This is a genomic window from Sphaerisporangium aureirubrum, assembly GCF_042658925.1.
Classification (GTDB): domain Bacteria; phylum Actinomycetota; class Actinomycetes; order Streptosporangiales; family Streptosporangiaceae; genus Sphaerisporangium; species Sphaerisporangium aureirubrum.
The window spans coordinates 1-56,796 of sequence record NZ_JBHSRF010000012.1 but is presented as its reverse complement, the minus strand read 5'-3'; the positions used below and the strand labels follow the sequence as shown (position 1 = coordinate 56,796).

Below are 56,796 nucleotides of genomic sequence, written 5' to 3'. Positions count from 1 at the left end.
AGTGTTGCAGCTGGAAGGCCGAGCCGTCGGGGGCCGTCCTGCGCGGCGGGTCGATCCAGACGCCGGACGGCCAGCCGGTGCAGGACCGCAGCAGGGACAGGTGCAGCGCGCCGCCCGTGTCCACCGCGAAGCCGGGGACGCCGTGGTTGACCAGGCCGATGGTGTAGTCGTCCAGCGAGGGCTCGGTCAGCGCGGGCAGCTCCGCCGGGTGGACCACCTCGATGACGGCGTCGTCCAGGTCGGCGGCGAGCTCGCCGGCGGCGCCGTCCCCCGCGACGACGAGCACCGGCAGCGCGCGCGGCCCGGTGAGGTCGGCGCTCGGCACCCACACCTTCTCCAGCGGCTCGGCCGCCGGGACCCACACCCGAGCCCGCCCGCCCTCCGAGAGGCGCCGCCGCAGCAGCTCCGCGTACCCCGGGTCGGCGGACGCCAGCACCTCGGCGACGAACGGGTTCTCCTCCGGCGTCCCGATCGCGATGCGCACGTCCGGGAGATTGGAGTCGACCGCGAGGTCCCCGTACCGGGGAGCCGTCGCGGCGGAACAGGTCGCGGTCACCCCCTTGCGCACCAGCGCCACGGCCAGCTCGCGCGGCCCGTCCCCCGGGACGCCGCCGATGATCTCGGCGATCCCGATGGCCCGGGTGCCGGCGGGGGTGCCGTCCTCGTCGCGCAGGGCGACGCGGGCCGTGGCGGAGAGCGCGAACCAGTGGCCGGCGGGGTTGTCCAGGGTCCAGGGGTGCGGGCCGGAGTCGGCGTCGACGAGCCCGAAGCCGCGGCCGACCACGGCGTCGCCCACCTCGCTGACCGGGAGGGCGCCGGGGACATGGGCGGGCCAGCGCAGGCGGACCAGCTGGTCGGCGCCGTCGAACTCGTCCACGCGGGTGACGCAGTCGACGCGGTCCAGGCCCTGCCACAGCGTGATCCGCTGGGTGTACCGGACGGGGCCCACTTCGCCGGTGACGGTGAGGCGCTCGCCGAGCGCGCAGGTCTCCCTGGTGACGGACGTGGCCGCCTGCCCGGCCGAGCCGGCGACCGTCCCCTTGGGCACCAGGTGCCAGGGCCCCTCGCCGAACCTCGGGTGCGCCGGGTACTCGTCGTACACGAGCAGCTCGTTGCCCACCCGGCCGGGCCGCAGCAGGTCCCGGCCGCGCGCCAGGTCGCGGAACACCGACACGCAGCCCCCGCGCGCCGGATCCACCTCCACCAGGTGAGCGCCGTTCGCGATGGCGAGCCCGTCCGAGACGGCCCACCCGCTGGACGGCGCGCCCGTCAGCGGCTCCACGCGCAGCGTGCGGAACCCGAGCGGCGGGACGCCGGGAGCGAGCACGACCACGTCGGCGGCGACGAGGGTGCCGTCGTCGCCGTGCTCGGGGTTCTCCAGCAGCACGGGAAGCTCGCCCGCCGGGCCGGTCACCCGCACGCCGGTGGCGCCGGGAAGCGGCACCCGGACCCGGACCAGGTCGGTGCGGGCCCAGGACGAGGGGTTCCAGACGACGACCGCGGTCCCGTCGCCCCGGGTGTCGACGCGGGCGGTCAGCGCGGCGAGGGAGCGGGACAGCACGTCCGTGCCGATGTCGTGGGCCTCGCGCCAGCCGGTGAGCAGGTCCAGGTACACCTGGTCGGACTCCGAGCCGGTGATGGCGTCGTGGTGAGCGCCGAACACCAGCTGCCGCCACGCCTTGTCCAGCGCGGCGTGCGGGTAGCGGGCGCCGGTGGTGACGGCGGCGAGGGTGGCGAACTTCTCGGCGTCCGCCACCAGGGACTCGGCGGACCGCTGGGCCTGCTTGGTGTCGATGTACGACACGTCCTTGCCGGTGTACACGGGGTTCATGTCCCGGGTCTGCGGCGACGGCGTCCCCAGCGTGGCCCGTACCGCGGCGAAGAACTCCCTCGGCAGGCCGCAGACGAACCGCGGCGAGACGTACCGGGCGTTCCAGTCGCGGTGGATCGCGGTCACCCACTTGTTGGGCGGGGAGTAGTCGGTGCCCGCCGGGAGCAGCACGTTGCGGGTCGCCGCGACCTTCTTCAGCCGGACGAACAGCTCGTACACCGCCTCCTCCGCCGCGGCGAGGCCGGCCGCGCCGTCCATCCACCACCCGGCGCTGTAGTGCGCGGGCATGTAGTGCGTGAGCACGCCCTTGCCGGACGGCGACAGCCACTCGAACTCGGCGGGGAACTGCATGGACGAGGGGTCGCCCCAGCCGTCCCTGGCCAGGTCCCGCCCGGTGATCATCGGGCCCCACTGGTGGTACGGCCCCCGCGCCCAGGAGCTGGAGGTGAGCCCGGCCTCGGCGATCAGGCCGGGGAACTGCGGGTCGTGGCCGAAGACGTCGAGCTGCCACGCGGTCGCCGGGTCGCCGCCCATGACGTCGCGCTGGAACCCGACGCCGTACACGATGTTGCGGATCGTCGACTCGGCGGAGGTGAGGTTGGTGTTCGGCTCGTTGTAGGTGCCGCCCAGCAGTTCCACCCGGCCCTCGGCCAGCAGGGCGCGCAGGTGGTCGCGGTCCTGCGGGCAGGCGTCCCAGTACGGCTTGAGGTAGTCGACCTCGGCGAGCACGAACTTGTAGTCGGGGTCGCGGCGGGCCGTGTCCAGGTGCTCGCGCATCAGGGCGAACCCGGCGTTCTGCCGGTCACCCCGGTAGCGCTGCGCCTCCTCCCCCGCGTCGTCCCAGGTCGCGGTGTAGGCGGCCTGGGTGTTCCACCACACCGGGTCGTAGTGGAAGTGCGGCACCATCCACACCGTCCACCCCGGCTCGGACACCACCAGCTCACCCCGCGCCGACGCCTCGCCCGCCACGACCTCGATCGGCACCCGGGTCCCCGGCGCCGCGTCCGCCGTGACGGCGACCTCGGCCGGCCGCGCGGCGCCGCGCCAGGTGCCGCTGACGCCCGGCCCGGTCACGCGGTACTCGATCTCCCCCGGCGGCGCATCGACACGCACCCGGACGATCTGGCCCGTCTCGGTGAACAGTTCGGTGGATTCGACGCCGGTGATGCGCAACGGTCACCCTTTCCCGATCCCGCCTGCAAGGTGAGCGGCGGCCGTCCCGAACGTAAGTCGATTTGATTTACTAAGTCAACGGCCCGATGGACATCCCCCGGGAGGACGCTGTGACGCGGGAGCCACACCTGCAGATGGGGACGAACCTCCCGAAAGTCGGCCATTACAACCGCGCGGTGGTCCTGGAGGCGATCCAGGTCTCCGACGGCATCAGCCGCGTCCAGATCGCCGAGCACTCCGGCCTCACCCCCCAGACCGTCTCCGTCATCGTCCGCAAGCTGCTGCACGACGGCTTGGTCTACGAGGACGGCTCCCTCCCCTCCCAGGGCGGCAAACCCCGCACGATCCTCCGCGTCGCCCCGACCGCCGTCTACGCCCTCGGCATCCACTTCGACCCGGCCGAGACCACCCACGTCCTCACCGACCTGACCGGCCACCCCGTCGCCCGCCTCCGCACCGGCCCCATGACGGGCCCGGACTCCACCCCGGAGACCGTCCTGCGGGAGATGGCACGGGCGGCGCGGCGCATGCTGCGGGAGGCCGGGGTGCCGGACGGCAAGGTGCTCGGGGCCGGGCTGGCGTGCCCGGGGCCGCTGGACGCCGCCGGGGCGATGAGCGCCCCGCCCCGGCTGCCCGGCTGGGACGGGGTGCCGGTCAAACGGCTGCTCGAACGCCACATCGGCCTCCCGGTGACCGTCGACAACGACGCCACCGCCGCCGCGATCGGCGAGCGCTGGGCCGGGATCGCCCGCGCCACCCCGAGCTTCGCCTACCTCTACCTCGGCACCGGCATCGGCGGCGGCCTGTTCCTGGACAACCAGGTCTACCGGGGCCGTTCCGGCAACGCCGGGGAGTTCGGCCACATCACCGTGCTCCCGGACGGCCCCGAGTGCTACTGCGGCAACCGGGGCTGCGTCGAGGCCGTCTGCTGCCCGTCCGCCATCGAGGCCGCCGTCCGCTCCCGTCTCGCCGCGGGCGCCCCCAGCACCCTGCCGCCCGCCCCTGGCCACGCCGCGATCTGCGCGGCGGCCCTCGCCGGCGACCCGCCGGCCCGCGAGGTCATCGAGCTGGTGGCCGCCCGGCTCGCCGACGCCGCGGTGAGCATCGTCAACATGCTGGACATCGACCTGCTGGTCCTCGGCGGCCCGGCGTCACAACAGGTCGGCCCGCTCTACCATGCCGTGGTGGCCGGAGCGGTGGCCTCACGTCCCCTGGCCCGCCGCCTGCACCGGACGCGGGTCGAGCTCTCGCCTCTGACCGCCGACGCCGCCGCCATCGGCGCCGCCTCCCTGGTCCTGCACTCCGCCTACTCCCCACGCCTGCTCGCCCCGTGACTCCCGCAGAGGAAGAAGCATGAGCCTCAACGTTCTCGCCGCCGACATCGGCGGCACCAAACTCGCCGCGGCGCTGGTCGCCGGGGACGGCACCGTGCTGCGCCGCGCCGAGGTCCCCACACCGGCCGCGCCCGCCGGGCGGCCCTCGGTGGTGGGGGACGCCCTGGCGGGGCTGCTGCGCGAGGTGGCCGGGGAGACGCCGCCGGCGGCGGTGAGCGTCGCGTCGGCGGGGCCGCTCGACCCGGTCGCCGGGACGGTGAGCCCGGTCAACATCCCGGCCTGGCGGGACTACCCGGTCCTCGCGCGGGTGGCCGAGGTGGTGCCCGGCGTGCCGGGCCTGCTGGTCGGGGACGCCGTGGCCGCGGCGGCGGGCGAGCACTGGCGCGGCGCAGGGCAGGGCGTCGACGGCATGCTCGGCATCGTGGTGTCCACCGGCATCGGGGGCGGCCTGGTGCTGCGCGGCCTGCCGTTCACCGGGCCGACCGGCAACGCCGGGCACATCGGCCACATCGTGGTGGACCCCGGCGGCGCGCCGTGCCCCTGCGGCGCCGCGGGCTGCGTGGAGACCGTCGCCAGCGGCCCGTCGATGGCGCACTGGGCACGCGCTCAGGGCTGGCCCGGCCGCGACGCCCGCGAGCTGGCCACCGCGGCAGCCTCGGGGGACCCGGTGGCGCTGTCGGCCTTCGCGCGAGGCACGGACGCGCTGGCCCGGGGCATCATCACGGTGGCCGCCATCTGCGACCTCGACCTGGTGGTGATCGGCGGCGGCGTCGCCGCGGCCGGCGAGGTGCTGTTCGCCCCGCTGCGCCGGGCCCTCGCCGAGCACGTCCGCCTCGCCTACACCCGCCGCCTCCGCGTCGCCCCCGCCGCCCTCGGCCGCGACGCCGGCCTGATCGGCGCCGCCCGCATGGCCCTCCTGCCCTGACCGCCCGGACGGGACCGTGCTCGCCGGTTCCGTCGCCATATGATCACCTGACCGGGCGGCCCCTGCCGTCCCGGGCGGCGGACTCACGGGGGCGGCGATGAGCACGGACGAACGCGTCGAACGAGCCAGGCTTCTCTACGAACGGGCCCTCTTCGGCGGGGAGACGGCCGCACTCGCCGAAGCCGACCGGGAGCTGGACGCGGTGGAGGCCGGCCTGGCACCGGCCCGCGGCCGGGCCGCCCCCGACCGGGAACTCGACGCGGCCGAGGCCGATCTGGCGCTGGCTCGCGGCCGGCTGGTGCACGCCCGCGCCATGGAGAGCGGGCAGGAGGATCCCGGCGAGCTGGTGCTGTTCGAGCGGGCGGCCGGGCTGTACCGGGCCCTCGGCGACATGCGCGGCGAGGCCGAGGCCGTGGGCTGGGCGGGGATCTTCCATCAGGTGATCCGGCGCGACGACCATACCGCCGTCCCGCTGCTCGAACGCTCCCTGGCCCTCGCCACCCGGGCCGGGGACGCGCTCACCATGTCCTACGCGCTGCGCCACCTCGGCTTCGCCGAGCACATGGCCGGGCGGCTGGACCCGGCGCGGGCCCACCTGGAGGAGTCCGTGCGCCTGCGCCGCGAGGCGGGCTTCCTCCCCGGCGTCGCCGCCAACCTCGTCGGCCTCGCCTACATCGCCTCCGCCCAGGGCCGCCGGGCCGACGCCCTGTCCATGATCGAGGAGGCCGCCGCCATCGCCGGGTCCGAGAAGGCACTGGGCATCATGCGCTGGGTCGAGGAGGCCCGCACCCAGCTCCAGGGCTAGCCCGGCCTCAGCCGAAGGACCACAGCCCGAGCCGCACGCGCACGCCCGGGGAGGCGTACACCAGCGGCGGGTGGTCCGGGGCGGGGAGCCCTCCGGCCTGGACGAGGTTCTGGTCCAGGTGGCGGAGGCGGGCGTGGTGCAGGGGCCAGCGGGGGTGGGATACCTCGGCGTGGGCCACCCTGCCGCCGATCACGGTGAACAGGCGGTACCGCTCGGTCAGGAACACGGCGAGCCCTTCGTGCTCGGCGGGGGTCAGCGCGGCGCCGAGCTCCACGTCCGCGTCGGCGCGCGCACCGGCGGGTCCGGGCCACCGGCGGCGGCAGCGGTAGGAGCGCCGGGCGCCGGTACCCGTCACGGACATGTCCGACCAGTGGTACGGCAGCCGGTAGGACGCGCGGGCGGCGAGCACGGCGGGCAGCCGCGCGGCGTCCAGCGACAGGAACCATAGGCCGTCCCGCCCGCGGGCGTCCCGCGCGTACGTGCGCACGTTGGTCTCGGGGAACCGCGACAACCACGGCACCGCCGGGACGCCGGGGGCCCGGACGTCGCGCATCAGGAAGGGCGTGAGACCGACCCACGCCGACCCGTCGAACGTGTCGGCGGTGAGCCCGTCCGGCAGCATCGCCTGGATCAGATCGGCCGGATACCGCCAGTGGACGAAGGTGATGTCCGCCCAGTGGTGGTACATCACCGCCCGGAATCCCTCGGTCGTTCCCATGCCCGAGCTTTACCCCGCACCCCCGTCCGTAGCCGGTCCGGACGCCGCGATCGTGTGGCCTGCCGGAACGCGGCGCGGGCCTTTACCGCACTCTGGTTCCACCGGCCCGCGGCGGGGACCTAGCCTGGGATCGGCGGACAGTGGGCGTGCGGGGACGTCTGCCGTCAGGAGGCCACGATGAGGCTGCCAGTGCCGAGGGGCCCGATCAGCGAGCGGCTGTTCGGCGAGTTGAGCCGTCCGCCCCACGACTTCGCGTTCCCCGGCTCGCTCCTCGCGACGCCCGCCGCGCCGGTCGTGGCCGACGAGGACACGCAGGTGGCGCTCTTCGCCTGTTACGAGTTGCACTACCAGGGTTTCGACGCGGTCGACGACCGGTGGGAGTGGAACCGTTCGGTGCTGGCCGTGCGGGAACGGCTGGAGGACCGGTTCGAACGGGCACTGGCCGGGGTCGTCCCCCGGCCGCCGGCCGCGTCCCCGCGGGCCACGCCGCGGCTGCTGGTCGAGACGGTCGCCGCGGACGACGGGCCGTCCCTGGCGGCCTACCTGCACAGGGAGGCCGACCTGGAGCGGTTCCGGGAGTTCGTCGCGCACCGGTCGATCTACCACCTGAAGGAGGCCGATCCGCACACGTGGGCGATCCCCCGGCTGCGCGGGCCCGCCAAGGCCGCGCTGGCGGAGATCCAGGCGGACGAGTACGGCGGCGGGCGGGCCGGGCGCATGCACTCGGAACTGTTCCGCGCCACCATGCGCGGCCTCGGCCTCGACGACACCTACGGCGCGTACGCCGACCTGGTCCCGGCGGTCACCCTGGCGGCGGGCAACACGATGTCGATGTTCGGGCTGCACCGGCGGCACCGGGGGAAGCTGCTCGGCCAGCTCGCGGCGTTCGAGATGACCTCCTCGCTGCCGAACCTCCGGTATGGCCAGGCCCTGCGGCGGCTGGGCGGAGGCGCGGAGGCGCTGCGCTACTACGAGGAGCACGTACGGGCCGACGCGGTGCACGAGCAGATCGCGGTGCACGACATGTGCGGGAGGTTCGCGGCCGACCACCCGGAACTGGCCGGTGACGTCCTGTACGGCGCGGCCTGCGCCCTGACCCTCGACCGTCTCTTCACCGAGCACGTCGTGGGCCGCTGGCGCGCGGGGGCCGGCTCGCTGCGCGAGGCGGTCGCGGCGGCGGCCCCGCGTTGATCGACCTGGCGTACGTGCTGCCGCTGCGGTGGGAGCGGGACACCGGCCTCCCGGAGCTGACCGCGTACCTGCGCCGGCTGAGCGAACAGGTGGAGGTCGTGGTGGTGGACGGGTCGCCGCCCGAGGTGTTCGAGCGCCACGCCCGGCTGTGGCGCGGGTCGGTGCGCCACCTGCGCCCGGACGGCGACCTGGAATGCGCGAACGGGAAGGTGGCCGGGGTGCGCACCGGGCTGCGCCGGGTCCGGCGGGAACACGTGGTCGTCGCGGACGACGACGTGCGCTACGACACCGCCGGCCTGGCCCGGATGCGCGCCCTGCTGGAGACCGCCGACCTGGTACGGCCGCAGAACCACTTCCACCCGCTGCCCTGGCACGCGCGCTGGGACACCGCCCGCACGCTGCTGAACAGGGCGTGCGGCGCGGACTACCCCGGCACCTTCGGCCTGCGCAGGTCCTTCTTCGAGCGTATGGGAGGGTACGACGGCGAGGTGATGTTCGAGAACCTGGAGCTGATCCGCACGGTACGGGCGCGCGGCGGCAGGGAGTGCCGGGCGGGCGGCCTGTACGTCCGGCGCCTGCCCCCGGGCACGGCGCGGTTCTGGTCCCAGCGTGTCCGGCAGGCGTACGACGACCTGGCGCAGCCCGCCCGGATGGCCGCCTTCCTCGCCGTCCTGCCCGGCCTGGCCGTCGTCCTCGCCCGGCCGCGGCGCTGCCGTGCGGTCGCGCTTCTCCTGCTCGGCGCGGCGGGCGTCGCCGGCCTCGCCGAGGTGGGCCGCCGCCGGGACGGCGGGCGCCGGGTGTTCCCGGCCACCTGTTCGCTGTTCGCCCCCGTGTGGGTGCTGGAGCGCGCCGTGTGCTGCTGGCTGGCGCTGGCGGCCCGGCTGCGCGGCGGGGTGCCCTACAACGGGCGCCGCCTGCGGGTGGCCGCCCACTCGGTCAGGTACCTTCGCCGGGCGCACCCGGCGCCCGGAACCCGGTGGTCTTGTGCGAGCCGTCGCAGAACGGCTTGATCGCCGACCGGCCGCACCGGCACAGCGCCACGGCCGCCCGGCCCTGGTCGACGGTCCTGCCGTCCTGGGTCACGATGGTGAACGGCCCGCGCACCAGCAACGGCCCGTCCTCGCACAACGTCACGGTGACCGGCCCGTCCGCCTCCTCCCGCCGGGCGCCCGGCCCGTCCCGCGTCTCCGGCCGCGCGCCGTCCCCGTCCCCCGCCCGCCCGGCGTCCGCCGCCAGCAGCGTCAGGACCGCCTCCAGGACCTCCGGCACGCCGATCTCCAGCAGCCCCGGGTCCGGCACGAGCCCGTGCGGGTCGCCGGTACGGCCCGCCCACAGGGCGATGTGACGGTCGCGGCGCGGCCGTCCCCCGCGTGCCGGGGAGGCCGGCCCGAAGAGCACGACCGACGGCGTGCCGAGCGCCGTCGCCAGGTGCGCCACGCCGGTGTCCCCGCACACCACCAGCCGTGCCGCCCCGACCAGCTCCGCGAGGGCCGCGACATCGGTGCGCCCCGCCGCGACCTCGGCGACCGGCGAGCCGGACGCCCGCGCCAGGGCGGCCACCCGCAGGGCGAGGGCGCGTTCGGCCGGGCCGCCGGTGAGCAGGACCCGGTGACCGGCGCGGCCCAGCGCGGCGACCACCTGGGCGAACCGCTCCGGCGGCCAGCGGCGGGCGGGGGACGCGGCGCCCGGGTGCACGATCACGTGGCCCGCGGCGGTCGCGGGAGGCACGGGGAGGGACAGGTCGGCGGGGTCGGCCGGCACCCCGTACCAGCCGAGCAGGGCGCACCAGCGGGTCACCTCGTCCGGCTCGGGGTCCCAGGGCGGTCCGCCGGCGTGCGGCACGCCGGGATGAGCGTGGGTGAGCAGCCGTCCCGGCCGGGTGCGCAGCAGGGCGAGAGTGCTACGCGGGCCACCGCCGTGCAGGTTGACCGCGATGTCCGGCCGGTCGTACGGCACGGGTCCCGGCCCTGAGACGTCGAGAAGGGCGTCCACGGCGTCCATCAGCGGGAGCAGGCCGGACAGCGCGGCCGGGGCGGCGAGCAGGATCCGGTGCCCCGGATACGCCCTCCGCAGCCCCCGCAGCGCCGGCACCGCGGTGAGCAGGCCGCCCATTCCGAGCCCGCGCAGCGCCACCAGCACCGGCCGGTGCTCCATCGTGATCACCCCCCCGCGGCGTCCCGTCGTCACCGTTATGCCCGGTGACGGCGGTGAACAGGACACGCGGGGAGTGTGGATTCAGGATGCGGGGGGAGGGAGGGGGACGTGGTAGTCGAGGACGGTGCGGTCGCCGGGGATGACGATGGGGTCGGCCACCTCGACCACGCGGCCGGCGGCGCGCATCAGGCGGGTGATGGTGAAGACGGGGACGCCGGGGCGCAGGCGCAGGACGGAGGTCTCCTCGGGGGTGGGCATGCGGGTGCCGACGGACTCGGTGATGTCGTCGACCTCGATGCCGAGGGTGCGCAGCTGGTTGATGGTGCCGCCGGGCCACGGCTCGTTGTCGGGGTCGGCCACGGGGGTGCCCTCGACGTCGGAGGCCAGCAGGCAGGGGCGGGACATCTGGGCGGGTACGCCCGCGGAGTAGAAGACGAAACGGCGTTCCAGCACGCGGGTGCCGACGGGCACGCCGAACAGCCCGGCGAGGCGGTCGCAGGCCTCGGTCCACCGGTACACCTTGTCCAGCCGGTACTGCGACCACTCGATGCCCTGGTCGTCGGTGAACGACGTGCGCGGCTCGGTCTGCGGCCCCCGGTCGGCCTGGTAGCGCCGGGAGGAGACGCGGCGCACGACGGGCCGTTCGCGCACCCAGGTGCCGCCGCGGCCCCGGGTGTCCACCAGGCCGGCGTGCTTCAGCTCGTCGATCGCCTGCCTGATGACGATCTCGGAGACGCCGTACCTCTGGGCGAGGTCGGCGTGGCGGGGAAGGCGGGTGCCGGGCACGAGGTCGCCGCCGAGTATCGCACCACGCAATTCCGCCGCGACGTGCTCATAGGCGTGTCCAGGCAAATGCGTGCGTCCCATCTACTGGGGGTCCCAGGCGGTGTCACCGGGTTGACACGCACCTTATCGTCTCGCCATTGTCGTATATGTCAATCAATTGACATTGCTGTTAAGGGGTATGGATGGCCCAGAGCTCTCCGGAGGCGATCGCCGCGGGTCCAGAGGACCGCGGGGCGACGGCACTGACCTCCACCGCCGGCAACGCCGACCACGGCCCGCACGTCCCCCGCCCGCGCGAGGGCTGCGAGGAGATCGTGTGGCATCCCCCGGCGAACGTCGAGAGCCGTCCCCGCGTGCTGCGCTGGACCTGCGAGTGCAGGTCACGGGTGTACTACCTCGTGGTCGGCGGAGGCCGCGCGCACATCCGCCGCTCGGACGGCCCCGGCCCGCACCGCGAGACGGTGCGCATGCGCTACCACCACATCGAACGCCTGTGGCTGAAGATCCTGCGCGGCCAGGCCCGGTGACCGGCCGCCCGGCTCAGGAGGGCGCGGGCAGGCTCTTCAGCTCGTCCAGGGCCTCGCGCAGGTAGTCGGAGAAGGTCCACACGTCGGGCACCAGCATGCGGCAGGAGACGATGCCGACGGCGACGCGGCCGTCGTAGGAGAAGGCGGTGATGTTGAGGCCGCCGCTCGCGTCGGTGACCACCGACACGGGGTACTGGGCCAGCAGGCGCCGCCCGCAGACGTACAGCGGGATCTGCGGGCCGGGCACGTTGGAGATCATGAGGTTGATCGGCGGGGAGGTCTGCGCGACCAGGCCGAAGGCCGCGCGGTCCGCCAGGCCGGTCAGCGCGGCCGGCATGCTCTCGCTCAGGTGGCGCAGCCAGCGCGCGGGGGCCAGGCCGAAACGCTCCTTGATCAGGCTCATCGACTCGTGCATCGCGCGCAGCCGCTCGCCGGGGTCCTCGGTGCGGGTGTCCAGCGGCGTGATCATGAGGGTGACCTGGTTGCCGGGCGCGTCCCCCGCGCCGGCGCCGCGCAGCGAGAACGGCACGCCCGCCACCAGGGGCTCGGCGGGCAGCGCCTCGTGGTCGACCAGCCAGCGCCGCACCGCGGTCGCCGCGAGGGTCATCACCACGTCGTTGACGGTCACCCCGAACGTCTTCTTGACCTGCTTGACGTCGTCCAGCGACAGCTCCACGAACGCGAAGCGGCGGTGCGCGGACACCGGCCCGTTGAACGGCGTGCGCGGTACGGTCAGCCTCGGCAGCTCGGGCACCTGCTCTCCCCCGCCCAGCTGCCGGGTGAGCCACCGGGTGGCCCGGGAGACCGGCCCGGCGCCGGGCAGCAGGGAGATGACGGGGATCTCGTCCAGCCGGGGCATCGCCTCGACCATGAAACGCAGCAGGTGGGCCGGGTTGGCGAGGAGGCGGCCGGCGGTGCGCAGCAGCATCTCGGCGGTCTCGGGTGCCCGGTCGGGGTGCCGGGGGTGGTCGTGCCCGACGCCGAGCGGCTCGGACACCGGGCTGACGTCCATCAGGGCGGCGAGCGCCCCGGCGCCGTACATGCCGTCGATGGCCGCGTGGTGGATCTTGGTGTAGAGGGCGGTGCGACCGCCCTCCAGGCCGTGGATCAGGTACATCTCCCACAGCGGGCGGCGCCGGTCCAGCCTGCGGGCGTGCAGCCGGGCCACCTGCTCGCCGAGCTGGGTGTCGTTGCCGGGGGCGGGCAGGGCCAGCTCGCGCACGTGGTAGTCGAGGTCGATGTCGTCGTCCTCGGCCCAGTAGGGGTGGTCGAGGCCGAACGGCACGGTGACCAGCCGCCTGCGCAGCGGCTCCACCAGGTGGGAGCGTTCCTCCACCAGCGCGACGAGCTCCTCGCGGCCGAGCTCGCCGTCCAGGATGGAAAGGCCCGCGACGTTGGCGACGTTGGTCTCGGTCTCGAAGTTGAGGAACTGCGCGTCGAGCGCACTGAGCTGCCGCATCCGTCCACCTCCCTGATCGGCGCGGGCCCGCCTGACGCGTTCTTCCCCGCCCGTCTACGGACGATACCGGGCACGCCGGTACGGCCCGCGCGGCGGTCGGCGCGCGGGCCGCAGGGACGGGGTCAGGAGGCCGGGACGGTGTCCACCCAGCGGGTCGAGGAGGCGCGGTAGCCGTTGACGCGGCTCAGCACCTCGGACGGCGGCACCACCTCGTTCTTGGCGTGGTAGAACCAGTCGACCTGCTGGTGGTAGGCGCGCTGCGTGGAGCTGCCCACCAGGCCGCCGCCGATGAACCACAGGTTGAAGTTCACCGACTGCACGGTCTCGGGGTAATAATCTCCGCCGTGCTCGGCGAACAGCGTGCCGTCGATGTAGTACCTGATGGTCCCGCCGGATACCTGGAGCACCAGGTCGTGCCAGCCGTCGTAGCTGGCCCGCACCTCGTTGTGCACGTTGACCGCCAGCCACGGCTCGTTTCGGTAGGTCTCCCAGGAGGTGGCGTACATGATGTTGGACGGCTCGCCCCAGCCGCCGTTGGGCAGGTACTCGAAGTCCTGCTCGCTGTAGTTGGGATCGAGGTCCGCGGCGAGCGGGGTGATCGTGAAGAACGTCTGCACGATCTGGTCGCCGTCCGGCCCGCTGACGGGGGCGTCGGAGAACTTCACCCGGGCGGCGTAGGTGCCCGCGAGGAACTTGCGCTGGTGCAGGAACTCCGCCTGCTGCGTGCCCGAGGCGGTGCCGTCGCTGGCCGCGCGCAGCTGGAGCGCCTGGTTGCCGGTGCCGACGGACGGGAAGCTGATGTTGCCCTTGGGCCAGCTCGCCCCCGGCACGCCCGGCCCGCCGGAGTTGGTGCGCACCGTCCAGTGATGGGCGGTGATGCCGGCGTCGTCGGCGCCGGCGTAGTTGAAGTCGTCGAAGACCACCCCGGCGTTGCCGCCGGGTGCCGTGGGGGTGACGGTGGGGGTCGGGGTGGCCGTGGGGTTGCCGCCGGTGGGCGCGGTGCCCCACAGCAGGGTGCCGTTCTGGTAGACGGTCACCTTGGTCCAGTCCCCGTACGTGGTGCGGGCCGGGCCGAACGAGTAGTCGTCGCTCTGGGTGATCCGCTGCCAGTCGGCGCGGTAGAAGCGCAGCTGCAGGTCACCGGTCTGCGCTCCGGCGGCCAGGGTGCCTGCGGTGAAGCCGACCTCCAGGTACCGGTCGGCGGTGGCCGTGCCGGGCGAGATCGCGCCGAAGGTGCCGGTGACCGTCGAGCAGGACACCACCGCCCAGGAGCAGGCGAAGCGGTACTGCTGGGACGCGGAGTCGGCCTTGAAGTAGTACCGGATCTTCACGCCGGACAGCGGCACCGCCGTGGAGCCGGTGCTGACGAGGTTGAACCACGGCTCCACCTGGTCGGCGGTGGCCCCGGTGGCGCTGGTCTTGTACTGGAGCCGCAGCGACACCGCGGCGCCGGCCGGCCCGGCGGCGATCACGGCGGCCAGGGCCGCGAGCAGGGCGGACACCAGCCCGCCGACTAACAGCTTCCTGCGCACTTGTCGTTCCTTTCGTGGTGCGGGCCCGCGCGGCGGGAGCCGTGGGGACTAGGGGACGAGCGGGCCGACGTGCACACCCTGGGCGGTCAGGCGGGCCAGGTGCGGGTCGAGCCGCTGGAGGAAGTCGGGGTAGTCGCCGGGCGAGCCCCAGGCGACCTCGGCGAACGCGCACAACCGGGGGAAGGCCATGTACTCGACCCGCTCGGGCGTCGGCATGTACTCGGTCCACAGCTGGCACTGCACGCCGCGCACCCCCGGGTCGGGGGCGAAGCCGTAGGCGTCGGCGAGCGAGACGACGCCGGGCTGCGCGCGGGGCTGGCCGGGCGCGTCGGAGGGGTAGTAGTCCAGGTAGGTGCGGGTGTAGGGGGCGAGGATGATGTCGGTGCGGTCCGGCAGCGCCTGCTCGTCCCGCCACACCATGACGGTGGTACCGGGCGTGGGCGGGCGGTCCGGCTCGTCCCAGCAGACCAGCTTGCGGCCGAGCCCTTCCAGGTGGGAGGCCATGCGGCCGATGAACCAGCCGCACGCCTCGGACGGCCCGGCCAGGCCCAGCTCGGCCAGCCTGGCGAGCGCCCGGGGGCTGGCCTCCCACTCGGCGGGCGGGCACTCGTCCCCGCCGACGTGGATGTAGGTGCTCGGGAACAGCTCGGCGACCTCGTCGAGCACGTCCTGGCAGAACCGTACGGTCGGCTCCTCCAGGTTGAGCACGTGCTCGCTGATCCCCCACTCCGACCACACCGGTAGGCGGCGGGAGGGCTGGTTGCCGAGCTCGGGGTAGGCGGCGATGGCCGCTTGGGCGTGGCCCGGCATCTCGATCTCCGGGACCACGGTGACGAACCGCTCGGCCGCGTAGGCGACGATCTCGCGGATGTCGGCCCGGCTGTAGAACGCCGGGGCGTCGCCGCGCCGCGCGCCGACCTCGGTCAGCCGCGGGTAGCGCTCGATCTCCAGGCGCCAGCCCTGGTCGTCGGTGAGGTGCAGGTGCAGGACGTTGAGCTTGTGCTCGGCCAGCAGGTCGATGAGGCGCAGCACGAACGTCTTCGGCATGAAGTGCCGGGCGACGTCCAGCATGACGCCGCGCCAGCCGAACCGGGGCCGGTCCTCGATGACGCCGTACGGCACGGCCGCGCCGAACTGCGCCAGGGTCGTCAACCCGTAGAAGCGCCCGGCCCGGCCGCCCGCGGTGAGCTCGATGCCCGCGGGGCCGACGTCGAGGCGGTATCCCTCCTCTCCGAGCTCGGGATCCGGGGCTGCGTACCGCACCAGATCCGGGTGGAACGCGACGGTGCCCCCGAGGACGGCCAGGTCACGTGGCCGTGGAATGATCACGTTGCTTCTCCCTATCCGCGCACGCCGGGGACGGCCCGGGGCGTGCGCTCGGGTTGGTGGACGGGCGGGTCAGCCTTTGACGGCGCCGGCGATCATGCCGGTGGCGACCCGGCGCTGCAGGACGAGGAAGATCAGCAGGACCGGGAGCATGAACAGGGTGGCCGCCGCCATGGTGGCCCCCCAGTCGGTGCCGAAGATGTTGGAGAACGACGACAGCCACACCGGCAGCGTGCGGTCGTCCTGGTTCTTGATGATCAGCGCGTTGGCGAAGGCGAACTCGTTCCAGGCGGTGATGAAGCCGAACAGCGAGGTCGCCATCAGGCCCGGGGCGAGCAGCGGCAGCACGACCCTCCGGAAGGCGGCGGTACGGCTCGCGCCGTCCATCATCGCGGCCTCCTCCAGCTCCGGCGGGATCGCCGCGAGGAAGCCGCGCAGGGTGACGACGGTGAAGGGCAGCGTGGCCATGAAGTACAGCAGCGTCAGCATGGACAGCTTGTCGAGCATGCCGGTGTCCCTGGCGATGACGAACATCGAGATCAGCAGCGCCTCCCACGGCGCCATCTGCGCGATGAACACCATCAGGATGAACGCCCGCCGCCCCCGCCAGCGCATCCGCGCCACCGCGAACGCCGCCAGCAGGGCGACCACGAGGGACAGCAGCACCGCCGACACGGTGACGAGCAGGCTGTTGCGCCAGAACTGCGCGAACCCGTCGGCCCGCACCGCCGTGACGAAGTGCTCCAGCGTGGGGTGGGCGGGCCAGAAGCTCGGCGTCTCGGACTGGATGTCCGCGGCCGGGGTGAACGCGGTGACCGCCATCCAGTAGACGGGGAACACCGAGACGGCCAGCACCCCCGCGGCGGCCAGGTGGAGGGCGGCCCGCCGGACCGGGCGCAGGGCCGCGCCGGGGCGGCGGGACGGCCGCGAGCCGGTCCGGCGGGCCACGCCGGGCCGGGGGTCCCGGGTGGTGCGGGTGGTCATCGGGCCTCCCCTTCTTCGCCCTCGTGCCGGTGCATGCGCCGCAGGTGGGCGAGCAGGGCGACGAGGAGGATCAGCACGGTCAGGGTGGAGATGGCCGCGCCGAGGTCGTACTTGTGCAGGGACTGGGCGACCTGGAAGGCGTAGATCGGCAGGGTGGTGGTGGCGCCGTCCGGGCCGCCCTTGCTGACCGCCCAGATCTGGGCGAAGCACTTGAACACCCAGATCACCTCCAGGGAGGTGATGAGGCCGAACAGGGGGCGCAGGATGGGGAAGGTGATGGCGGTGAACACCTGCCTGCCGCTGGCGCCGTCGATCCTTGCCGACTCCTCCAGCTCGGCGGGGATCGTGGTGAGGCCGGCGTACAGCGTGAGCGCGGCGAACGGCACCGACTGCCAGACGACCAGCATGACCAGGATCGCGAAGGTCGAGGTGCCGTCGGCGAACCACGGGTAGTCCTTGAAGCCGTCCAGCCCGACCTGGACCAGCAGCCAGTTGACCACCCCGAACCGCGACTGGAACAGCCACTGGAAGACGGTGGTCGCCGCCAGCACCGGCGTCGCCCAGGTGAGCACCAGTCCCCCGAGGACGGCCACCCGCGCCCGCCGCCCGAGCCGCACCGCCATCAGCGCCACCAGCGTGGATATCACCATGATCAGCACCACGTTGACCCCGGTCCAGACGACCGTCCGCCGCACCACCTCCCAGAACTCCGGGTCCCCGAGCACCTCCCCGTAGTTCTCCAGCCCGACGAACGCCGCCCCACCCCTGATCAGCTCCCCGGTCCTGAAGTGCTGAAGTGAGATGACCACACTCCGCACCACCGGATAGACCAGCAGGAACAACGCCCCCGCCACGGTCGGCGCGATCAGCAGATACGGCCACCAGGCCCCCGCCCGCCGCCGTGCCGAGGCGGACGGGCCATCGGTCCCGCCGGAGTACTCGGGTGCCGGCACCGTCTCCCCACCGGAAGACCTGGGCGCCGGAGCGCCGGGCCGGGGGGCGGGTGCCGGAGGCGATACGGTCACGACTCTCCTCGATCGCGATGGTGGATCCAATGCCGTGCGGTCCACGGCGGTGCACCCGCGGGTTCACCGCCGTACGACGGCGCCGATTTCGCCACACCACGTCCCGCCGCCCGGCGCCGGATCACCTGGGCCCGGATGAGCGACGGGCCGTGGGCACCCGATGCGCCGCGGCAGCCGCAGCGCCGGATCACCCGAGCCTGGGTGGGGGTGGGGCGAAAGCGTTCGATGTGGCGGGATGGGGCTTCAGGACTTGGTGTTGAGGATGGTGGTGATGGCTTCGGAGGCGGTGGTGGCGGCGGGGGACGGGGCGGGGGCGGTCAGGGCCTTGGTCATGTATTCCTTGATGATGTTTCTGGCTTCTACGGCGGCCCAGTTGGGTGAGTTGGGGGTGGCGTGGCCGTTGGCGGCGCCGGCGGCCATGGCGGCGGTGCCCTCGTCGCCGTCCAGGGCACCGGCCAGGGAGACGCGGTTGGGGACGTAGCTCATCTCCTTGGCCATGTCGATCTGGAAGTCGCGGCCGGCGAGGGCCTTGACCACCTCGTAGGCGGCGTCCTGGTGCCTGGACGCCTCGGGGATGATCAGGTCGGAGCCGCCGGTGAACACGGCGCCGGGCTTCTCGGCGGTCTTGCCGGGGATGGGGAAGAACCCCAGCTTGCCGGCGAGATCGGGGTTGGCCTTCTCGATGGCGACCGCGCCGCCGGGGGTGGAGATGAGCTGGGCGACGTCGCCCTTGGCGAACACGTCGGCCTGCGGCGGGCGGCTCTCGTCGGAGTCCTTGGGGCCCTTGCCGAGGGCCTGGAGCTTCTTGTAGAAGTCCATGCCGGCCAGCGCCTGCGGGGTGTCCAGCGCGCCGCGCCAGGCATCGCCGTCCTTGACCGCGAGGTCGCCGCCCTCGTCCCAGATGAAGCCGGCGAGGGTGTACCAGTTCTGCCCGGCCAGGTAGATGCCCTGGTCGCCGCCCTTGTTGAGCTTGGCGGTGACGGCGAGCCACTCGTCGCGGGTCTTGGGCGGCTCGGCGATCCCGGCCTTGGCGAACAGCTCCTTGTTGTAGATCACGACCCGGTTGGCGGCGTACCAGGGGACGCCGTACTGGCGGCCGTCGATCTTCCCGGGCTCGGCGAGGCCGGGAAGCCAGTCGGTGCCGCCGAGGTCGGCGACCTTGCCGGAGAGGTCCTTCACGCCGCCGCTGGCGGCGTACTCGGCGACCTGGGTGTTGCCGACCTCGATCACGTCGGGGGCGTCGTTGCTGGCCAGGCCACTGGTGACCTTCTGGCCGATGCCGTCCCACTCCTGGATCTGGATGTCCAGTGTGACGCCGGGGTGCGCCGACTCGTAGCCGGTCCTGAAGCGGCCGAGCAGCGCGTCGGAGAAGCTGTCGCGCATCACCCAGACGGTGAGCTTCTCCGGGGCGGCGGACCCGGCCGGGCCGGGGGGCGGGGCGGAGGAGCCGCACCCGGTCAGTCCGGCGGCGAGCGCCAGCACTCCCGTCGCGGCGAGAAGGCGATACCTCACGGAGACTCCCACTGGTCAGTTATTGGTAAGCAATTCCCCCGGTTGCAGCTAGAGTGGTCCTTACCAGTTGGCTCGTCAAGACCCTTTTTCGCGAGATCCGCCGCATCCCCGCCCACAGTGGTAAGTCGCTGGTAAGGTCGCGGTGTGACTCTGAACATGCGGGCCGGGCTCAAGCGCGATCGGGTGCGCGACTTCCTGCTCGACTTCATCGCCGACAAGCGCGCGGGCGAGGCCATCCCGTCCGAGCGCGACCTGTGCAAGGAACTGGGCGTGTCACGGCCCACGCTGCGCGCGGCGATCGAGGACCTGGTGCGCTCCGGCCTGCTGGTGCGCGAGCACGGCCGGGGCACGTTCACCGGCCCGCAGCGGGTCACGCAGGCCCTGTCGGCGACCGCCGGCGGCTCGTTCTACGCGCCGCCCGCCGAGGGGCACTGGCTCAGCCGCGTGCTGGAGTTCGGCCCGGTCCCGGCCGGGCCGCAGCTGGCCACCCGCCTCCAGCTCTCCCCCGCCGACCCGGTGCTGCGCGTGGTGCGGCTGCGCATCGTGGACGACGAGCCGATGGCCATCGAGCGCATCCAGCTCCCGCACACCCTGGTGGAGGGCCTGCTACCCGCCGACATGGAGTCGGGCTCGTTCTACCGGCTGCTGCGCGAGAGGTTCGGCGTGGACGTGCGCAGCGCCGTGCAGACCATGGAGGCCACCGTCACCGACGAGACCGAGGCCGAGTTGCTGCACGTGCCGCAGCACTTCCCGGCGCTCGGGGTGGAGCGCACCACCCGGGACGCGACCGGCCGCATCGTCGAGTTCGTCCGCTCCATCTACCGGGGCGACCGCTACCGCGTCACCTCGGAACTGTATTTCGACGCCGACTCCGGCTGATCCCCTTTCACCCGTCCGGGCTGGCAGGAAGCTGACAGCCCCGCGCAGCATGCTGCCTCCCCCTCGCATGGCCCGCGCGGCGCGCGCGGCGCACAGTGGATTGTGCGTACTCGAAAAGAACCACGACCCTCACGAGATTAAAGAAATGCATGAATCCACCGCGTCCACCGAATTCCCCCGCGCCGTGAGCATTTCCGCCGCGCCGATTTCCACCCGGACCGCCATCCCCGCGCCGTCACCCGGCGCCCCGTGGCGGGGCCGGAAGGGAGGCACCGTGACCACCGCTCTCGTCCCGACCGGGCACAGCCGCGTCTGGTGGGCCAGCCCTCAGCAGCCGCCCGCCGACACCGTGACCGGCGTGCTCAGCCCGCCCGAGCTGGAGCGCGCCCTGCGTTTCCACCGCGACGCCGACCGGCGCCGCTTCCTGACCGCCTGCCTGCTGCTGCGGATGGCCGCCGCCGCCCACCTGGACATCGCCCCGCACCAGGTGCACGTCGAGCGGCGGTGCCCCGACTGCGGCAAGCCGCACGGCAAGCCGCACATCCTGCACACGCCGTCCCCGCTGTACGCCTCGGTGTCGCACTCAGGCGACCGTGTCGCGGTCGCGCTGAGCACCGCGGGGCCGATCGGCGTGGACGTCGAGCAGATCCCCGACGCGCCGGTGAACGAGCTGATCCGCTCGGCGCTGACCCCCGCCGAGCAGGACATCGTGCGCTCGATGCCCGAGCAGAACCAGCACGCCGCCTTCACGCGCATCTGGGTGGTCAAGGAGGCCGTGCTCAAGGCCACCGGGCACGGGCTGCGCATCCCTCCCCGGCACGTCCACGTGAGCCATCCCTACCAGCCGCCCGCGCTGCTGGAGTGGCCGCTGGACATCCCGGTGGAGCACCTGCGGCTCCAGGCCCTGGACCCGGGTGTGGGGTACGCCGGAATGATCGCCACCATCGCCGACGTGGCACCCGTGACCGTCACGGAATCGGAGGTCGGCGACCTCGCCCGCATGCCATTCAGCGAACTCGGCATAGCGGCATGACCCATACGTTGACACACAGTGAAAGCGACTGTTGAATATTACAGAAAGTCACGGCCGGCGTAGCCCTGAAGCCACAGATTTCACATATGGCTAATGAGCTCATAACAGGTGTTCTTTCGTATTGTTCTGGGCAGTCCTGTTAAGGAGAGGAAGCAGACCCGCCGTGAAAAGTCAGTACATCCTGGTTCCAGGCGCATGGATGGGCGCCTGGGTCTGGGAACCGGTGATCCGGGGCCTCCAAGGGCTCGGTCACCAGGCCCGGGCGGTCACGCTGTCCGGGCTGACCGGCCCGGACGCCGACGTGTCCGGCGTTCGCCTGTCCACGCACGTGGACGACGTGATCTCCCTGCTGGAGAAGGACGACCTGCGCGACGTCATCCTCGTCGCGCACAGCTATTCCGGCATCGTCGCCGGGCAGGTCGCCGACCGCGTGCCGGACCGCGTGGCGCACACGGTGTTCGTGGAGGCGTTCCTGCCGCACGACGGCCTCTCCATGCTCCACGCCTTCCCCGAGCGCCAGCGCGCCGCCGAACTGCGCCTCATCGCCGAGAACGACGGCCGCTGGCCCGTCCCCGACGTCGCGGCCGTCGCCGAGGGCCAGGACCTCTCCCCCCGCCAGGCCGAGTGGCTGGTCGAGCACTTCGTCGGCCACCCCGGCCACACCCTCTCCGAGCCCGCCGTCCTGACCCGCCCCCTGTCCCGCCAGCGCGCCACGTACGTCGTCTGCACGAAGGACCACTACGGCGGCCGCGTCTCCCGCGACGTCACCGCCCTGCGCCACTCCCCCACCTGGCGCTTCCACACCCTCGACACCGGCCACTGGCCGATGACCTCGGCCCCCGCGGAGCTTGTATCACTGCTCGCCGGCGTGGCGGCGCGCTAGGCGGCGGCCCGCTCGTCCCGCGCGGCCAGGAACGCCTCGGCGAAGGCCCCGGCGATCTTGAGCTCGCCGATGGCGTTGGGGTGCAGGCCGTCGTAGGCGTCGCTGTACGGGTCGTACAGCCGGGCCAGGTCGACCGGCGTGATCGGCGAGACCGGCGTGGACATCGCGGCCAGGGCGCCGGGGAGCGCGCGGTTGTAGGCGCCGATGAGAGCGCCGAGATGGGGCTGGTCGTCCAGGGGCGTGCGGTGCACGACGTTGGCGACGAGGAACCTCAGCCGCGGGCGGGCCTGCCGGGCCCGCGTGACGAAGGTTTCCAGGTCCGCCAGCAGCTCCGCCGGGCCCGAGGTGCCCCAGGCGAGGTCGTTGAAGCCGAGCGCGACCATCAGGTGGTCGGGGCGGCAGGCCGCGACCGCCGAGCGGATGCCGTCCTTGGCCTCGTGCAGCCTGCGGCCCCAGCGCGCGTAGTGGAGGCCGTCCCCGAACCCGGCTCCCCTGAGATAGCGGCCGGGGCGTTCCTGGACGGCGGCGAACTCCGCCAGTTCCCCGGCCCCCGGCTCGGGGAGCACCCACGTGCCGGTCCACGGGCCGACGAAGCGGACGACGACGTCCCGCTCGCCGAAATGCTGGGAAAGCCGGTATCGCCAGGTGTGATCGCCTTCCGCGCCGTGGCTGATGGAGTCCCCCACGATCATGATGCGGGGGATCACGCCACCGATGGCGCACCTCCGCCGTCGCCGGCGTGGTCACGGCGGCGGGCGCGGCGGTCCCGCAGGGGCCGCAGGACGAAAAGGTGGGCGAGCAGCGCGACCCCCGCCAGCAGCAGCAGGAACGTGAACACCCACTCGTTGGAGCCGCCGGGCCCGTAGACCAGGTTGGTCCGGCCGACGTCGAACGCCTGGGTCCGCTGCCCCTGCTGGAGCATCTCGCGGTCCGCGCCGTACATGACGACGTCCGGCCGGTCGACGCCGCCGCGGTCCGCCCGGAAGTCGCCGCTCCACGTGCAGGCCTCGTGCCCGACGTGCAGCACGCAGTCCAGCTTGCGCGCGGTGAACATGCCGGGCGCGCCGTCGGCCCGCGCCGCGCGCAGCGTCGGGCCGACGTTGGGGACCGCGAGGTACACCAGGAAGACGGCGACGAGCGCGAGGGCCACGGTGAACGCCGGGGACCGCGGGCGCCTGGGGCGCTCGCGGTCGAGGGCGTAGGCCGGAAGCTCGTCGGTCATGGTGTGTCTATGCGGAGGTGCTCACGGGCGTCGCGCAGGTGCACTGCATCTTGGCGCGCTCCTCGGGGCGCGGGCGCAGGTGGAGGATCACCGCCACCAGCATCGGCGCGAACACCACAGCATTGTAGAACAGGTGAAGTTCGACTCTCGGGATGACGAGCTGCAGGATGCTGGTCGGCACCGGCTTGCCGAGCAGGTGGATGCCGGACACCTTCTGGAAGAGCAGGAACAGGTGCTCGAAGTGGTGCCAGACCTGGATCACCAGCGAGATGGTCCACCACGTGCGCGCCCGGCCGGTGAAGCCCTTGCGCAGCACGATGAGGCCGATCAGCATGATCAGCGCGTAGCCGTAGTGCATCCACTCGGAGGTCACGAGCCACGGGAACGGCACGCCGAGAACGCCGCGCGCGTCGGGGAGCTTCCAGCCGAGGGCGTAGATCTGGATCGCCTGGGCGACGTGTTCCGCCCAGTGCGCCAGGACGATGAGCATGAAGACGTTCAGGGCGACCTTGTGGTAACGGCCGTTGATGCCGGGTGCCAGCGTGCCGGAGGCAGGCGTAGTGATTTCTGTGGCCATGCGCAAACCTCGATCCCGCGGATTCTTGACCGGGTGACCCACACGCCGTGAGGGCGTGACGAACGCTCCGACCTGAGGGAAAAGGGCGGAGTGTGGGGCTAAGGATCAGTGTGACGTATCGGACGCCCGAGATTCTTCTCCTGTTTTGCTATGTTTTCCTGGCGCCGCGCTGTCCAATTCCGGACATCCGTTTAGAGCCGTGCGATTTATCGGCGAAAAGGGCCGCCGAAACATGTCCGAAAACCTCTTCGGGCAGGTAGGCCCGCTTACCGGAGGGGCTCACAAAGGGACGTTGCCGTGTTTGCGCTGCGGCGCCTGCTTGCGCTTGTTGCGCAGCATCGCGAGCCCCCTGGCGACCACCGCGCGGGTGCACACCGGGTCGATGACGTCGTCCACGAGGCCGCGCTCGGCGGCGTAGTGCGGGTGCACGAGCTGCTCGACGTATTCCTCCACCAGCTCGGCGCGCAGCCCCGCCGGGTCGACCGACGCGGCCAGCTCCTTGCGGAAGATGACGTTGACCGCGCCCTCGGCGCCCATCACCGCGATCTCGTTGGTCGGCCAGGCCAACGACAGGTCGGTGCCGATCGACCGCGAGTCCATCACGATGTACGCGCCGCCGTACGCCTTGCGCACGATGACGTGCACCCGGGGCACGGTGGCCTCGCAGTAGGCGTACAGCAGCTTGGCGCCGTGCCTGATGATGCCCTCGTGCTCCTGGTCGGTGCCGGGCAGGAAGCCGGGCACGTCGATCAGCGTGACCAGCGGGATGCCGAACGCATCGCAGAACCGGACGAACCGCGCGGCCTTCTGCGACGCCTCCACGTCCAGCACGCCGGCCAGCACCATGGGCTGGTTGCCGACCACGCCGACCACCTCGCCGTCGATGCGGGCGAGCACGCAGATCACGTTGGCCGCCCAGCCCTCGTGCAGCTCCAGGAACTCCCCCTCGTCCACCAGCTCGGCGACCACCGACCGCATGTCGTACGGCTTGCTGGGCTCCACCGGCACGATGTCGGCCAGGGCGGGCCGCAGGTCCTCGGTGGCGCCCGAGGCGGGCCAGGACGGCGGCGGGTCCAGGTTGTTGCTCGGCAGCAGCGACACCAGGTAACGCACGTCCTGGAGGCAGCTCTCCTCGTCGTCGTGCACGAACGTCGCCACGCCCGAGCGGCGGCCGTGCACGTCGGCGCCGCCGAGCTCGGCGTGGGTGACGCGCTGGCCGCTAACCGCCTCGATGACGTCCGGGCCGGTCAGGTACAGCTGCGCGGTGTCGCGCACCATGAAGGCGAAGTCGGCCAGGCCGACGGTGTAGGCGGCGCCGCCCGCGCACGGGCCGAGCACCACGCTGATCTGCGGGATCACGCCGGACGCCTGCACGCTGCGCTGGAAGATGCCGCCGTAGCCGGCGAGCGCGGCCACACCCTCCTGGATGCGGGCGCCGCCGCTGTCGATCAGGCCGATGACGGGCGAGCCGGTGGAGATCGCGAGGTCCATCACCTTGTGGATCTTCGCGGCGTGGGCCTCGCCGAGGGAGCCGCCGGAGATGGTGAAGTCCTGGGCGTACACGAACACCCGGCGGCCGTCGATGGTGCCCGAGCCGGTGACCACGCCGTCGGTGTACGGCCGGTTGTCCCCCATGCGCAGGCCCTGGGCCTGGTGGCGCCGGTACATGTCGATCTCGGTGAACGATCCCTCGTCCAGCAGCTCGTCCACGCGTTCCCGGGCGGTGCGCTTGCCGAGCGCGTGCTGCCGCTCCACAGCCTCCCGCCGCCCGGCGGTGATCCTGTCCCGCAGCCGCTCACCCTGCTCGCGCAGCACGGCCATGGATCGCCTCTTCGGTGACCCTCCCTCCGGGCGCGTGCCGGGACGCGCCTCGGGCGAGTGCCCGGCCGCGGTGCCACCGTTCGCGTGCCCGTTCCCCTGCCCGTTCGCGTGACCGCTTGCCTGGCCGTTCGTCTGGCCACCCGTCTGGCCGTTCGCTTGCCCGTTCGTCTGGCCGTTCGTCTGCCCGTTCGTCTGGCCGTTCGTCTGCCCGTTCGTCTGCCCGTTCGTCTGGCCGTTCGTCTGGCCGTTCGCCTGCCCGCCGGCCTCGCCGTTCACGGGCCTCGGCACGGGGACGGGTACGAAGTCGATCTCGGTTGCGCGCATCGGGACCTCTCCCCCGGGATGGTCAAGGCTCGGACTGGTCGCGACCCGGTCGCTCATCGCGGCGGCTCCATCAGTGCACCGGCACGGGGGACGGCGCCGGGCTCGCGGACCCCGCCTGCCGGGCGGTCAGGTGCCCGGCGTCGCGCAGCCAGCGCACGGTGTCCCCGGCGGTCTCGGCGAACGGCCGGGGATCGATCCCCGTCGTTCCCGCGTCCGGCGCCACCCGCGTGGCGCAGGCACAGGTGTACAGCGCGCCGTACTCGGCCGGGATGTGCCACGGCCACACGCGCTGCGCCAGGTCGGCGAGCCGTCCGATCGGGAACATGCTCCGCGCCGGCAGGTGGACGGCGGGCAGCCGGCGCCCGGTGACCTCGCGCAGCGCCGCGAGGTACTCCCGCGTGGTCAGGTAGTGGTTCGGCGCGAAACGCCGGGCCGGCCCGGCGGGCGGGGTGGTGAACAGCCGGGCGTGCAGCTCGGCGGTGTCGCGCACGTCGCCGATCGGGAACCCGCCGAGCGGCCAGATCGGCATCAGCCCGCGCAGCACGTCCCTGACCCGGCCCACCTGGTCGCCGAGCTTCGGGTCGTGCGGGCCGAGCAGCGCGGGCGGGTAAGTGATCACGACCGGCGCGCCCTCGTCCTGGTGGCGCCGCGCGACCCGCTCGGCCGCCGCCTTGGTCGCCATGTACGTCTCGCGCGGCCGTCCGACCGGCGAATCCTCGCCGATCACCCGCCCCGCGGCCGGGAACAGCGCCGCGACGGTGGACACGTGCACGATCGGGCCGTCCACCGCGCGCCGTGCCGCGGCCAGCACGATCTCGGTGCCGAGCTCGTTCACCGCCCGCATCGCGGCATGGCGCCTGCTGTCGAAGGAGTACACCGAGGCGGCGTGCAGCACGGCGTCCGCGCCACGCACCGCGGCGGCCACGGCCGCCTCGTCGGTGACGTCCCCCGCGGCCACGTCGACCGCACCCGGGGGCACCTCCAGCGGGGCCAGCGCGGGCGCAAGCAGGGCGGGGTCGCGGGCGAGGACCCGGACCCGGTGGCCCGCGCGCACGATGGCGGCTACGGAGTGGGCGCCGACGAATCCCGTACCGCCGGTCACAGTCACCAGCATCCGATCACCTCCATTTCACCCCAGTGAAAAGCCTGCGGGCTGACCGTGTCATCTCCGAGTGTGCTTTCACCGGCCCGGCCACGGTGGTGAAGCACCCACCGCGAGGGGTCCTGGCGCCCCGTCCTGAGGTGGCAGGAAGCGGTCACCCACCGGCAACTTGCTGCCTTTACCTTCCCTGGTCGGAGGCCTGCCGAAAGCGGAGAGTTGGTCGTACGAGAACGAATCCACCACCACGGGAAAAGAGATTGAGAAATGGAGACCCCGGTCATGTCACCGGCCGAATTAATTCCCGTCGCCGGCAATTGGGCGGGAGCGGCCTGCCATGCTGTTTGAGCTGACGCTGCGCCGCCACCAGGACGGCGGGGCCGTCCACTCGCCGATCGACGGCATCCGCATCCTGGCGCTGCTGCCCGGGCGATGGCGCAAGGACCTCCGGCAGGCCACCGGCGACATCGTGATCCGGGTGCAGACCGACGAGGACCTCACCAGCACCGAGGTGCGCGCCGAGGTCAAGGCCGTCCTCACCAACCCCGAGATCAGCCACTGGGAGCTCGTGGCCTGCCACACCCTGAGCGTGGGCCGCGGCCCCCGGCTCGGCTACTGGGTGACCGCGCGCCGCCACGGCCAGCGCCCGCAGTGGAACTGATCCCGCCCTCTCAGATCCAGTTCTCCTCCTTGGCGCGCAACGCCGCCTGGAAGCGGTTGACCGCGCCGAGCCGGGACATCAGGTCAGCGACGTACCTGCGGTAGGTGCGGACGGACACGTCGAGCTCGCGGGCCGCGATCTCGTCCTTGTCCGCGGTCGCCATCACCGCGAGGACCTTCCGCTCCAGGTCCGACAGGTGCGGCTTGTCGTCGCTCGGCTCGGTGTAGTCGCGGAAGTCGGTGGCGTCGGCCCAGACGCCGTCGAAGTAGGTGACGAGCTGGGACACCAGCCCGGGTTCCCTGACCAGCAGCGCGCCCCTGGCGCTCTCCTTGGGATGGATGGGCACGACCGCGACGCTGCGGTCGAAGATCACCATACGGTCCATCGGGTCCTCGGTGATGTGGATCTGCCCGCCGAGGCCGACCACGTCGCGCAGGTAGGCGGCCATCAGCGGGTCGTCGAGGGCCTTCGGGTGGTACACCGCCTTGACCGCGAGCCCGCGGCGCAGGGAGCGGGTGTCCAGCGGCAGCGCGGTCTCGATGGCGCCGCGGGACAGCGGGCCGCCCGGGTGCAGGCACAGGGTCTCCTTGTAGGAGAAGAACCCGAGGTCGTCCAGGCGCTGCCGCACCCGGTCCAGCCCCTCCACCCGCTCGATGTCGAGGACGGACGTCACGGCCTCGCCGTGCTTCTGGTCCTCCACCAGCGTCGCGATGGCGTCGCGGGCGGACAGCACGCGGCGGATCTCGGTGTTGAGCTCGTTCAGCCGGCGCTCGATGAGGCGTTCGATGCCGATGGAGGGCTCGGTGGCGACGACCTTGTGCCGATCGGTGAGGTCGAGCAGGGACAGCCGGTCCAGGGACTCGACGGCGGCCTCGATGCTGTCGGGGTCCAGGCCGAGGGCCTGCCGCACCGAGCCGACACCCTCGCCGCGGTTGCGGAGGAAATAGCGGTAGACCTCCACGGCCTCGGCCGTGATCCCGATGACGGATACGTCCATGGCTCGCCTCCTGGCCATGTCCTCACCCAGGGCGACCACAGGGTTGATCCGCCCTAATCCGGCTCCCATAGATATGTAGAATTACAAACTATCAGGAATCTCGATGGTTCGTAAACCGCCCCATACCGGGCAATGGATCACTCGCCGGAGGCCAGCACGGCCAGGATGCGGTTGAGGGTGGCACGATCCTCGCTGGTCAGCCGCCCGATGACCCGCTCGTGCACCTCGGCCGTCACCGGGTGGAGCACCTCGGCGAGCAACGCCCGCCCAGACTCGGTCAGCTCTATGGAATAAGCCCGCCGGTCCGCCCGGTCCCGGCTCCTGGCGACCAGCCCGCGGTCCTCCAGCACGTCGATGACGCTCACCATGGTCGACCGGTCCACCCCCAGCCGCCGCCCGATCTCCTGCTGCGACAGCGGCCCCGCGGCCTCCAGCGTGCCGAGCACCCCGTAGTCCCGCCACCGCAGGTCGTCCCGCCGGAGCGCCTGCTCCAGCTGCAGCGTCACCTCGCGGGCCGCCCCGTTGAGCAGCCACGCCGTCGACTCGGCCAGCAACTCCAGCCCGGCGCCCGGCATCCGCTTCTCCGCCATGCCTCAAGCACCGTCCCACGTGGTCCCGGCATCCCCGCCGGCCCGGCACACGGCCACCACGAGCTCCATTTCCGTACGGCGGCGCGGGAGACCCCTCTTCGGACCCCTACACCGCCCCCTACGCCTCCATCAGGATCACAGACCATCAGCGTTCCTGTCAATCAGCATCACTGACGATTTTCCACCCGTGCGCTGTTGCACGGCCCATGGTCGCGTGTGACACTCTTGTCCATATCGCGGCATGCGGAATAACGCGCATATTGCGCATTAACCGAGATATGCCTACTTAAGGGGACGATGTGAGCACTGATTCACCCAGTACCCATCACCCCCCAGCGGACGTCCTGTTCAGCTCCACGAGCCTGCTCATGACCAAGGCCAACGACCTCTTCGTGGAAATCCTCGAGTCCGCCGTCGAGCCCTTCGGCCTCCGCTCAAAGGACTTCATAGTCCTCACCGCCATCGACGCCATGGGCCCCCAGTCCCAGCAAGACCTGGCCCGCACCCACGGCATAGACCGCACCACCATGGTCAGCGTCGTAGACGGCCTGGAACGCCTAGGCCTCGTCCAACGCGCCCGCAACCCCGACGACCGCCGCAAATACGCCATAGGCCTAACCCCCGAAGGCCAAACCCTGGTCCGCCACAACCTCTCCCCCGCCATCCTCGAAGCCCTAGACACCTTCCTCTCCCCCTTCACCCCCGACGAACGCGCCCTCTTCACCTCCCTCCTCTGGCGCCTAGTCCACGCCCGCGACACCACCCCATAGCCCCCGGCACCACCAGAGCGGCGATTACGCACGGCACCGCAGCACGACAGTCAAACCCGCTGTAGGCGAGCGCCCGCCGAAATGGTCCTAGCGAGGGCCGCGCTCCGCGCGAAGAGCCGCAAGGGCTGCTCCCATGCGGGGGACACCCCCGCACCCCCGACCCTGCCGGGCTCCTCATGTCCCACCGCACCCAGCGCCCCGGCCGAGACGTGCCTCGGTGTCATCCCATAGGTCACTACTCCGGCGCCGACAGGACGAAATCCAGCTGCGGCGAAACCAGCACCCCCGCCCGGCGTAGCACCCATCTCCCTAGCTTGCCCACCGCTGCGTCCGCACCGTGCGGATACACCCGTACCCGCAAACGGCCGAATATCAGTACGCGGCGGTCTTGAGGCCACGGACGAACGCGGCGAACTCCTCGACCGGAAACACCAGCATCGGGCTATCGGGACTCTTGCTGTCACGGACCACGACGTCAGAACAGGCACGCGCGACCTCGACGCACTGCCCACCCTCACCGGAATACGAGGACTTTCGGAACCTCAACTCCATCGTTTCAGACTCCCTTCGATCAGGCGCGTTGGACCGGGCGCGGTTCAACGCCTCCGCCTTGAGCTTATCCAGACGAGCGTTGCAGGCTAGGTGGTCATACAGCGATCAAGCGGTCTGGCGCAGCGTCTGGCCGCCCGGCAAGGTCAACAGTTCCGCGCTGTCCTGCTCCGACAACCCCGCCTGCCGCAGCTGGTCGATCAGCCGCGCGCGGGCCTGGCGGTAGGAGTCGATCGTCTCGACCGGCACGCCGGGCACCTCGAACATGAACTCAATACGCACCGGGACGTCCTTGGACAAGCCGAGCACGAAGTGCTTGATCGCCTCGGCTTCCTCAAGCAATTCGGCCAGGGTGTCACCCGAGACACTGCCCGGCGCTCCTTCGGGCAGGGCCACCCACACGTCGGTCCCGGTGTCCAGTGCCCGGCTCCGGACGACCTTGAAGATCAGCGTGTGCTCGGTCATGCCATCCAATCCTTCCCGAACAGGTGCTCCAGATCTGCGGCCAGGCGTTCCAGCGCCTCACGGGTGATCCCCCGGACCGGCACCGTGGTGATCGCCACCACGACCTGATCGGCGTTGACGAGATGAAGCAGTTGCCTGCTCTTCGTCTTCTCCGGCCATTCGACCCGCAGCCCATGCTGACGAGCCAGCTGATAGATCCGGTCCCGGATCTCCGCGTAGGTACTCAGCACACCGGCCACCATAACCCCTACCGCAACAGGATCAACGTCAGACAATTCATCCGGTCTCGCGAACGTGTCCCACACGCACAGACTCCCACCGCGAACAGGAGCACGGCCCCCTGCGCGGCAACGCCCCGGCCATCACGCTGCCCCTGCCGTCCCCCGGGCCAGCGACACGCGTAGCCCTGGCGCCAGCCGAGCAAGGCAAGGCCGTGACCACCACCGCGAAATCATCCTCCAGCCGAACCGCTCAGCCGACCAAATGAAGATCGCGAAAGATCGAGGGCTACTCTCACCGAGTGAGAAATATTCTCCGAATGGGTACGGCTCGGGCCCCGAGGATCACCTGGGGGTCCGTCGTTATACGAGCCGTTCATTCGAACGTGGCGTCTTTAATGCTGCCCGTGAAGGTCCGCCACTCACCGTAGCTGATGAACAGCATTGGGCCTGAAGTGTTCTTGCTGTCACGAACGGCTCGGCCGCCGGCGGAGAGAGCTGCCACCTCAACGCAATTATCGTCGGTTCCGCTATACCGGCTCTTCCGCCAGGTGAGCTCGGAGGACTGGATACGGTCCATGTCTCGCCTACCTCTTCAGTTGATCAACCATGGCCGCCAGGTAGTGCACAGAGTCGTCCGGCGACAGCGCCGATGACGCCTGCTCCTGGCTGTAGATCAGCGTATAACGCTGGTATTCCTCGGGCTTCTCCAGCCATAGGCTGTCCGTTGCGGTAGCGAGGTAAACGAGACTGGGATCCGGTGACGGAAAGTCAAGGATCACGAAGGCGGCACCGGTTAGAGCCGGGTGAGCGCCGACGCGATTGGGGACGATCTGAATCGTCACCGCTGGACGTACCGCCATCTCGATGAAATGACGGAATTGGACGGGCGGATGGCACAAGCCACGCCCCTAGACGCTCGCCGAGCGGGAACGAATGCTGAGCACCGACCACCCCGACACGCTGACCTCTCGTAACAACCTGCAAGCGCCTACTGGGCGGGGGGCGACCTGGGACAGGCCATCCCGGTGTACGAGACCTCGCTCGCCGATCGCAAGCGGGTGAGTGGATGGATGATCACCGAGAGTGTCATGTACGCGCTCCCAGGCAGACCGTCGCGCAACCAGGTGAGCGATGTTGTTTCTGATTCCGGCAACCGGGTGTGGTCATTGCCCTATGGCCTGAACCATGGCGTAGTGCCGATCTCGCCGGATTCCACACGTGGGTGGTTCCAGTAGCGAGGTGCTGGCGAATTGCCTGCGCGACGTAGCGTCGTGGCCCGGTGGAGGGTCGCCTGAAAAAGACAGCGCCGAAGGCACCGTTTCGGGGGGCGGCTGGTGAGTGGGGTGGGTGGGGGTTAGGGGACGGGGCAGGGGAGGGGGGTGCCGGCGGGGGTGGTGTGGTGGCAGGCGGCACCGGGGCAGACGATTTTTATGGGGGTGGAGAGGCTTTGGCCTATGAGGATGGGCTCGTGGCCGAATCTTCGGCAGGCTATGTCGGCCCAGCCCAAGGGGGCGGAGTCCTCCACGAGGGTGGGGGCGGGGTCTACGGCTGAGCGGTCCAGATGGGCGAGGTAGTCGGCTTCGCGGTGCCAGACGGTCAGGCGGCGTAGGGAGTCCGCGGTGGGGAGGGTGTGCCAGGGCTGGGCTCGGGCGGCCATGGCGCGGAGGAAGGCTTCGGAGACTGCGGCGCCTACTGTGCGGGCGGCGGCGGTGGCGATGGTGGTGCCGTCGCCGCTTACGCCTACCAGGGCTATGGGGAAGTCGGGGGCGGGGAGAACGAATGCGGAGACCCGTAGGCGCATCAGTGCCAGTGCTTGGGCCATGCCGGGGGGGAGCAGGCTTGGGACGCGGCGGGACATCCGCAGTAGCGGCATCCTTGGGTTCACCCACCAGCGGGTCACGATGTCGTGTGCCAGCAGGTCCGCGATGGCGACGGAGATGCCGTCCGGGCGGTTGGACACCAAGCCGACCAGGGTGGGTTCGACGCGGGACGCGGCTTCGCCTGTCCAGACGACCTCGGCGGGTACCAGGTAGCGCTCCCCGGTGAGCAGACCGATCCCGGAGACCCGCATCGGGGCGTCATCGGGCGGATCGGGCATGAAGTCGGCCAGTCGCAGCACCTTCGCGGGCGCGAGGCCGGGGCCGGGGCCCGGGGTGGGGCCGGGGGTGGGGGATGCGGCGATCCCAGACGCGTGGTCCGGCGCGGAGGACGTGGTGCCGGACGCGTGATCCAGCGCGGAGGACGCGGCCCTCGGCGTGTGCTCCGGCGCAGAGGCCGCGGCCCAGGACGCGTGGTCCGGCGCAGAGTACGTGGTGCCGGACGCATGATCCGGCGCGGAGGACGTGACCCTGGACGCGCGATCCGGCGCGGAGGAGGCGGCCCTCGGCGCGTGATCCGGCATGAAGGCCCTCGACGCGTGATCCGGCGCGGAGGCTCTCGACGCGTGATCCGGAACGGAGGACCTCGGCGCGTGATCCGCCGCGGAGGGGACAGGCGTGGGGTCGGGGTGGTCGTCGGTGGGGGGTGGGGAGGTGGGGGTGGGTGTTGGGGGGGTTGGGGTTAGGGCGTGTAGGGACTCTAGGGCTGTGGCTCGGAGTTCGGCGCGGGTGCGGGCCGATTCGGGGGTGAAGCCTGCCGCGACGGTGACTATGCCGGTTGTGGGGCGTTCGGCGTAGGCGAGGTGGAGTAGGCCGCCTAGGAGTTCGGCTACCTGGGTGGGTGGCGATGGCGCCCCGGCCGGGGGCCGGAAGGTTTCAGGGGTGGGCGACATCGGTCACTCCTTGCGACGGACCTGCGGACCTCGGGGTCCCGTGCTGGATTGCTTCCGGCATGCGGGCGGGCCCGGTGCGGGGCGGGTGCCGGGGGACGGGCACTCTCGCGATCCGCACCGGGCCTGCCGGGCGGCCCTGGGGCCGGGGTCAGGCGGCGTCGCGGGGGCTGTTCTGGTAGGCGGCGAGCTTCCACTCGCCGTCGTGCTTGGTCACGACCCAGGTGGCGCGGATGGTGCGGTCGGGGGACAGCTCGGTCTCGCCGGCGCCGATGACGCCGCCCTCGGTGATCACCACGGCGGTGTCGGGGGTGAGGAAGCGGAGGTCGATGGGGGTGCCGGTGACCCGGGTGTCCTTGTAGGGGCCCTGGAAGGCGAAGGACATGAAGCCCTCGATGTCGGCGGTGCCCTTGCGGAAGAAGCCGGGGAGGATCATGGTGCCGTCGGGGGTGAAGACGGCGGCGAAGGCGGTGGCGTCCTGGGCGGCCCAGGCGGCGACGACGCGGCCGGGGACGGTGGCGACGGCGGCCTTGTCGGCGTCGGTCACGGGACCGGCGGGGGCGGTGGTGGTCATGGCGCTAGCCCTTCTGCGGTGGGGGAGACGCTCAGATGTGGGCGTCGGGAGGACGCTCAGATGTAGAGGGTGTCGGGACCGAGGCCGCACAGGACCCGGCCGTACAGCTCGGCGTTGGTTTCGGGGTGCATCAGGGCGTGCAGGTTGACGGCCTGGATGTCACGGGCGATGCGCTGGATCGGGACGTCGCTGTAGATGGACGAGCCGCCGCTGGCGGAGGCGAGGATCTCCACCGACTCCTTGGCGAGCTTGACGACCTGGCCCATGTCGGCGCGGGCCTTGACGCGCTGCTCCAGGGTCCACTCCGAGCCGTCGACGGCCTTGGTGTCGACGGTGGTGGCGAGGCGCAGGGCGTGGAACTCGGCCTGGTCGAGCTTGGCGGCGGCCTCGGCGACCTGGAGGTGGGTGATGGGGGCCTCGGCCTGGCTGCCGTAGCCGGTGTAAGTGATCTTGCGGTTGGGGAGGCGCTCGAAGAACGTGTCCTTGGCGGCGCGGGCCAAGCCCAGCATGGTGCCGACCGAGGAGGCCGAGGCGACGGGGAGCAGCGGCGCGCGGTAGATCGGGCTGTTGGCGTTGATCTTCGAGGCGTACTGGCCCATGAGGATGGCCGGCAGCGGGATGACCCGGGCGGACGGCACGAACAGGTTCTGCGCGGCCGTGCTCACGCTGCCGGTGCCCTTGAGCCCGGAGGTGTGCCAGTCGTCGATGACCGCCAGTTCGGAGATCGGCACCAGCGCCATGACGGGCATGGGCTCGCCCTCCGGCGGCACCAGCACCGCGATGATCTCCTGCCAGTGGGCGTGGTGGGCGCCGCTGATGAAGCCCCACTTGCCGTTCACCACGATGCCGCCGTCGACCGGCGTGGCCATCGCGGACGGGCTGAGCGTGCCGCACACCCGCACGTCGGGGGTGGAGAAGACTTCGTCCTGCACCTCGTCGGGGAACAGGCAGGCCATGAAGGTCGGGATCCAGTACACCGACGCCACCCACGCGGTGGAGCCGTCGCCGCGGCCGAGCTCGGCGGCCACCTCGACCAGCGTGCGGGTGTCGGCCTCGTAGCCGCCGTAGCGGGCGGGGGTGCGAAGCTTGAAGATGCCGGCGTCGGCAAGGGCGTCGATGGACTCCTGGTGGATGCGCCGGTTCTCCTCCGACCACGCCGCGTTCTTACGCAGAAGCGGCACGAGTTCGGAAGCCCGGCCGACAAGCTGTTCCCGGGTGGGAACATCGGTCGTCAGCACCATTTCCTCCTAGAGGTGACAATCCGCCGAGAAACCGTGGAGCCGGCTAGCGCCGGACGGCCGGTGGAACAGGTCAGGGGAGCTCGCGGCGATCCGCCGGTGCCCACCCTTCCGACGGTCGCACCGGGCCCGGCGGGACGCATCTTCTGGAGTGCGAAGCAGCCGCACCATGGCCGTAGGCCCGCAACCTGAAAGATGCCGCCGGCCACGCCTGATGTGACGATTTACGAACATCGCGGACTTTCCTTCGAGCCCGTCCGCACCGGACGCACCGCTCGACGACCACCGATTCGAGGAGTTGAGGTGCGAGTAGACGATGCAGGTCCGTTGACCGAGGAGCGGGTCCCGGCCGACGCCGAGGCACGACCGAAGACGCGCCCGCTGACCGGCGACGAGTACATCGAGACCCTGCGCGACGGCCGTGAGATCTTCCTCAACGGCGAGCGGGTCAAGGACGTCACCACGCACCCGGCGTTCCACAACCCCGTGCGGATGACCGCGCGCCTGTACGACGCGCTGCACGACCCCGAGAAGCAGGCCGTCCTCTGCAAGCCGACCGACACCGGCAGCGACGGGTACACCCACCGGTTCTTCACCACGCCGCACAGCGTCGAGGACCTCGTCGCCGACCAGCAGGCCATCGCGGCGTGGTCGCGGATGAGCTACGGCTGGATGGGCCGCAGCCCCGACTACAAGGCCTCCTTCCTCGGCACGCTCGGCGCCAACGCCGACTTCTACGAGCCCTTCGACGACAACGCGCGCCGCTGGTACAAGGAGTCGCAGGAGAAGGTCCTGTACTGGAACCACGCGATCGTGCACCCGCCCGTGGACCGCAACCGGCCGCCGGACGAGGTTGCCGACGTGTTCATCCACGTGGAGAAGGAGACCGACGCCGGGCTGATCGTCAGCGGCGCGAAGGTCGTGGCCACCGGCTCGGCCCTCACCCACTACAACTTCATCGCGCACTACGGCCTGCCCATCAAGGACAAGAAGTTCGCGCTGGTGGCGACGATCCCGATGGGTGCGCCCGGCATGAAGCTCATCTGCCGGCCGTCGTACTCCGCCAACGCCACGGTGATGGGTACGCCGTTCGACTACCCGCTGTCCTCGCGGCTGGACGAGAACGACACCATCCTGGTGCTGGACAAGGTGCTCATCCCCTGGGAGAACGTCTTCGTCTACGGGCACCTCGGCAAGGCGCTGCTGTTCACCGGGCGCTCGGGCTTCTTCGAGCGGTTCACCTTCCACGGGTGCACCCGGCTCGCCGTCAAGCTGGAGTTCCTGGCCGGGCTGCTGATCCGGGCGACCGAGATCACCGGCACCAAGGACTTCCGCGGCGTGCAGACCCGGATCGGCGAGGTGCTGGCCTGGCGCAACCTGTTCTGGGCCTTCTCCGACGCGGCGGCGCGCAACCCGATCGAGTGGAAGGACGGCGCGCTGCTGCCCAACCCCGCGTACGGGATGGCGTACCGCTGGTTCATGCAGATCGGGTATCCCCGCATCAAGGAGATCATCCAGCAGGACATCGCCAGCGGGCTGATCTACATCAACTCCAGCGCCGCGGACTTCGCCAACCCCGACATCCGGCCGTACCTGGACAAGTACGTGCGCGGCTCGGACGGCACCGACGCGGTGGAGCGCATCAAGGTCATGAAGCTGCTGTGGGACGCGGTGGGCACCGAGTTCGGCGGGCGGCACGAGCTGTACGAGCGCAACTACGCCGGCAACCACGAGAACACCCGGGTGGAGCTGCTGAACTCGCAGCTCGCCAACGGCCAGGTGGACCAGTACAAGGCGTTCGTCGCCGAGTGCATGTCCGAGTACGACCTGGACGGCTGGACGGTCCCCGACCTGTCCTCGTTCCCCGAGCTGCGTCAGAACCACAGCGACCTGAACATCTGACCACCGCCGTACCCCCCAGGCCGAGGCCACCCGGAGCAGCACCGGGTGGCCTTCGTCATGCGACCCCGCTTCCCCACCGCCGTACGCCTCCCGGCCCGGCAAGGGGTCGGACACGCACACAGGCGCGCTCACAAGGGCACACCGCGCGACATAGGCGCGGGAGAGGACACACTCGCGGCACAGGCGCGGGAGAGGGCTCACGCGCGGGAGACAGCAGAAAGCCCCTGGCGCCGCCCCGCGGAACCGGGGGCGAGCCGCCAGGGGCTCAGGAAGGCTCTCAGGCCGCTGAGGTGCTGGTCACCCGGGACGCGACGGTCCGGATGAAGTCCTCCAGGGTCGGGTCGTCCTCGAAGATGTCGGCGACCTCGATCCATACCCCGAACTCCTCGTCGACCCGGGACGCGATCCTGGTGGCCGAGATGGACTCGCCGTTCAGCTCGAAGAACGTGGCGTTCTCCTCGCCGGGGGCCACGGCGAGCACGTCCGTCCAGATCTTGGTGACCTTCTTCCTGATCTCGGGAAGGCCGCCGTCGTTGCCGTCGCTCATCAGATCTCCTTCGTGTGACTAGATCCGCTGCAGGGGGGCGTCGGGCGTGGCGACCGCCTCGCCCAGGATGCGGCGGAACTCCGACGCCATGTCGATGAAGGTCCGCTCGGCGAAGAGGTTGCTGTTGAACCCCAGCGTCGCGACGATCTCCCCGGAGGAGTCGATCTCCAGCTGCCAGAGCGCGCCGTCGGGGACGTCGCCGCCCACCGGCTGGTCCAGCCGGCGCGGGATCTCCGAGTACTCCAGGTCCCCGACCACCTCGTGGTCGCCCGGCACCGGGGAGCGGAACACCTGGAACGCGCAGACCGCCTTGTCGTCCTCGACCAGGGGGCTCATCAGGGTGGGAGCCTCCTGCAGGACGTGCGCGAACGGGATGTCGTGCGAGTAGGCCTCCATGCAGGTGACCCTGGCCCGCTCCACCACCTGGCGGAACGTCTCGCAGCCTTCCAGGTCGGTGCGCAGCGGCATGAAGTTGAAGAACGACCCGACGGTGTTGTGGAAGCGCGCCTGCGCGCGGCCGGAGCTGAACGTCGGCACCACGATGTCGTTGCTCCCGGTCATCCGCTGCAGCAGCACGCTGTAGGCGGAGAAAAGGATCATGAACGGCGAGCTCCGGGTCTCCCTGGACAGCTTCAGGATCGCCGAGGTCGACTCGGCGGGGATCGCGAAGCGGTGCCAGGAGGTCGTCTTCGGCAGGTGCTCGGAGCGGAGGTGGTCGGTGGTGGTCGCCGTGATCCGCGCGTCGCGCAGCTTCTCCCGCCAGTACTCGCGGCCGCGGACGCCGGGCGCCTCGGCGGCGCTGGCCAGCTGCCAGCGGGCGAACTCCTGGTACTGCCGCGCGTCGGGCAGCTCGACCGGGTGGCCGCGGCGGATGCCGTACAGGGCGGCGAGGTCGCGCATCAGCAGCCGCATCGACCACTCGTCCACGGCGGTGTGGTGCGCGATGAGCACCAGCACGCCGTCCTGCTCGTCGAACCGGCCGTAGACCGCGCGCAGCAGCGGCAGGTCCCTGATGCTGTACGACCCGGCCTCGGCCTCGTTGACCAGCTCACCGGCGGCGATGTCGCGGTCCGCCTCGTCGACGCCGCGCAGGTCGCGAACGGTCAGCTCGGGGGAGCCGGGCGGGAAGATCTGCTGGTACCTGCCGGTGGGGTCGTTGACGATCGACGTGCGCAGCGCCTCGTGCCGGACGACCAGGTCGCCGAGCGCGTCCCGCAGGACCGCCGTGTCGACCCGGCCGGCCACGCGCCAGCCGCACACGATGTTGTACTGCGGGCCGAACGGGCCCTCCTCCTCGCCGGAGGAGAACATGACGAGGAATTCCTGGTTGAAGGACAGCGGAACCCGTTCGGTCGCGATCTGCGCATGGATCGAATGGGTCGCCTCTGAAATGCTCATGATGACCTGTAACCCCTAACCCCTATTGAGGGTCATGCGCTGTCATATGGAAATTTACCGGCCCGTAGGGAATTTGAATTCTCCCAGAGTGCCGAATTCAGGGACCGGGCCGTTTAATTCGCGGCCCGGTCCCCTGAACAGGTTGTTTCAGCGCAGTTCGATGCCGGCGTTCACGGCGGCCTGGAGGAAGTCCCCCCGCGACAGCGCGGCGGCGATCAGCTCGATGTCGTCGGACAGGTAGCGGTCCACGTCCAGGGTCGGCACCAGCGACCGCACCATCTCGTAGGTCGCCTTGCCGGCCGGGCTGAGGCCCGCGTAGCGGCCGGACAGGTCGACCGCCTGGGCGGCGGCGAGGAACTCCACCGCGAGGATGCGGTTGTTGTTGCCGAGGACCCGGCGCGCGTTGCGGGCCGCGATGAGGCCCATGCTGACGACGTCCTGGTTGTCGCCGTTGGACGGCACGCTCTGCGTGCTGGCCGGGCCGATGGTCCGGTTCTCGGCGACCAGCGCGGTCGCCGGGTACTGCGCGGGGGCGAAGCCGCTGTGCAGGCCGGGGTCGCCGGCGACCAGGAACTCGGGCAGGCCGTCGCTGAGGTGACGGTTCAGCAGGCGGTTGGTGCGCCGCTCGGAGAACACGCCGAGCTGGGTGAGGGCGATGGTGACGTAGTCCATGGCGAACGCGACCGGCTGGCCGTGGAAGTTCGCGCCGTGGAACACCTCCTGGCCCTCGAAGAACAGCGGGTTGTCGTTGGAGGAGTTCAGTTCGATGTGCAGCTTCTCCGTGGCGTGGTACAGGGTGTCGCGGACCGCGCCGACCACCTGCGGGATGGCGCGCAGGGTGTACGCCTTCTGCATGTACACCTGGGTGCGCGAGACGCCGTCGCCGGAGTTCTGCTCCTGGGCCTGGCGGCGCAGCTCGGCGTGGTCGAGCGCGAGGGCGCTGCCGTTCATGAGGGTGCGCATGTTGGCGGCGGTGTCGATCTGGCCCTGGTGCGGGCGGGCGATGTCGTGCCCCTCGGCCAGGAACGGGCTCTTGGAGCCGCGCATGGTCTCCACGACCAGGGCGGTCACCATCTCGGCCTGCCGCACCTGGGTGAGCGCGCGGCCGACGACGAGGGCGCCGAGGCCGGTCATGCCGGAGGTGCCGTTGATCAGCGACAGGCCCTCCTTGAACCGCAGCTCCAGCGGCTCGATGCCGTGCTGGCGCAGCACCGGGCCGGTCTCGACCCGCTTGCCGTCGCGCAGCACGTAGCCCTCGCCGATGACGGTCACCGCGATGTGCGCCAGCGTGGCGAGGTCGCCGCTCGCGCCGAGGGAGCCGATCTCCGGGATGGCCGGGGTGATGCCGAGGTTGAGGTACAGCGCGAGGCGCTCCAGCAGCTCGGGGCGCACCGCCGAGTAGCCCTTGGCGAGGGCGTTCAGCCGGGCGGCGAGGATCGCCCTGGCCTCGTCCTCGGCGAACACGGGGCCCACGCCGGCGCTGTGGCTGCGCACCAGGTTGGTCTGGAGTTCCACCTCCTTGGACAGGTCCACCAGCATGTAGATCATCTCACCGTAGCCGGTGGTCACCCCGTAGACGGGCACCCCGTCCCGGATGGTGTCCTCGAACATGCGCCTGCTGTCGGCGGCCCTGGCCAGCGCCGACGGGGACACCGCGCACGGCGCCCACTCCTCGGCGACCCGCCGCACACCGGCGATGTCCAGGCTCTCACCGTCGAAATCAACAGACAGTTCGGTCTCGACCAGAGTCACGTTGTCTCACCCCAAAATCAGTGCGTTTGCAGCAGCGTTGTTGACGTGGTTTGCGTGTCGTCCGGCGTCAGGACGGCACTTTGGCCGTCCGGAGCGGCGCCGGAGTCCCGCGCCCGCGGCACCTGGGCGGTGGCGGGTCCCGGGTCGGGGAGTCTGCGCCGGTCGACCTTGCCGCCGACCGTGCGCGGGAGCCGCGTAAGGGTGCGGAACGTCACCGGCGGCGTCGCCTTGCCGAACCGCCGCCGCAGCGCGGCGCGCCACGGTGTGATGGTGGCGGCCGTCCCGCCCGGCTCACCGGGGACGACGTAGGCCACCAGGCGCACCACCAGGCCCTGCGCGTCGGCGACCGGGACCACCGCGCACTCGGCCACCGACGCGTCGGCGGCCAGGGCCACCTCGATGTCGGTGAGCTCGACCCGGACGCCGTTGAACTTGATCTGGAAGTCCTCGCGCCCGCCGAACTCCAGCGTCCCGTCCGGCCGCAGGCGCCCCCGGTCCCCGGTGCGGTAGCACCTCGGGGCCGCCGGGCCCGTGCCGCGGATCGGCCGGAACGCGGCTCCGTTCTCCCCCGCCGCGCCGACGTATCCCGGCGTGACGTACGGGCTCTCGATGACGATCTGCCCGGTGACCCCCGGCGGGCAGGGCCGGTCGTGCTCGTCCAGCACCACCACCCGCCGCCCGGGGATCGCCCGCCCGATCGGCACCATGCCGTCGTGCGGCCCATCCACCTCGTACCAGGTCGCCAGGATCGACTCGGTGGGCCCGTACAGGTTGACCAGCCGGACCCCCGGCAGCGCGGCCCGCAGCCCGTCCGCCAGCTCCCCCGGCAGCGGCTCCCCGGCCAGCAGCAGATGCCCGAGCGCGGCGGGCCGCTCCCCCGGCTCGCCGAGCGCCCCGAGCAGTTGCCGAGCGAAACTCGGCACCGTCTGGAAGTGCGTGATCCCCTCCGCCGCCAGCCAGTCGGCCAGCTTCTCCGGATTGGCCCGCAGCCGATCGGACACCGGGCACAGCGTGCCCCCGGCCACCAGCGCCCCGAACGCCTCGACGAGACTCGCGTCGTACCCCGGCGCGGCCCACTGCGCCACCCGTGCTCCCACCTCCACCCGGAACTCCCGGGCGAACCAGGTCACGAACTGCGCCAGCGTCGAATGCCCCTGCGGGATCCCCTTGGGCCGCCCCGTGGATCCCGACGTGTAGGTCACGTACGCCCACCCGTCCGCGCTCCCCGGCACGGCACGCTCCCCCGCGCCTCCGGCCGGGACGGTGGTCAGGTCCAGGACGCGGCCGGAGAGTTCCTCGCGGTACCAGGTGACGAGGCCGTCCTCGGGCTGCTCGCCGTCGACCACGATCCAGGTGGGACGCAGGTCGGTGAGGACGGCACGGCCGCGCTCGCCGACGTCGCCCGCGCCGAGGCAGACCAGGCGCGCGTCCGCCATGAGGACGGCCAGGCAGGCGATCACCTGGCGGGGGCCGGAGGACATGCGCACGGCGACGGGCTGCCCGGCGGGCAGCGCGGTGGCGACGGACGCGGCCCGGTCGACCAGCTCGCGGTAGGTGAGCTCCTCCCCCGGCCAGGCCAGGGCGAGGACGTCCGGGTGCCGCGCGGCGACGGCGCGCACCAGGTCGGGTACGGACTCGGGCGGATCGGATGGCTCAGTCACTCGTGTTCCCTTTCACCTTGCGGCGTCCACGGCGAGAGAGAGCGGTCGCGTGAAGGCACGCGCCATCGAGTGGAGTGCCGGGAGGGCGGCCGCTCAGTGGTGCGGGTCCTCGATGCCGAAGCGGGCCATCGCGAGCTCGCGGTTCGCCATGGTGGACAGGTAGACGGCGATGCCGGCGTGGCTGTGCAGCGTGGACATGTCCCGCCAGATGCGCTCGACCCGCTCGCCGCTCCGCACCGAGCTGGACCCCGCGGTGGGGAACAGGTACCGCTGCACGGCGTCCCAGCTCAGCCGCACGGCCTCCCGCCCGATGGTCGCGATGCGCAGCTCCTGCTCGCGGGTGAACAGCTCGGAACCCCTGGCGCACGTCTCGGTCCACTCGCGCAGCGCGTTGAGGATCGCGCCCTCCGCGGTGGCGATCTTGGCGCTGGCCTCGCCGTACCAGAACTGGAAGTCGGGGTTCTCCGCCCGCCCGGTGATCGGCGGGAACGACGTCGTCCGCGCCCGCATCAGGTCCTCGTAGGCGTCGAGCATGCCCTGCGCCATCCCGACGGCCAGCACGGCGCTCTCCAGGATCATGAAGCTGAGCGGCCCGCCGCCGTACTGCGGGTTGCCGTGCAGCCTCAGCCCGGGGGTGCCCTCGGTGACGGAAACCCCGCTGATGTGCGACCCGATGGTCCGGTGGTCGGGCACGAACGCGTTCTCGATCACGATGCTGTGCGAGCCGCTGCCCTTGAGGCCGAGCTGCCCGCCCCAGTCGTCCAGCCGCCGCCACTGCTCGCGCGGCGCGATGAACAACATCGGCATCGGCGGCTCGCCCTCGGCGTACGGCACCAGCGTGTGCCCCATGAAGGCGGTGGCGAACGGCGCGCCGGAGCAGTACGCCCACGTGCCGCTGATCAGCCACCCGCCGTCGACGCGTTCGGCGGTGCCGGAGGGCATCACCGTGGCGGGACAGATGAAGTCACCGCCGGCGAAGATCTCGTCCTGGGCCCGCTCGCCGAACAGCGTCGCCGCCGCCAGCGCGTGCGCGGCGCCGAGCGTGAACATCCAGCCGGTGGACGGGCAGCCCCGGGTGAGGGTCATCGCCACGCGCATGAAGGTGTCGACCCCGAACTCGTAGCCGCCGTACCGCCGGGGCACCAGGATCCGGTAGAACCCGGCGTCGGCGAACAGCCGGTGGACGTCCTCGGAGTAGTGGGTGCGCGCCTCGGTGGCCGCCTGGTTCTCGACCAGGAGCGGCACCAGCGCCGCGGCCCGCGCCACGATCTCCTCGGGCGTCAGTCCCGGCTCGGGCGGCAGGACGACTTCCTGTTCGCGAACATTGGTGATAACAGCCATTGCCGCAGGTCCTTTGTCGTAGATGTCCGGCTCTCCGCCACGTCCGGCCATGGGGTCAGCGTCACACCCGTCACCGAGGGCACGCATCTCCCTGAGTGCGGTGTGACCGGGCATGCCCGGGTACGCGGGGGTACCCCGGCGACCTCCCGATACCGCAATCGCAAAGATGCGGCGCCCCGGTCCGGCGCGGAATCATTCGACGTGAACCGTGCCCCCGCCGTCCGGCCGACGACTTTCGCGAGCCCGCCGATCAGCCGCGCGCGCCCGCCGACCGCGGGACCGCCGCGACGCTCCCTAACGTGCGATCGAGACGCCATGCGCTGGCGAGCAGGAGGAGATCGAGTGAAGAGCAGAACCGTCATCGACGTCTGGGTGCCGGACCTCACCTTCCCCGGATGGATGGACCGGTGGTACCAGCAGGCCGCGGACTTCGAACAGCGGCACCCCGAGTACGAGGTCAGGGTGTCCGGCCAGGACTTCTGGACGTTCCCGCTGAAGGTCGCCGAGGCCTCCGCTGCCGGGCGCATGCCCGCGCTGGCCGAGTACTACTTCTACGCCGGCCAGGCGGCCCGCGACTCGCTGGCCCCCGACGGCAGCCCGATGTTCGCCTCCGTCGAGAAGGCGGTCGCCGGGCGCGCCGACGTGCTCGGCGAGCCGGTCGTGCTGGGCGACGTCATCAAGCCGCTGCGCGACTACTACACCTACGACGGCGACCTCGCCTGCATGCCGTCGGTCGGCACGACGAGCCTGCTGTACGCCAACAAGGACATCCTGCGCCGCGCCGGCATCAGCGAGCTGCCGCGCACCTGGCGCGAGGTCGAGGCGGTGTGCGACATCGTCGCCGGGATGAAGGACGGCCCCGCGTACCCCATCACGTGGTCCGACCACGGCACGTTCTTCCAGCAGGCACTGGCCATCCAGGGTGGCCTGCTGGTGAACAACCACAACGGCCGCACCGGGCCCGCCACGACCGTCGACCTCGCCACCAACGAGATGCTGACCTGGGCCGAGTGGTGGCGCGGGCTGCACGCCAAGGGCCACTACCTGTGGACCGGCGGCATCCCCGACTGGGCGGGCACGTTCAAGGCGTTCGCCGACCAGGACGTCGCGTTCCGTATCACCTCGTCCAACGACGTGAACTACATGGTGCAGGCCGCGAAGGCCAACGGCTTCGACATCGAGGTCGGCATCTTCCCCTACCCCGACGACATCCCCTACGTGGGCAACGCGGTCGCCGGCACCGCCATCTGGATGGCCAACCACCTGGACGAGGCCACCCAGGAGGGCGCGCTGGCGTTCCTGATGTGGCTGCACAGCCCGCGCGTCGCGGCCGACCGGCACAAGGCCAACAGCTTCATGCCGCTCACCCACTCCTCGTTCGCGCTGCTGGAGGAGGAGGGCTGGTTCGACAAGCACCCCTACCACCGGGTGGCCAGCGAGCACGTCAACGCCTACCCCGAGGGGGCGATCCGCTCGGTGCGCGCCACCGGGGACGTCCCGATCTCCGAGGGCGCGCTGATCGGCGACTTCGCCGGCAACCAGGACGTGATGACCCGCGCCATGGGCGACGTCCTGAACGGCGCGGACCCGGTGACCCGGTTCATCGAGGCCACCGCCGAGGCGCAGCGCCTGCTGGACGCCTACCACACCGACCGCCTGGCCGGCGGCCCGACCAGCCCCGCCAGCCTGCGGGTGGAGCACTTCGCCGCCGCGGCGGCCGGGCGCGACTACTCGGCGGCCGACCTGGAGAAGGTCGTGAAGCTGAACGGCTGACCACGACGAGAAGGCGGCCCCGGGGTTCTCCCCGGGGCCGCCTTCTCTGTTTCAAGGACACGATGCCCGGCCGGACGTGCCGCCCGTCCGTCCCGGCCGCGGGCGCGCGCGGCCGGGACGACGCGACGTGCGCGGTCAGGCCTTCTTACTGGCCACCGCGACGAGGTAGCCGAGCTCCTTGATGAGGCCCACCGGCGAGCGGAGGATCTCCAGCATCGGGATGACGTCGGTGCCGAAGCGGGCCACCAGGTCGTCCCACTTGGTGTTGACCGCCTCGATGGTGCGGGTGGACGACTTGTAGGTGTGCTCGCTGATGTCGAGCAGCTCCACCAGCTCCAGGCCCGACTCCGCCACCAGCGCGCGGTACTGCGTCTCGTCCAGGATGGGGCTGGCCTGAAGGTCCGACATGAACTCGCGGACGGCCCGGTCGTCCTCGGGGGTCATGGGGCCGATCTGCAGCTTGTCGGTGACGACCACCCGGCCGCCGGGGCGCAGCACCCGGCCGAGCTCGCGCAGCGTCTCCAGGCGGGGCATGTGCAGCAGCGCGTCGAACACCCACACCACGTCGAACGAGTTGTCCGGGTAGGCGAGGGCGAGGACGTCCTCGTTGTACTCGAAGGTCACCCGGCCCGCGAGGCCCGCGGCCGCGGCGCGGCGGTTGGCCTCGTCGATCTGCGCCTGGTTGTTGGAGATGCCGACGATCTCGGCGGGGGTGGCCTCGGCGACCTGGAAGGCGGACAGGCCGATGCCGCATCCGACGTCCAGCATGCGGCCGCCGTTCTCCAGGCCGGACTTGGAGATGAGCAGGTCGGTCATCCGCTCGGCGGCCACCCGGTTGGAGCTCTCGTCGGTCTCGTCGTGCCAGTAGCCCTGGTGGAAGTTCTCGTCCCACACCTCGATGAGCAGCAGGTTGAAGTCGTCGTAGAACGCGGCGGTCTCTTCGGAGGTGGGCGCGGCCTGGTCCGTGGTCATTTCTGCTCCTGTTTCAGTGCGGCTTCACAGCCGTGATGAAGATGAACGTGCCGGGGGTGGCCTCGTGGCGGACCGTCAGCCCGGCATCGGCCAGCCAGCGCTTGATGTCGTCCAGCTCGAACAGCCGCATGCCCTCCTGGTGGCCGGGGAAGTAGTGCGAGGCCTGGAAGTAGCGGGCGATCGGGTCGGTGGCCATGCTGAAGGTCATCAGCGTGAAGGTGCCGCCGGGCCGCAGGCAGCGGCCCACCTCGGCGATGGCCGCGGGGGTGTCGGCGGGGAACGCCTGCAGGGCGTTCCAGCACATCACCGCGCCGAGGGAGGCGTCGCCGAACGGCAGCACGGCGGCGCTCGCCATCACCGCGGGCAGCTGCGGCAGCCGGGTGCGCAGCGCGGTGAGCATGGGCGTGTAGGCGTCGTAGGCGATGACGCGGTCGGCGCCGACGGCCTCGACCAGCATCTCGGTCCACCGGCCGGCCCCGCAGGCGAGGTCGAGCACCGGGCCGTCCACCGGCCGCACGTGCTCGGCGATGTAGCGGCGCTCGTCCTCCGGGGTGACCTGGCCGCCCCAGTTGGTGCCCGCGATGCGCAGGAAGTTGGGCCGGGCGTACGCCTCGTAGAACAGGCCCATGCTCGGCAGCTCGGCCAGCTTGTACAGGAAGTCGCCGGGGTTGTTCTGCGCGCCCTCGGACAGGTTGAGGATGCCCTTGCCCGCGGGGAACTCGGCCGAGCAGCCGGTGCAGCGCACCGCGCCATCGGCGACCTCCAGCCCGCCCTGGCAGCTCGGGCAGGAGAACGCGGCGACGTGCGGGGCGAAGATCTCGTTGGGTGCCTCGGGCGGCGTGGGCACCTGGTCGCGGGGCGGCACCGAGCCGGTGACGACCGGCGCGGGGGCGCCGTTGCCGGCCGCCCAGTACGCCTTCGCGCCGGCGTGGCCCCACACCGTACGGGTGTCCTTCTGCCAGTTGGCGGCGATCTGCTCGGCGCTGAGCGCCTTGATCCAGCTCTGGTCGAAGGCCTGCTCGTCGTTGTCCATCAGGGCCCAGACCGCCGGGGAGGGGAACACCCGGCCGATGACGGGATTCTCCAGGTCCAGGTCCAGCAGGCCGCGCTCCAGGCGGGTCCAGTCGTCGGCGGTCAGGCCGCGGTCGGCGGCCACGGCGAGGACGCGCTCGCGGTCGGCGGGGAAGTGCGCGACCAGGTACGCGAGGGTCACCGACAGCGCCCCGTTGTTGGCGGCCCGCCGCCACAGGTCCAGGTACAGGTCCAGCCCGGCGCGGGCGCCGGTGGTGACGGGGCCGGGCTCGGGGTACTCGGCCTCGGTGAGCATGCCGAGCAGCACGGCCAGGTAGCCCTTGCGCTCGTCGTCCACCTGGGCGAGCCGCTCCACGATCAGGGGGACCGCGGGCACGGCGAGCGCGGTGAGCTCGCCGTCGTCCCACAGCGCGTCCACCAGGCGGTGGAACTCCTCGCCGAGCTCGCCGGCGCTCGCGCCGGTGAACGAGTCGACGACGCCGGCGACCGTCGAGTCAACCGTGGAAACACTCATGTGCGCGTCCTTTCGAGATGAGATGGCCGTGATCGACGGGCGTGCCGCCCGGTTCCGCGGCTCGGTGGGGGCGAGGGAGCCGGTCCGGCCTCCCTCATCGGTGAGGTTTCCTCGCGGAAACGATCACGTAGCCGATCTGGTCCTTCCTCGGGGCGAAGAACCCCGAGTGCCGCTGGGAGAACCGCGTGACGGCCTCGTCGCCGAACTTGGCGGCGACCTCGTCCCGGCCGGCCATCGCGACCCGCAGGTACTTGGCCTTCTTGCCGAACACCCGGGGGCCGCACTGGGTGTACTCCTCGATCTCGAACCCCGCGTCGCGCAGGTGGCCGAGCCACTCGGGCAGCGTCGGCAGGGCGGGCAGCTTGAGGGTCTCCATGAACTTCTCGATGCGGCGCGGCTCGGCGGCCGACTCCAGGCTGAAGTCGGAGAAGGTGAGCCGCCCGCCGGGGCGCAGCACCCGGAACAGCTCGCCGAGCACCTGGCCGAGGTCGGGGGCGTTCTGCAGCGACTCCAGGGCCAGCACGGCGTCGAAGTGGCCGTCGGGGTAGCTCAGCGCGGTGTAGTCGCCGTACTCGAAGCGCACCAGGTCGGCGACGCCCGCGGCCTCGGCCCGCTCCCTGGCCTTGTCGATCTCGAAGCCGCTCACCGTGACGCCGGTGACCTGGACGCCGAACGTGGTGGCCAGGAAGACGGCCGTGGCCCCGGGGCCGCATCCGGCGTCCAGGACGTGCTCTCCCCGGCGCGGCCCGAGCGCGTCGGCGACCTTGCGGCTGACGCGGTGGACGGCCTCGGTGAGCGGGGCGTCGTCCTCGTCGTCGTACCAGTACCACATGTGGATCTGGCCGTCGCGCAGCTCGTCCCCGATGGGCGAGCGCTCGTCGTAGTGCTCGCCGATGAGGGCGGTGCCGGTGGCTGCGGTGACTTCTTTCCCCATGAATACGTCGCTCCCGTCGAGCGGCCTCATGACCTCCGGGCGGGCGGCCGGCCACGGAGCCCGGGAGACACGGAATGACAGAATGATCTGCAATTAATGGTGGTCGCCACGCCGCTCCGCCACATCTCCGAGAGTGCCGAGTGCGCCTTTCCGGATATCCCGCGATCCATTTCCTCAAGGCCCGCCGTGAATCGCATCTGCGCACACCCGGAGATGCGCGGAAACACAGGCGGGAGAGACGCTCTGCTGAACCATGTCCGCATTCCTGATCCGGAAGGCACGTCGCTCATGACCACGATCAGCGAGCGGGACGCGAGCATCGCTCTCCCGGGCGAACCGGCCTTCGAGGCCGCGACGCAGGTCTTCAACCTCATCGCCCCGGCCACCCCGGCCGCGGCGGTCACCGTGCGCACCGTGGAGCAGATCCGGGACGCGCTCGGCCACGCCCGCTCCGAGGGCCTCGGGGTGCGGATGCACACCACCGGGCACGCCTCGGCCACGACCCGCCCCATGCACGACGCCCTGCTGATCCGCACCCTGATGGACGGCGGCGTGGAGATCGACGCCGAGCGCCGGGTGGCCCGGGTGCCCGCCGGGACCCGCTGGGGCGCCGTGGTGGAGGCGGCGGCGCCGTACGGGCTGACCGGGCCGCACGGCTCGTCGCCGACCGTCGGCGTCGTCGGGTATCTGCTGCGCGGCGGCCTGAGCTTCTACGGCCGGGCCACCGGGCTCGCCGTCAACAGCGTGCGGGCCGTCGAGCTGGTCACCGCGGACGGCGAGCACCGCCGCGTGGACGCCGCCTCCGATCCCGCGCTGTTCTGGGCGCTGCGCGGCGGGGGCGGCGGCTTCGGCGTCGTCACCGCCGTCGAGATCGACCTGTTCCCGGTCGCCAAGGTCGTCACCGGGGCGGCGTACTGGCCGGCCGAGCACGCCGGGCGGCTGCTGGCGGCCTGGCTGGCGTGGGCGCCGGACGCGCCGCGGGAGGCGTCCACGTCGCTGCGGGTGTTCAACCTGCCCCCGGTGCCCGAGGTGCCGCCGGTGCTGGCCGGGCGGCCCATGGTGTGCGTGGACGGCGCCGTGCTCAGCGTCGGCGAGGACGCGACCGCCGCCGAGCAGGCCGCCGCCGAGTTGCTCGGCCCGCTGCGGTCCGTCGCCGAGCCGGTGATGGACTCCTGGGCGACCACCACCCTCGCCGGGGTGCTGGAGGCGCACATGGAGCCGGGCGACCCGCTGCCCATCGTCGGCGACCACATGCTGCTCGGCGAGCTCGGCGCCGACGGCGCCGCGGCGTTCCTGCGGCTGCTCGGCGAGGGCTCGGGGTCGCCGCTGCTGGTCGCCGGTCTCCGTCAGCTCGGCGGCGCCCTGGCCGATTCGCACCCCTCAGGCGGCGCGCTGGACCACCTGGACGCGCGGTACGCCTACTCGGGGGCGGGCATGCCGATGCCGCCGACGACCGTCGAGGAGATCAGGGAGCACTGCGCGAAGGTGCGCGCCGGCCTCGCGCCGTGGGACACCGGCCGCACCGTCCCGTCCTTCGTGGAGGAGATCGGCCAGCCGCAGCGCCACCTGGACGACGACCAGATCGCCGCCGCCGACCGCGTGCGCGCCCGCGTCGACCCGGACGGCCTGTTCCGCGGCGACATCACCCCGAACGCCACCGCGCTGCTCTAGCGACAGGGGAAAGCCCCGGCCGGACAGCCCGGCCGGGGCTTTCTTCATGTGGTCAGGTGCCCGCGGGGACCTGCTGCTGGGGCTCGGCCGGCACGGTCGCGGCGGCCTCGCGGCGCCGCTTGGCCCGCCTGCCGTACGCCCGGACCAGGGGCTGCTCCAGCAGGTAGTAGCTCAGCGTCGCGGCCACGACGCTGCCGATCAGCGTGAACGTCACCAGTTCCCAGAACCCGGCACTGCCGCGCAGCATGGCGTCCGGGACGGCCGTCTTGCCGAACATGTTGCCGTTCTGCACGAAGTAGTTCTGGAACGGGATGTGCCACAGGTAGATGCCGTAGGAGATGCGGCCGAGGAAGCGCAGCGGGGCGTTGCCCAGCGTCACGTCCATCAGCCGGGAACGCGCCTCCGGCACGGTCAGCGGCAGGATGAACAGCACCGAGAACACCAGGATCAGGCAGTGCCCGATGAGCTCCTGCGTCATGCCGCCCACCGTGCCCGAGCCCGGGACGCCGAACGGCTTGGGGATGTTCACCAGGTAGACGGCCAGCGCCCCGAGCCAGAACAGGTTGGGGTGCCTCCCGGCCGCCCGGAAGATCCCGGGGACGATCCCGGTGACCTCGGCCTTGGCCGACAGCGCCGCGATGCCCATGCCGCAGGCGAACGCGCTGACGTAGTAGAACGGCCAGAACCACAGCTCGTACGGCCCGGTGAAGGTCGGCAGGTTGGTGTAGGTGACCCACGCCAGCCCGATGACCAGCAGGATCGCGGCCGGGATCATCGTGCGGCCCGCCCGCCGCGCCGCGTCCACCGCCGTGCCGGCGAACTTGGCGGCGAGCCAGGCGAGCAGCGGCAGGGCCAGGTAGAACGTGAGCTCGGTCGGGACGGTCCAGGTGTGCGCGAGGGCGATCACCGGCTGGTCCGCCGGGATGAAGAAGTGCAGCGCGAGCACCGGGCGGATCACGTCCCAGGCGCTGTTGATGCCGTCCAGGTTGATGCCCAGCAGCACGACCCCGACCACCAGCCAGTACGCCGGCAGGATGCGCAGGCCGCGCCGGAAGAGGAACTCGCCCACGGCGGGGCCGCGTTTCCCTTCGATGACCGCACGGGCGAACGGGCGATACAGGAACAACCCGGACAGCACGAAGAACGGCGGCAACATCACCGTCAGGCCGTCGGCCAGGTATCCCCAGATCCCGTTGCCGGGCTGGTCCATGAAATTCGTGACACCGGACTGCCACGCGACGTGGAAGACCAGCACTCCCACCGCGAGGACGCCGCGAACTCCTTCGAGTTTGGGAATGCGTTTATTACTGCCGATCTCCGCATCGCTCAAGCGAGTCGTCGCCACCATAGCGTTCCTCCCCTCAGGGGCCGGTTCCCCTGCTCGGCTTCATTTCGCATGCCGCTTATCCGGCTCGCGACGACATCGTCGCGCTCCGTCGCACACCGGAGCATCTTTAGAAATGCGGACTTTCTCTCGTCCGGGGAGGAATGACGGGGGCGCCGGCCTCACCCCGCGTCGCGCAGGGCCCGTCGATCAAGCTTCCCGTTGGCCGTCTCGGGAAGGTCGTCCACGAACCGCACGTCACGCGGGTACTTGTGCGGCGCCAGCGTGGACCGCACGTGGTCCTTCAGCTCGGCCGCGGACACCGGGTACCGGGTCACCACGAACGCCCGGGGCAGGGTGAGGCCGTCGACCTGGTAGCCCACCACGGCGCACTCGGTCACCGCCGGGTGGGCGCGCAGGCAGTTCTCGATCTCCGAGGGCGCCACCCACACGCCGCTGACCTTCAGCAGGTCGTCGGCGCGGCCCTTGTAGTAGAAGAACCCGTCGGTGTCCCTGCTGAACAGGTCGCCCGAGCGCACGGTGTGCGGCGCGGGGAACGTCTCGGCCGACTTCTCCGGGGAACGCCAGTACTCCAGCGCGCAGGTCTCGCCGACGATCTCCAGGACGCCGACCTCGCCGTCCGGCACGGTGACGCCGTCCCGGTCGATCACCCGGGCGCGGTAGCCCGGCACGGCGTGGCCGAGGCTGCCCTGCCGGGCGTGCCCGGGGCGGTTGGACAGGTAGCCGTGGTACACCTCGGAGGACCCGATGCAGTCGATGACCTCGACGCCGAAGGTGTCGATCCACGCGCGGTGCAGCTCGGGCGGCAGGGCCTCCCCCGCCGACAGGCACACCCGCAGGCAGCTGAGGTCCTGGGCCGCCGCCTCGGGGTGGGACACCATGGCGCTCATCATGGTCGGCACGTTGACGAGCACGGTCGGGCGGTGCTCGGCGATCAGCTCGAAGATCTTGTCGGCGGTGCTGCGCTCGGGGAAGGCGATCCCGGCGGCGCCGACGCCGAACGGGAACAGCGCGGTCAGGTCGCGGGCGTACCCGAAGAACAGCTTGGGCACCGGCAGCACGATGTCGTCCGGGCGCATGTCGAGCACTCCCCGGGCGAACCACTCGAAGCTGAGGCGCGGGGCCCGCGCGGCCAGCACGCACGCCTTGGGCGCGCCGGTGCTCCCGGTGGTGAACTTGAAGATCGCGACATCGTCCCTGGTGGTCGGCGCGGCCTCCAGCTCGTCCGGCTGCGCGGCGACCAGCGTCTCGAAGTGCAGCTCGCCCTCGTGCAGCTCCTCCGGCGCGACCCCCGTCACCAGCAGGCCGCGCACGCCGGCCGCGCGCAGCCGGTCCAGGGTGGCCCCGTCGGCGACCACCACCGCGGGCTCGACGTAGTCGGCGTAGTACCGGTAGTCCTTCGGCTGGAGGAACGTGTAGACCTCCGCGGTGACCGCCCCGATCTTCTGCGCGCCGTACCACGTGGCGACGAAGTCCACGCCGTCGGCGAGCGCGATCAGCACCCGGTCCCCGCGCCGCACGCCGATCTCCCGCAGGGCATTGCCCACCCGGTTGGACCGGGCCGCGAGCTCGCCGTACGTGGTCCGCCCCGCCGCGGTGATCAGCGCGGTGCGGCCGGGATCGTTGCGGTCCACGAAGTACGAGGTGATGTTGAACTCGCGTGGCACGTCCTCGTAGCGCATCGGCCCTCCTGGTGAGCGGTTGCGTGACCCGCGGCGGTCCGGCCCGCCATGGGCTGACCTTGCTCTGGTACGGGTGGCGCGTCCCGCGGCGGCATGCGACTCACGCGTGCGCCCGCGCGGGGCCACCACGTCGACATCGTCGGCGGGGAGGGCGCAAGCGCGCATCTCGGAGAATGCGGTGTTCAACGCTGGCAGGAAGTTGCTCCCCGGGGGCAACTAGCTGCCGCGCGATCATATGGCCCGGCCGCCGGGCGGATTCCAGCATTGATCTCACCTGAGAAATCAATTCACCGCCCAGAAAAGGGATTCGAAATGCAGAAGCTCAATGATCCGCGCCTGGTTCCCTCCCGGAGGCCCGCCCCGCCGGCCACCGCGCAGGCCGAGGCGGTGCGGCCGTGATCCTCGAGCGCTCCCCTCTGCTGTCGTATTCGTCGTACCTGGCGCTGGACGAGGTGCTCGTCGCGCAGCGGCCCCGCTCGGGCAAGCACGACGAGATGTTGTTCATCGTGGTGCACCAGGTCTACGAGCTGTGGTTCAAGCAGCTGCTGCACGAGTTCGGCAAGCTCCAGCAGGACCTGACCGAGGGCAGCACCGCGCACGCGCTGGCCACCCTCCAGCGGTCCCTGAAGATCTTCAAGATGGCCGTGGCGCAGATGGACGTGATGGAGACGCTGACCCCGCGCCAGTTCATCGGGTTCCGCGAGAGCCTCGGCACGGGCAGCGGGTTCCAGTCCGCGCAGTTCCGTGAGATCGAGGCGGTGCTGGGACGCCGGGAGCCGCGCGTCGTCAACCACTACCCCAAGGGCAGCCCCGAGCGTGCCCGCCTGGAGGCCGCGACGACACGTCCCTCGCTGTTCGACTCGCTGCTCACCTACCTGTTCATCCGCGGCTACCCCGTCCCGCACGAGGTGCTCAAGCGGGACGTCACGCTGCCGCCCGAGCCGTCGCCGGAGGTGCAGGAGGTGCTGGCGCGGGTGTACCGGGACGACAGCGGCGCCGCGCACATCTGCGAGCGGCTCATCGACCTGGACGAGGGCATGCAGGAGTGGCGGTACCGGCACGTCAAGATGGTGGAGCGCATCATCGGCGAGAGGTCCGGCACCGGCGGCTCCACCGGCGCCTCCTACCTGCGCAACACCCTGTTCAGCCCCATGTTCCCCGACCTGTGGGCCGTGCGGGGGCGGCTGTGAGCGGCCTCGCGGCCACGCTGGCGCCGCACTACTCGATGTTCCAGGTGACCGAACGACTGATGCTGACCGGGCACTCCCACCAGGCGTGGCCGGACGTCGCGCTTGCCGGTCAGGTCGACGCGCTGAAGGACGCCGCGCGGGAACTGGACGACAAGTGGGAGCTCGCGTTCAAGAAGGCGGACCGGGTGCGCGAGGGCCTGCGCCGCTTCCTCGGCGACCCCTACGGCGAGATCGCCCTCGGCGCCAGCACCCACGACCTGGTGCTGCGTTTCCTGTCCGCCCTGGACCTGCGCTCGCGTCCCCGCCTGGTCACCTCCGACGGCGAGTTCCACACCCTGCGGCGGCAGCTGGCCCGCCTGTCCGAGGAGGGCGTGGAGATCGTCCGCGTCCCCGCCGAGCCCGCCGCCACCCTCGCCGAACGCATGGCCGCCGCCGTGGACGACCGCACCGCCGCCGTCCTGGTGTCGGCGGTCCTGTACGAGACCGCCCGCATCGTCCCCGATCTCCCCTCCCTGGCGGAGGTCTGCTGGCGCCGCGGCGCCGAGCTGCTCGTCGACGCCTACCACGCCGTCGGCGTCGTCCCGTTCACCACCGAGGGCATCGAGTCCGCGTGGATCGTCGGCGGCGGCTACAAGTACCTCCAGCTCGGCGAGGGCAACTGCTACCTGCGCCTCCCCGAGCACGCCGACGCCTTCCGCCCCCTCATCACCGGCTGGTTCGCCGAGTTCGGCCTGCTGTCCACCGACCACGACCCCGCCCTCGTCGGCTACCCCGCGGGCGCCGCCCGCTACGCCGGCGCCACCTACGACCCGACCAGCCACTACCGCGCCGCCCGCGTCCTCGACTTCTTCGACGAACAAGGCCTGACCCCCGAACGCCTCCGCCAGGTGTCCCTGCACCAGATATCCCTCCTGGCCGCCCGCTTCGACGCCATAGGCGCCCCCCCAGAGGTGATCGACCGCGACCGCACCGCCTCCCCCGAAGCCTTCGGCGGCTTTCTGGCCCTCCGCACCCCCCACGCCGCCCACCTGAAGTCATCCCTGACCGCCTGGGGCATCCGCACCGACCACCGAGGCCCCTACCTCCGCCTAGGCCCCGCCCCCTACCTCTCCGACGCCCAACTGGAAACC

51 protein-coding genes and 2 pseudogenes (1 of these 53 only partly in view) are annotated in these 56,796 nt (G+C 71.6%); 18 read left to right on the top strand and 35 right to left on the bottom strand.

Features of this window, described 5'->3' with window-relative positions; all coding sequences use genetic code 11:
• Positions 1-3,004 carry the 5' portion of a glycoside hydrolase family 38 N-terminal domain-containing protein gene (locus ACFP1K_RS11750; protein ID WP_380750575.1) on the bottom strand. Its footprint begins 1,172 nt before the window's first position, so only the first 3,004 of its 4,176 coding nucleotides appear in the window; it begins with the start codon at positions 3,002-3,004; the stop codon falls past the left edge of the window.
• A 110-nt stretch (positions 3,005-3,114) separates the two neighbouring features.
• Between ACFP1K_RS11750 and ACFP1K_RS11745 the strand changes: the two genes are divergently transcribed.
• The 3 genes from ACFP1K_RS11745 (at position 3,115) to ACFP1K_RS11735 (ending at position 6,068) form a co-directional block, all read left to right on the top strand.
• Complete coding sequence (locus ACFP1K_RS11745; protein ID WP_380750572.1) at positions 3,115-4,338, top strand: ROK family transcriptional regulator; 1,224 nt, start codon at positions 3,115-3,117, stop codon at positions 4,336-4,338.
• 19 nt (positions 4,339-4,357) lie between these two features.
• On the top strand, positions 4,358-5,263 hold the full coding sequence (locus ACFP1K_RS11740; RefSeq protein ID WP_380750569.1) for an ROK family protein: 906 nt from the start codon (positions 4,358-4,360) through the stop codon (positions 5,261-5,263).
• Between the two features lie 97 nt (positions 5,264-5,360).
• Positions 5,361-6,068 (top strand): tetratricopeptide repeat protein, encoded by a 708-nt coding sequence (locus ACFP1K_RS11735; protein WP_380750566.1) that lies wholly within the window; start codon positions 5,361-5,363, stop codon positions 6,066-6,068.
• A gap of 7 nt (positions 6,069-6,075) precedes the next feature.
• On the opposite strand, the gene ACFP1K_RS11730 is transcribed toward ACFP1K_RS11735, so the two are convergent.
• The gene (locus ACFP1K_RS11730) at positions 6,076-6,786 is read right to left on the bottom strand and encodes a YqjF family protein (RefSeq protein WP_380750563.1); all 711 of its coding nucleotides are present in this window, start codon (positions 6,784-6,786) and stop codon (positions 6,076-6,078) included.
• Between the two features lie 177 nt (positions 6,787-6,963).
• Here ACFP1K_RS11730 and ACFP1K_RS11725 point away from each other — a divergent pair, with 177 nt between their 5' ends.
• Positions 6,964-7,977, top strand: a complete 1,014-nt coding sequence (locus ACFP1K_RS11725; RefSeq protein WP_380750560.1) for an iron-containing redox enzyme family protein — start codon at positions 6,964-6,966, stop codon at positions 7,975-7,977.
• On the top strand, positions 7,974-8,987 hold the full coding sequence (locus tag ACFP1K_RS11720) for a glycosyltransferase family 2 protein (RefSeq protein WP_380750557.1): 1,014 nt from the start codon (positions 7,974-7,976) through the stop codon (positions 8,985-8,987). The genes ACFP1K_RS11725 and ACFP1K_RS11720 overlap by 4 nt, the downstream gene beginning before the upstream one ends.
• Here the strand turns inward: ACFP1K_RS11720 and ACFP1K_RS11715 are convergent.
• Together ACFP1K_RS11715 and ACFP1K_RS11710 are read right to left on the bottom strand one after the other, a co-directional pair.
• Positions 8,914-10,131 carry a glycosyltransferase family 9 protein gene (locus ACFP1K_RS11715; RefSeq protein WP_380750552.1) on the bottom strand — a complete coding sequence of 406 codons (1,218 nt, stop codon included), beginning with the start codon at positions 10,129-10,131 and terminating at the stop codon, positions 8,914-8,916. The genes ACFP1K_RS11720 and ACFP1K_RS11715 overlap by 74 nt on opposite strands.
• An 81-nt stretch (positions 10,132-10,212) precedes the next feature.
• Positions 10,213-10,998, bottom strand: coding sequence for a GntR family transcriptional regulator (locus ACFP1K_RS11710; protein WP_380750547.1), 786 nt, complete (start codon positions 10,996-10,998; stop codon positions 10,213-10,215).
• 101 nt (positions 10,999-11,099) lie between these two features.
• Between ACFP1K_RS11710 and ACFP1K_RS11705 the strand changes: the two genes are divergently transcribed.
• The gene (locus ACFP1K_RS11705; RefSeq protein WP_380750544.1) at positions 11,100-11,444 is read left to right on the top strand and encodes a hypothetical protein; all 345 of its coding nucleotides are present in this window, start codon (positions 11,100-11,102) and stop codon (positions 11,442-11,444) included.
• Positions 11,445-11,457: 13 nt separating this feature from the next.
• Here the strand turns inward: ACFP1K_RS11705 and ACFP1K_RS11700 are convergent, their stop codons facing one another.
• From ACFP1K_RS11700 to ACFP1K_RS11675, 6 genes are all read right to left on the bottom strand, one after another.
• Positions 11,458-12,903, bottom strand: a complete 1,446-nt coding sequence (locus ACFP1K_RS11700) for a WS/DGAT/MGAT family O-acyltransferase (protein ID WP_380750541.1) — start codon at positions 12,901-12,903, stop codon at positions 11,458-11,460.
• A gap of 122 nt (positions 12,904-13,025) precedes the next feature.
• Positions 13,026-14,435 carry a cellulose binding domain-containing protein gene (locus ACFP1K_RS11695; RefSeq protein ID WP_380750538.1) on the bottom strand — a complete coding sequence of 470 codons (1,410 nt, stop codon included), beginning with the start codon at positions 14,433-14,435 and terminating at the stop codon, positions 13,026-13,028.
• A gap of 48 nt (positions 14,436-14,483) precedes the next feature.
• On the bottom strand, positions 14,484-15,764 hold the full coding sequence (locus ACFP1K_RS11690; protein WP_380750535.1) for a beta-N-acetylhexosaminidase: 1,281 nt from the start codon (positions 15,762-15,764) through the stop codon (positions 14,484-14,486).
• Positions 15,765-15,833: 69 nt separating this feature from the next.
• Positions 15,834-16,745, bottom strand: a complete 912-nt coding sequence (locus ACFP1K_RS11685; protein WP_380750532.1) for a carbohydrate ABC transporter permease — start codon at positions 16,743-16,745, stop codon at positions 15,834-15,836.
• Complete coding sequence (locus ACFP1K_RS11680; RefSeq protein WP_380750525.1) at positions 16,742-17,698, bottom strand: carbohydrate ABC transporter permease; 957 nt, start codon at positions 17,696-17,698, stop codon at positions 16,742-16,744. Before ACFP1K_RS11680 ends, ACFP1K_RS11685 begins: the two co-directional genes overlap by 4 nt.
• Before the next feature lie 315 nt (positions 17,699-18,013).
• Positions 18,014-19,282, bottom strand: a complete 1,269-nt coding sequence (locus ACFP1K_RS11675; protein ID WP_380750520.1) for an extracellular solute-binding protein — start codon at positions 19,280-19,282, stop codon at positions 18,014-18,016.
• A gap of 144 nt (positions 19,283-19,426) precedes the next feature.
• On the opposite strand from ACFP1K_RS11675, the gene ACFP1K_RS11670 reads away from it, so the two are divergent.
• The 3 genes from ACFP1K_RS11670 (at position 19,427) to ACFP1K_RS11660 (ending at position 22,077) form a co-directional block, all read left to right on the top strand.
• A complete protein-coding gene (locus ACFP1K_RS11670; protein WP_380750517.1) occupies positions 19,427-20,161 on the top strand; it encodes a GntR family transcriptional regulator in 735 nt (244 codons plus the stop codon).
• A gap of 274 nt (positions 20,162-20,435) precedes the next feature.
• Entirely contained in the window at positions 20,436-21,194 is a 759-nt protein-coding gene (locus ACFP1K_RS11665) for a 4'-phosphopantetheinyl transferase family protein (protein WP_380750514.1), read from the top strand.
• Between the two features lie 163 nt (positions 21,195-21,357).
• Complete coding sequence (locus ACFP1K_RS11660) at positions 21,358-22,077, top strand: alpha/beta fold hydrolase (RefSeq protein WP_380750512.1); 720 nt, start codon at positions 21,358-21,360, stop codon at positions 22,075-22,077.
• On the opposite strand, the gene ACFP1K_RS11655 is transcribed toward ACFP1K_RS11660, so the two are convergent.
• From ACFP1K_RS11655 to ACFP1K_RS11635, 5 genes are all read right to left on the bottom strand, one after another.
• Entirely contained in the window at positions 22,074-22,784 is a 711-nt protein-coding gene (locus ACFP1K_RS11655) for an SGNH/GDSL hydrolase family protein (RefSeq protein ID WP_380750509.1), read from the bottom strand. The genes ACFP1K_RS11660 and ACFP1K_RS11655 overlap by 4 nt on opposite strands.
• Complete coding sequence (locus ACFP1K_RS11650) at positions 22,781-23,299, bottom strand: hypothetical protein (RefSeq protein ID WP_380750506.1); 519 nt, start codon at positions 23,297-23,299, stop codon at positions 22,781-22,783. The genes ACFP1K_RS11655 and ACFP1K_RS11650 overlap by 4 nt, the downstream gene beginning before the upstream one ends.
• A 7-nt stretch (positions 23,300-23,306) precedes the next feature.
• The gene (locus ACFP1K_RS11645) at positions 23,307-23,876 is read right to left on the bottom strand and encodes a hypothetical protein (RefSeq protein ID WP_380750504.1); all 570 of its coding nucleotides are present in this window, start codon (positions 23,874-23,876) and stop codon (positions 23,307-23,309) included.
• A gap of 279 nt (positions 23,877-24,155) precedes the next feature.
• Entirely contained in the window at positions 24,156-25,697 is a 1,542-nt protein-coding gene (locus ACFP1K_RS11640) for an acyl-CoA carboxylase subunit beta (RefSeq protein WP_380750829.1), read from the bottom strand.
• A 394-nt stretch (positions 25,698-26,091) separates the two neighbouring features.
• The gene (locus ACFP1K_RS11635; protein ID WP_380750502.1) at positions 26,092-27,135 is read right to left on the bottom strand and encodes an SDR family NAD(P)-dependent oxidoreductase; all 1,044 of its coding nucleotides are present in this window, start codon (positions 27,133-27,135) and stop codon (positions 26,092-26,094) included.
• Positions 27,136-27,457: 322 nt separating this feature from the next.
• On the opposite strand from ACFP1K_RS11635, the gene ACFP1K_RS11630 reads away from it, so the two are divergent.
• The gene (locus ACFP1K_RS11630; RefSeq protein ID WP_380750499.1) at positions 27,458-27,781 is read left to right on the top strand and encodes a hypothetical protein; all 324 of its coding nucleotides are present in this window, start codon (positions 27,458-27,460) and stop codon (positions 27,779-27,781) included.
• Positions 27,782-27,791: 10 nt separating this feature from the next.
• Here the strand turns inward: ACFP1K_RS11630 and ACFP1K_RS11625 are convergent, their stop codons facing one another.
• Together ACFP1K_RS11625 and ACFP1K_RS11620 are read right to left on the bottom strand one after the other, a co-directional pair.
• Positions 27,792-28,778 carry a LuxR C-terminal-related transcriptional regulator gene (locus tag ACFP1K_RS11625; protein ID WP_380750496.1) on the bottom strand — a complete coding sequence of 329 codons (987 nt, stop codon included), beginning with the start codon at positions 28,776-28,778 and terminating at the stop codon, positions 27,792-27,794.
• 137 nt (positions 28,779-28,915) lie between these two features.
• Positions 28,916-29,368, bottom strand: a complete 453-nt coding sequence (locus ACFP1K_RS11620; protein WP_380750493.1) for a MarR family winged helix-turn-helix transcriptional regulator — start codon at positions 29,366-29,368, stop codon at positions 28,916-28,918.
• A 299-nt stretch (positions 29,369-29,667) separates the two neighbouring features.
• Here ACFP1K_RS11620 and ACFP1K_RS11615 point away from each other — a divergent pair, with 299 nt between their 5' ends.
• Positions 29,668-30,138 carry a MarR family winged helix-turn-helix transcriptional regulator gene (locus ACFP1K_RS11615; protein WP_380750490.1) on the top strand — a complete coding sequence of 157 codons (471 nt, stop codon included), beginning with the start codon at positions 29,668-29,670 and terminating at the stop codon, positions 30,136-30,138.
• Positions 30,139-30,510: 372 nt separating this feature from the next.
• On the opposite strand, the gene ACFP1K_RS11610 is transcribed toward ACFP1K_RS11615, so the two are convergent.
• From ACFP1K_RS11610 to ACFP1K_RS11575, 8 genes are all read right to left on the bottom strand, one after another.
• Positions 30,511-30,690 carry a DUF397 domain-containing protein gene (locus ACFP1K_RS11610; protein ID WP_380750487.1) on the bottom strand — a complete coding sequence of 60 codons (180 nt, stop codon included), beginning with the start codon at positions 30,688-30,690 and terminating at the stop codon, positions 30,511-30,513.
• A 105-nt stretch (positions 30,691-30,795) separates the two neighbouring features.
• The gene (locus ACFP1K_RS11605; protein ID WP_380750484.1) at positions 30,796-31,152 is read right to left on the bottom strand and encodes a hypothetical protein; all 357 of its coding nucleotides are present in this window, start codon (positions 31,150-31,152) and stop codon (positions 30,796-30,798) included.
• Complete coding sequence (locus ACFP1K_RS11600; protein WP_380750479.1) at positions 31,149-31,382, bottom strand: hypothetical protein; 234 nt, start codon at positions 31,380-31,382, stop codon at positions 31,149-31,151. Before ACFP1K_RS11600 ends, ACFP1K_RS11605 begins: the two co-directional genes overlap by 4 nt.
• A 364-nt stretch (positions 31,383-31,746) precedes the next feature.
• The gene (locus ACFP1K_RS11595) at positions 31,747-31,950 is read right to left on the bottom strand and encodes a DUF397 domain-containing protein (RefSeq protein WP_380750476.1); all 204 of its coding nucleotides are present in this window, start codon (positions 31,948-31,950) and stop codon (positions 31,747-31,749) included.
• A 7-nt stretch (positions 31,951-31,957) separates the two neighbouring features.
• Positions 31,958-32,272 (bottom strand): Scr1 family TA system antitoxin-like transcriptional regulator, encoded by a 315-nt coding sequence (locus tag ACFP1K_RS11590; RefSeq protein ID WP_380750473.1) that lies wholly within the window; start codon positions 32,270-32,272, stop codon positions 31,958-31,960.
• Positions 32,273-32,727: 455 nt separating this feature from the next.
• Positions 32,728-33,774, bottom strand: coding sequence for a hypothetical protein (locus ACFP1K_RS11585; protein ID WP_380750470.1), 1,047 nt, complete (start codon positions 33,772-33,774; stop codon positions 32,728-32,730).
• A gap of 517 nt (positions 33,775-34,291) precedes the next feature.
• A complete protein-coding gene (locus tag ACFP1K_RS11580; protein ID WP_380750467.1) occupies positions 34,292-34,714 on the bottom strand; it encodes an SgcJ/EcaC family oxidoreductase in 423 nt (140 codons plus the stop codon).
• A 56-nt stretch (positions 34,715-34,770) separates the two neighbouring features.
• A complete protein-coding gene (locus ACFP1K_RS11575) occupies positions 34,771-35,955 on the bottom strand; it encodes an acyl-CoA dehydrogenase family protein (protein ID WP_380750463.1) in 1,185 nt (394 codons plus the stop codon).
• A gap of 300 nt (positions 35,956-36,255) precedes the next feature.
• On the opposite strand from ACFP1K_RS11575, the gene ACFP1K_RS11570 reads away from it, so the two are divergent.
• Positions 36,256-37,854, top strand: coding sequence for a 4-hydroxyphenylacetate 3-hydroxylase family protein (locus tag ACFP1K_RS11570; RefSeq protein WP_380750460.1), 1,599 nt, complete (start codon positions 36,256-36,258; stop codon positions 37,852-37,854).
• A gap of 277 nt (positions 37,855-38,131) precedes the next feature.
• On the opposite strand, the gene ACFP1K_RS11565 is transcribed toward ACFP1K_RS11570, so the two are convergent.
• From ACFP1K_RS11565 to ACFP1K_RS11545, 5 genes are all read right to left on the bottom strand, one after another.
• Positions 38,132-38,401 carry a phosphopantetheine-binding protein gene (locus tag ACFP1K_RS11565; protein ID WP_380750457.1) on the bottom strand — a complete coding sequence of 90 codons (270 nt, stop codon included), beginning with the start codon at positions 38,399-38,401 and terminating at the stop codon, positions 38,132-38,134.
• An 18-nt stretch (positions 38,402-38,419) separates the two neighbouring features.
• A complete protein-coding gene (locus tag ACFP1K_RS11560) occupies positions 38,420-39,799 on the bottom strand; it encodes a condensation domain-containing protein (protein ID WP_380750454.1) in 1,380 nt (459 codons plus the stop codon).
• Between the two features lie 147 nt (positions 39,800-39,946).
• On the bottom strand, positions 39,947-41,551 hold the full coding sequence (cmdF, locus tag ACFP1K_RS11555; protein ID WP_380750451.1) for a tyrosine 2,3-aminomutase: 1,605 nt from the start codon (positions 41,549-41,551) through the stop codon (positions 39,947-39,949).
• Between the two features lie 17 nt (positions 41,552-41,568).
• Positions 41,569-43,212: an amino acid adenylation domain-containing protein gene (locus ACFP1K_RS11550; protein ID WP_380750448.1), complete on the bottom strand. Its 1,644-nt coding sequence runs from the start codon at positions 43,210-43,212 to the stop codon at positions 41,569-41,571.
• A 93-nt stretch (positions 43,213-43,305) separates the two neighbouring features.
• A complete protein-coding gene (locus ACFP1K_RS11545) occupies positions 43,306-44,553 on the bottom strand; it encodes an acyl-CoA dehydrogenase family protein (RefSeq protein WP_380750445.1) in 1,248 nt (415 codons plus the stop codon).
• Positions 44,554-44,895: 342 nt separating this feature from the next.
• On the opposite strand from ACFP1K_RS11545, the gene ACFP1K_RS11540 reads away from it, so the two are divergent.
• Entirely contained in the window at positions 44,896-46,326 is a 1,431-nt protein-coding gene (locus ACFP1K_RS11540) for an extracellular solute-binding protein (RefSeq protein ID WP_380750442.1), read from the top strand.
• A 135-nt stretch (positions 46,327-46,461) separates the two neighbouring features.
• Here ACFP1K_RS11540 and ACFP1K_RS11535 read toward each other — a convergent pair whose 3' ends face one another.
• The 3 genes from ACFP1K_RS11535 to ACFP1K_RS11525 all read right to left on the bottom strand — a co-directional run bounded on the left by ACFP1K_RS11535 (position 46,462) and on the right by ACFP1K_RS11525 (position 49,778).
• Positions 46,462-47,298, bottom strand: coding sequence for an SAM-dependent methyltransferase (locus ACFP1K_RS11535; protein ID WP_380750439.1), 837 nt, complete (start codon positions 47,296-47,298; stop codon positions 46,462-46,464).
• A gap of 13 nt (positions 47,299-47,311) precedes the next feature.
• Complete coding sequence (locus ACFP1K_RS11530) at positions 47,312-48,844, bottom strand: class I SAM-dependent methyltransferase (RefSeq protein WP_380750436.1); 1,533 nt, start codon at positions 48,842-48,844, stop codon at positions 47,312-47,314.
• Positions 48,845-48,938: 94 nt separating this feature from the next.
• On the bottom strand, positions 48,939-49,778 hold the full coding sequence (locus tag ACFP1K_RS11525; RefSeq protein WP_380750433.1) for an SAM-dependent methyltransferase: 840 nt from the start codon (positions 49,776-49,778) through the stop codon (positions 48,939-48,941).
• Positions 49,779-50,066: 288 nt separating this feature from the next.
• Here ACFP1K_RS11525 and ACFP1K_RS11520 point away from each other — a divergent pair, with 288 nt between their 5' ends.
• Complete coding sequence (locus ACFP1K_RS11520; RefSeq protein WP_380750430.1) at positions 50,067-51,449, top strand: FAD-binding oxidoreductase; 1,383 nt, start codon at positions 50,067-50,069, stop codon at positions 51,447-51,449.
• Between the two features lie 52 nt (positions 51,450-51,501).
• Here ACFP1K_RS11520 and ACFP1K_RS11515 read toward each other — a convergent pair whose 3' ends face one another.
• Together ACFP1K_RS11515 and ACFP1K_RS11510 are read right to left on the bottom strand one after the other, a co-directional pair.
• Positions 51,502-52,779 carry an acyltransferase family protein gene (locus tag ACFP1K_RS11515; protein ID WP_380750427.1) on the bottom strand — a complete coding sequence of 426 codons (1,278 nt, stop codon included), beginning with the start codon at positions 52,777-52,779 and terminating at the stop codon, positions 51,502-51,504.
• A 176-nt stretch (positions 52,780-52,955) separates the two neighbouring features.
• Complete coding sequence (locus ACFP1K_RS11510) at positions 52,956-54,476, bottom strand: benzoate-CoA ligase family protein (protein WP_380750424.1); 1,521 nt, start codon at positions 54,474-54,476, stop codon at positions 52,956-52,958.
• 395 nt (positions 54,477-54,871) lie between these two features.
• On the opposite strand from ACFP1K_RS11510, the pseudogene ACFP1K_RS11505 reads away from it, so the two are divergent.
• From ACFP1K_RS11505 to ACFP1K_RS11490, 4 genes and pseudogenes are all read left to right on the top strand, one after another.
• Positions 54,872-55,255 (top strand): annotated as a pseudogene (locus tag ACFP1K_RS11505) (tryptophan 2,3-dioxygenase family protein); the annotation flags it as partial.
• A gap of 42 nt (positions 55,256-55,297) precedes the next feature.
• Positions 55,298-55,417 (top strand): annotated as a pseudogene (locus tag ACFP1K_RS11500) (tryptophan 2,3-dioxygenase); the annotation flags it as partial.
• Between the two features lie 12 nt (positions 55,418-55,429).
• Positions 55,430-55,666, top strand: a complete 237-nt coding sequence (locus ACFP1K_RS11495; protein ID WP_380750827.1) for a tryptophan 2,3-dioxygenase family protein — start codon at positions 55,430-55,432, stop codon at positions 55,664-55,666.
• On the top strand, positions 55,663-56,796 hold a 1,134-nt coding region (locus ACFP1K_RS11490), incomplete at its 3' end, for a kynureninase (protein ID WP_380750421.1). The genes ACFP1K_RS11495 and ACFP1K_RS11490, both read left to right, overlap by 4 nt.

Bases quoted from the DNA above. Each gene is read 5' to 3' on its own strand.
- ACFP1K_RS11565 (WP_380750457.1), bottom strand. From the start codon at position 38,401: ATGAGCGACGGCAACGACGGCGGCCTTCCCGAGATCAGGAAGAAGGTC.
- ACFP1K_RS11635 (WP_380750502.1), bottom strand. From the start codon at position 27,135: ATGCTGGTGACTGTGACCGGCGGTACGGGATTCGTCGGCGCCCACTCC.
- ACFP1K_RS11560 (WP_380750454.1), bottom strand. From the start codon at position 39,799: ATGAGCATTTCAGAGGCGACCCATTCGATCCATGCGCAGATCGCGACC.
- ACFP1K_RS11610 (WP_380750487.1), bottom strand. From the start codon at position 30,690: ATGGAGTTGAGGTTCCGAAAGTCCTCGTATTCCGGTGAGGGTGGGCAG.
- ACFP1K_RS11725 (WP_380750560.1), top strand. From the start codon at position 6,964: ATGAGGCTGCCAGTGCCGAGGGGCCCGATCAGCGAGCGGCTGTTCGGC.
- ACFP1K_RS11625 (WP_380750496.1), bottom strand. From the start codon at position 28,778: ATGGACGTATCCGTCATCGGGATCACGGCCGAGGCCGTGGAGGTCTAC.
- ACFP1K_RS11545 (WP_380750445.1), bottom strand. From the start codon at position 44,553: ATGGCTGTTATCACCAATGTTCGCGAACAGGAAGTCGTCCTGCCGCCC.
- ACFP1K_RS11650 (WP_380750506.1), bottom strand. From the start codon at position 23,299: ATGACCGACGAGCTTCCGGCCTACGCCCTCGACCGCGAGCGCCCCAGG.
- ACFP1K_RS11510 (WP_380750424.1), bottom strand. From the start codon at position 54,476: ATGCGCTACGAGGACGTGCCACGCGAGTTCAACATCACCTCGTACTTC.
- ACFP1K_RS11735 (WP_380750566.1), top strand. From the start codon at position 5,361: ATGAGCACGGACGAACGCGTCGAACGAGCCAGGCTTCTCTACGAACGG.
- ACFP1K_RS11580 (WP_380750467.1), bottom strand. From the start codon at position 34,714: ATGACCACCACCGCCCCCGCCGGTCCCGTGACCGACGCCGACAAGGCC.
- ACFP1K_RS11605 (WP_380750484.1), bottom strand. From the start codon at position 31,152: ATGACCGAGCACACGCTGATCTTCAAGGTCGTCCGGAGCCGGGCACTG.
- ACFP1K_RS11535 (WP_380750439.1), bottom strand. From the start codon at position 47,298: ATGACCACGGACCAGGCCGCGCCCACCTCCGAAGAGACCGCCGCGTTC.
- ACFP1K_RS11520 (WP_380750430.1), top strand. From the start codon at position 50,067: ATGACCACGATCAGCGAGCGGGACGCGAGCATCGCTCTCCCGGGCGAA.
- ACFP1K_RS11740 (WP_380750569.1), top strand. From the start codon at position 4,358: ATGAGCCTCAACGTTCTCGCCGCCGACATCGGCGGCACCAAACTCGCC.
- ACFP1K_RS11640 (WP_380750829.1), bottom strand. From the start codon at position 25,697: ATGGCCGTGCTGCGCGAGCAGGGTGAGCGGCTGCGGGACAGGATCACC.
- ACFP1K_RS11595 (WP_380750476.1), bottom strand. From the start codon at position 31,950: ATGGACCGTATCCAGTCCTCCGAGCTCACCTGGCGGAAGAGCCGGTAT.
- ACFP1K_RS11630 (WP_380750499.1), top strand. From the start codon at position 27,458: ATGCTGTTTGAGCTGACGCTGCGCCGCCACCAGGACGGCGGGGCCGTC.
- ACFP1K_RS11575 (WP_380750463.1), bottom strand. From the start codon at position 35,955: ATGGTGCTGACGACCGATGTTCCCACCCGGGAACAGCTTGTCGGCCGG.
- ACFP1K_RS11715 (WP_380750552.1), bottom strand. From the start codon at position 10,131: ATGGAGCACCGGCCGGTGCTGGTGGCGCTGCGCGGGCTCGGAATGGGC.
- ACFP1K_RS11585 (WP_380750470.1), bottom strand. From the start codon at position 33,774: ATGCCGGATCACGCGCCGAGGGCCGCCTCCTCCGCGCCGGATCGCGCG.
- ACFP1K_RS11705 (WP_380750544.1), top strand. From the start codon at position 11,100: ATGGCCCAGAGCTCTCCGGAGGCGATCGCCGCGGGTCCAGAGGACCGC.
- ACFP1K_RS11530 (WP_380750436.1), bottom strand. From the start codon at position 48,844: ATGAGTGTTTCCACGGTTGACTCGACGGTCGCCGGCGTCGTCGACTCG.
- ACFP1K_RS11700 (WP_380750541.1), bottom strand. From the start codon at position 12,903: ATGCGGCAGCTCAGTGCGCTCGACGCGCAGTTCCTCAACTTCGAGACC.
- ACFP1K_RS11710 (WP_380750547.1), bottom strand. From the start codon at position 10,998: ATGGGACGCACGCATTTGCCTGGACACGCCTATGAGCACGTCGCGGCG.
- ACFP1K_RS11645 (WP_380750504.1), bottom strand. From the start codon at position 23,876: ATGGCCACAGAAATCACTACGCCTGCCTCCGGCACGCTGGCACCCGGC.
- ACFP1K_RS11685 (WP_380750532.1), bottom strand. From the start codon at position 16,745: ATGACCACCCGCACCACCCGGGACCCCCGGCCCGGCGTGGCCCGCCGG.
- ACFP1K_RS11525 (WP_380750433.1), bottom strand. From the start codon at position 49,778: ATGGGGAAAGAAGTCACCGCAGCCACCGGCACCGCCCTCATCGGCGAG.
- ACFP1K_RS11730 (WP_380750563.1), bottom strand. From the start codon at position 6,786: ATGGGAACGACCGAGGGATTCCGGGCGGTGATGTACCACCACTGGGCG.
- ACFP1K_RS11620 (WP_380750493.1), bottom strand. From the start codon at position 29,368: ATGGCGGAGAAGCGGATGCCGGGCGCCGGGCTGGAGTTGCTGGCCGAG.